At 64.8% G+C, this 56791-nt stretch carries 53 protein-coding genes (2 of these 53 cut by a window edge); 17 read left to right on the top strand and 36 right to left on the bottom strand.

Annotation, left to right across the window (positions count from 1 at the left end; translation table 11 throughout):
• The 11 genes from hflX to ndk form a co-directional block, all read right to left on the bottom strand.
• Positions 1–758, bottom strand: the 5' portion of a protein-coding gene (gene hflX, locus AC1MEM_RS11060) for a GTPase HflX (protein ID WP_499477242.1). 472 nt of this gene lie to the left of the window's left edge; only the first 758 of its 1230 coding nucleotides appear in the window; it begins with the start codon at positions 756–758; its stop codon lies beyond the left edge, outside the window.
• Between the two features lie 5 nt (positions 759–763).
• Positions 764–1000, bottom strand: coding sequence for an RNA chaperone Hfq (gene hfq, locus AC1MEM_RS11055; RefSeq protein ID WP_061539949.1), 237 nt, complete (start codon positions 998–1000; stop codon positions 764–766).
• 290 nt (positions 1001–1290) lie between these two features.
• Positions 1291–2634, bottom strand: a complete 1344-nt coding sequence (der, locus tag AC1MEM_RS11050) for a ribosome biogenesis GTPase Der (RefSeq protein WP_499477240.1) — start codon at positions 2632–2634, stop codon at positions 1291–1293.
• 9 nt (positions 2635–2643) lie between these two features.
• Positions 2644–3798, bottom strand: a complete 1155-nt coding sequence (gene bamB, locus AC1MEM_RS11045) for an outer membrane protein assembly factor BamB (protein ID WP_499477238.1) — start codon at positions 3796–3798, stop codon at positions 2644–2646.
• 87 nt (positions 3799–3885) lie between these two features.
• Positions 3886–4551: a YfgM family protein gene (locus AC1MEM_RS11040; RefSeq protein ID WP_499477237.1), complete on the bottom strand. Its 666-nt coding sequence runs from the start codon at positions 4549–4551 to the stop codon at positions 3886–3888.
• A gap of 60 nt (positions 4552–4611) precedes the next feature.
• Positions 4612–5949, bottom strand: a complete 1338-nt coding sequence (gene hisS / locus AC1MEM_RS11035) for a histidine--tRNA ligase (RefSeq protein ID WP_499477236.1) — start codon at positions 5947–5949, stop codon at positions 4612–4614.
• A gap of 113 nt (positions 5950–6062) precedes the next feature.
• The gene (gene ispG, locus AC1MEM_RS11030; protein WP_499477235.1) at positions 6063–7349 is read right to left on the bottom strand and encodes a flavodoxin-dependent (E)-4-hydroxy-3-methylbut-2-enyl-diphosphate synthase; all 1287 of its coding nucleotides are present in this window, start codon (positions 7347–7349) and stop codon (positions 6063–6065) included.
• 111 nt (positions 7350–7460) lie between these two features.
• The gene (locus tag AC1MEM_RS11025; RefSeq protein WP_499477234.1) at positions 7461–8450 is read right to left on the bottom strand and encodes a RodZ domain-containing protein; all 990 of its coding nucleotides are present in this window, start codon (positions 8448–8450) and stop codon (positions 7461–7463) included.
• A gap of 7 nt (positions 8451–8457) precedes the next feature.
• A complete protein-coding gene (gene pilW, locus AC1MEM_RS11020; protein WP_499477233.1) occupies positions 8458–9291 on the bottom strand; it encodes a type IV pilus biogenesis/stability protein PilW in 834 nt (277 codons plus the stop codon).
• A gap of 2 nt (positions 9292–9293) precedes the next feature.
• Complete coding sequence (gene rlmN, locus AC1MEM_RS11015) at positions 9294–10466, bottom strand: dual-specificity RNA methyltransferase RlmN (protein ID WP_499477630.1); 1173 nt, start codon at positions 10464–10466, stop codon at positions 9294–9296.
• Positions 10467–10581: 115 nt separating this feature from the next.
• Positions 10582–10995, bottom strand: coding sequence for a nucleoside-diphosphate kinase (ndk, locus tag AC1MEM_RS11010; RefSeq protein ID WP_499477231.1), 414 nt, complete (start codon positions 10993–10995; stop codon positions 10582–10584).
• Between the two features lie 258 nt (positions 10996–11253).
• Between ndk and AC1MEM_RS11005 the strand changes: the two genes are divergently transcribed.
• Positions 11254–11943, top strand: coding sequence for a Bax inhibitor-1/YccA family protein (locus AC1MEM_RS11005; protein ID WP_499477230.1), 690 nt, complete (start codon positions 11254–11256; stop codon positions 11941–11943).
• 177 nt (positions 11944–12120) lie between these two features.
• Here AC1MEM_RS11005 and rlmD read toward each other — a convergent pair whose 3' ends face one another.
• The 7 genes from rlmD to AC1MEM_RS10970 all read right to left on the bottom strand — a co-directional run bounded on the left by rlmD (position 12121) and on the right by AC1MEM_RS10970 (position 21028).
• Positions 12121–13464: a 23S rRNA (uracil(1939)-C(5))-methyltransferase RlmD gene (gene rlmD, locus AC1MEM_RS11000; protein ID WP_499477228.1), complete on the bottom strand. Its 1344-nt coding sequence runs from the start codon at positions 13462–13464 to the stop codon at positions 12121–12123.
• A gap of 181 nt (positions 13465–13645) precedes the next feature.
• The gene (gene rpoS / locus AC1MEM_RS10995; RefSeq protein ID WP_499477227.1) at positions 13646–14677 is read right to left on the bottom strand and encodes an RNA polymerase sigma factor RpoS; all 1032 of its coding nucleotides are present in this window, start codon (positions 14675–14677) and stop codon (positions 13646–13648) included.
• Between the two features lie 45 nt (positions 14678–14722).
• A complete protein-coding gene (locus AC1MEM_RS10990) occupies positions 14723–15652 on the bottom strand; it encodes a peptidoglycan DD-metalloendopeptidase family protein (protein WP_499477226.1) in 930 nt (309 codons plus the stop codon).
• Positions 15653–15696: 44 nt separating this feature from the next.
• Positions 15697–16575: a protein-L-isoaspartate(D-aspartate) O-methyltransferase gene (locus AC1MEM_RS10985; RefSeq protein ID WP_499477224.1), complete on the bottom strand. Its 879-nt coding sequence runs from the start codon at positions 16573–16575 to the stop codon at positions 15697–15699.
• Positions 16572–17309 carry a 5'/3'-nucleotidase SurE gene (gene surE / locus AC1MEM_RS10980; protein WP_499477222.1) on the bottom strand — a complete coding sequence of 246 codons (738 nt, stop codon included), beginning with the start codon at positions 17307–17309 and terminating at the stop codon, positions 16572–16574. The genes AC1MEM_RS10985 and surE overlap by 4 nt, the downstream gene beginning before the upstream one ends.
• Before the next feature lie 468 nt (positions 17310–17777).
• The gene (locus tag AC1MEM_RS10975) at positions 17778–20411 is read right to left on the bottom strand and encodes a tetratricopeptide repeat protein (RefSeq protein ID WP_499477220.1); all 2634 of its coding nucleotides are present in this window, start codon (positions 20409–20411) and stop codon (positions 17778–17780) included.
• Positions 20412–20419: 8 nt separating this feature from the next.
• Positions 20420–21028, bottom strand: a complete 609-nt coding sequence (locus tag AC1MEM_RS10970; RefSeq protein ID WP_499477219.1) for a toll/interleukin-1 receptor domain-containing protein — start codon at positions 21026–21028, stop codon at positions 20420–20422.
• Positions 21029–21208: 180 nt separating this feature from the next.
• Between AC1MEM_RS10970 and AC1MEM_RS10965 the strand changes: the two genes are divergently transcribed.
• The gene (locus AC1MEM_RS10965; protein WP_499477218.1) at positions 21209–22183 is read left to right on the top strand and encodes an NADPH:quinone oxidoreductase family protein; all 975 of its coding nucleotides are present in this window, start codon (positions 21209–21211) and stop codon (positions 22181–22183) included.
• 193 nt (positions 22184–22376) lie between these two features.
• Here the strand turns inward: AC1MEM_RS10965 and yoaA are convergent, their stop codons facing one another.
• Positions 22377–24407: a DNA repair helicase YoaA gene (gene yoaA, locus AC1MEM_RS10960; protein WP_499477217.1), complete on the bottom strand. Its 2031-nt coding sequence runs from the start codon at positions 24405–24407 to the stop codon at positions 22377–22379.
• Between the two features lie 42 nt (positions 24408–24449).
• Positions 24450–24650, bottom strand: a complete 201-nt coding sequence (locus AC1MEM_RS10955; RefSeq protein WP_056333185.1) for a YdcH family protein — start codon at positions 24648–24650, stop codon at positions 24450–24452.
• 210 nt (positions 24651–24860) lie between these two features.
• On the opposite strand from AC1MEM_RS10955, the gene AC1MEM_RS10950 reads away from it, so the two are divergent.
• Positions 24861–25667 carry a PP2C family protein-serine/threonine phosphatase gene (locus AC1MEM_RS10950; protein ID WP_499477215.1) on the top strand — a complete coding sequence of 269 codons (807 nt, stop codon included), beginning with the start codon at positions 24861–24863 and terminating at the stop codon, positions 25665–25667.
• Positions 25668–25787: 120 nt separating this feature from the next.
• Here the strand turns inward: AC1MEM_RS10950 and AC1MEM_RS10945 are convergent, their stop codons facing one another.
• The 6 genes from AC1MEM_RS10945 to AC1MEM_RS10920 form a co-directional block, all read right to left on the bottom strand.
• On the bottom strand, positions 25788–26480 hold the full coding sequence (locus tag AC1MEM_RS10945; protein WP_499477213.1) for a hypothetical protein: 693 nt from the start codon (positions 26478–26480) through the stop codon (positions 25788–25790).
• Positions 26481–26502: 22 nt separating this feature from the next.
• Complete coding sequence (gene zapE, locus AC1MEM_RS10940; RefSeq protein WP_499477212.1) at positions 26503–27600, bottom strand: cell division protein ZapE; 1098 nt, start codon at positions 27598–27600, stop codon at positions 26503–26505.
• Between the two features lie 194 nt (positions 27601–27794).
• On the bottom strand, positions 27795–29228 hold the full coding sequence (lpdA, locus tag AC1MEM_RS10935; protein WP_499477210.1) for a dihydrolipoyl dehydrogenase: 1434 nt from the start codon (positions 29226–29228) through the stop codon (positions 27795–27797).
• 15 nt (positions 29229–29243) lie between these two features.
• A complete protein-coding gene (locus AC1MEM_RS10930) occupies positions 29244–29609 on the bottom strand; it encodes a PspC domain-containing protein (protein ID WP_499477208.1) in 366 nt (121 codons plus the stop codon).
• A gap of 66 nt (positions 29610–29675) precedes the next feature.
• Positions 29676–30944 (bottom strand): 2-oxoglutarate dehydrogenase complex dihydrolipoyllysine-residue succinyltransferase, encoded by a 1269-nt coding sequence (odhB, locus tag AC1MEM_RS10925; protein WP_499477206.1) that lies wholly within the window; start codon positions 30942–30944, stop codon positions 29676–29678.
• Positions 30945–31021: 77 nt separating this feature from the next.
• A complete protein-coding gene (locus AC1MEM_RS10920; protein WP_499477204.1) occupies positions 31022–33886 on the bottom strand; it encodes a 2-oxoglutarate dehydrogenase E1 component in 2865 nt (954 codons plus the stop codon).
• Positions 33887–34197: 311 nt separating this feature from the next.
• Between AC1MEM_RS10920 and AC1MEM_RS10915 the strand changes: the two genes are divergently transcribed.
• The 9 genes from AC1MEM_RS10915 (at position 34198) to AC1MEM_RS10875 (ending at position 41863) form a co-directional block, all read left to right on the top strand.
• The gene (locus tag AC1MEM_RS10915; RefSeq protein WP_499477203.1) at positions 34198–34878 is read left to right on the top strand and encodes a PepSY-associated TM helix domain-containing protein; all 681 of its coding nucleotides are present in this window, start codon (positions 34198–34200) and stop codon (positions 34876–34878) included.
• Positions 34879–34895: 17 nt separating this feature from the next.
• Entirely contained in the window at positions 34896–35420 is a 525-nt protein-coding gene (locus tag AC1MEM_RS10910) for a DUF2271 domain-containing protein (RefSeq protein ID WP_499477201.1), read from the top strand.
• Positions 35421–35431: 11 nt separating this feature from the next.
• Positions 35432–36259 carry a DUF4198 domain-containing protein gene (locus AC1MEM_RS10905; protein WP_499477200.1) on the top strand — a complete coding sequence of 276 codons (828 nt, stop codon included), beginning with the start codon at positions 35432–35434 and terminating at the stop codon, positions 36257–36259.
• Positions 36260–36267: 8 nt separating this feature from the next.
• Entirely contained in the window at positions 36268–37281 is a 1014-nt protein-coding gene (locus AC1MEM_RS10900) for an FAD:protein FMN transferase (RefSeq protein ID WP_499477198.1), read from the top strand.
• Positions 37278–38615 (top strand): sulfite reductase subunit alpha, encoded by a 1338-nt coding sequence (locus AC1MEM_RS10895; protein WP_499477197.1) that lies wholly within the window; start codon positions 37278–37280, stop codon positions 38613–38615. The genes AC1MEM_RS10900 and AC1MEM_RS10895 overlap by 4 nt, the downstream gene beginning before the upstream one ends.
• A 78-nt stretch (positions 38616–38693) precedes the next feature.
• Positions 38694–40220: an ATP-binding protein gene (locus tag AC1MEM_RS10890; protein WP_499477196.1), complete on the top strand. Its 1527-nt coding sequence runs from the start codon at positions 38694–38696 to the stop codon at positions 40218–40220.
• Positions 40217–40870, top strand: a complete 654-nt coding sequence (locus tag AC1MEM_RS10885) for a response regulator (RefSeq protein ID WP_499477195.1) — start codon at positions 40217–40219, stop codon at positions 40868–40870. The genes AC1MEM_RS10890 and AC1MEM_RS10885 overlap by 4 nt, the downstream gene beginning before the upstream one ends.
• 79 nt (positions 40871–40949) lie before the next feature.
• Positions 40950–41315, top strand: a complete 366-nt coding sequence (locus AC1MEM_RS10880; protein WP_499477194.1) for a hypothetical protein — start codon at positions 40950–40952, stop codon at positions 41313–41315.
• A gap of 86 nt (positions 41316–41401) precedes the next feature.
• Complete coding sequence (locus AC1MEM_RS10875; protein WP_499477193.1) at positions 41402–41863, top strand: DUF421 domain-containing protein; 462 nt, start codon at positions 41402–41404, stop codon at positions 41861–41863.
• Positions 41864–41939: 76 nt separating this feature from the next.
• Here the strand turns inward: AC1MEM_RS10875 and gluQRS are convergent, their stop codons facing one another.
• Together gluQRS and AC1MEM_RS10865 are read right to left on the bottom strand one after the other, a co-directional pair.
• Positions 41940–42836, bottom strand: a complete 897-nt coding sequence (gene gluQRS / locus AC1MEM_RS10870) for a tRNA glutamyl-Q(34) synthetase GluQRS (RefSeq protein ID WP_499477191.1) — start codon at positions 42834–42836, stop codon at positions 41940–41942.
• A gap of 46 nt (positions 42837–42882) precedes the next feature.
• Positions 42883–43377, bottom strand: a complete 495-nt coding sequence (locus tag AC1MEM_RS10865) for a nuclear transport factor 2 family protein (protein ID WP_499477190.1) — start codon at positions 43375–43377, stop codon at positions 42883–42885.
• Positions 43378–43501: 124 nt separating this feature from the next.
• Here AC1MEM_RS10865 and AC1MEM_RS10860 point away from each other — a divergent pair, with 124 nt between their 5' ends.
• Positions 43502–43861, top strand: coding sequence for a hypothetical protein (locus tag AC1MEM_RS10860; RefSeq protein ID WP_499477189.1), 360 nt, complete (start codon positions 43502–43504; stop codon positions 43859–43861).
• Between the two features lie 46 nt (positions 43862–43907).
• Here the strand turns inward: AC1MEM_RS10860 and rnk are convergent, their stop codons facing one another.
• The 8 genes from rnk to AC1MEM_RS10820 all read right to left on the bottom strand — a co-directional run bounded on the left by rnk (position 43908) and on the right by AC1MEM_RS10820 (position 51102).
• The gene (rnk, locus tag AC1MEM_RS10855; RefSeq protein ID WP_499477188.1) at positions 43908–44315 is read right to left on the bottom strand and encodes a nucleoside diphosphate kinase regulator; all 408 of its coding nucleotides are present in this window, start codon (positions 44313–44315) and stop codon (positions 43908–43910) included.
• Positions 44316–44774: 459 nt separating this feature from the next.
• Positions 44775–46076: a citrate synthase gene (gene gltA, locus AC1MEM_RS10850; protein WP_499477187.1), complete on the bottom strand. Its 1302-nt coding sequence runs from the start codon at positions 46074–46076 to the stop codon at positions 44775–44777.
• 56 nt (positions 46077–46132) lie between these two features.
• Positions 46133–46423, bottom strand: a complete 291-nt coding sequence (locus AC1MEM_RS10845) for an FAD assembly factor SdhE (RefSeq protein ID WP_499477186.1) — start codon at positions 46421–46423, stop codon at positions 46133–46135.
• A gap of 334 nt (positions 46424–46757) precedes the next feature.
• Complete coding sequence (locus AC1MEM_RS10840) at positions 46758–47468, bottom strand: succinate dehydrogenase iron-sulfur subunit (RefSeq protein ID WP_499477185.1); 711 nt, start codon at positions 47466–47468, stop codon at positions 46758–46760.
• 52 nt (positions 47469–47520) lie between these two features.
• Positions 47521–49302: a succinate dehydrogenase flavoprotein subunit gene (gene sdhA, locus AC1MEM_RS10835; protein WP_499477184.1), complete on the bottom strand. Its 1782-nt coding sequence runs from the start codon at positions 49300–49302 to the stop codon at positions 47521–47523.
• Between the two features lie 2 nt (positions 49303–49304).
• Positions 49305–49673, bottom strand: coding sequence for a succinate dehydrogenase, hydrophobic membrane anchor protein (sdhD, locus tag AC1MEM_RS10830; RefSeq protein ID WP_499477182.1), 369 nt, complete (start codon positions 49671–49673; stop codon positions 49305–49307).
• 2 nt (positions 49674–49675) lie between these two features.
• Positions 49676–50101, bottom strand: coding sequence for a succinate dehydrogenase, cytochrome b556 subunit (gene sdhC, locus AC1MEM_RS10825; protein WP_499477181.1), 426 nt, complete (start codon positions 50099–50101; stop codon positions 49676–49678).
• Between the two features lie 233 nt (positions 50102–50334).
• Positions 50335–51102 (bottom strand): GntR family transcriptional regulator, encoded by a 768-nt coding sequence (locus AC1MEM_RS10820; RefSeq protein WP_499477180.1) that lies wholly within the window; start codon positions 51100–51102, stop codon positions 50335–50337.
• A 294-nt stretch (positions 51103–51396) separates the two neighbouring features.
• Between AC1MEM_RS10820 and AC1MEM_RS10815 the strand changes: the two genes are divergently transcribed.
• The 4 genes from AC1MEM_RS10815 to acnA form a co-directional block, all read left to right on the top strand.
• The gene (locus AC1MEM_RS10815) at positions 51397–52386 is read left to right on the top strand and encodes a malate dehydrogenase (RefSeq protein WP_499477179.1); all 990 of its coding nucleotides are present in this window, start codon (positions 51397–51399) and stop codon (positions 52384–52386) included.
• A 119-nt stretch (positions 52387–52505) separates the two neighbouring features.
• The gene (locus tag AC1MEM_RS10810) at positions 52506–53495 is read left to right on the top strand and encodes an HpcH/HpaI aldolase/citrate lyase family protein (RefSeq protein WP_499477178.1); all 990 of its coding nucleotides are present in this window, start codon (positions 52506–52508) and stop codon (positions 53493–53495) included.
• Positions 53495–54013 (top strand): hypothetical protein, encoded by a 519-nt coding sequence (locus AC1MEM_RS10805; RefSeq protein ID WP_499477177.1) that lies wholly within the window; start codon positions 53495–53497, stop codon positions 54011–54013. The genes AC1MEM_RS10810 and AC1MEM_RS10805 overlap by 1 nt, the downstream gene beginning before the upstream one ends.
• A 75-nt stretch (positions 54014–54088) precedes the next feature.
• On the top strand, positions 54089–56791 hold the 5' portion of the coding sequence (acnA, locus tag AC1MEM_RS10800) for an aconitate hydratase AcnA (protein ID WP_499477176.1). The gene runs 6 nt beyond the window's last position; only the first 2703 of its 2709 coding nucleotides appear in the window; the start codon lies at positions 54089–54091; the stop codon falls past the right edge of the window.

The raw sequence follows: 56791 nt of genomic DNA, 5'->3' as shown, positions 1-56791 counted from the left end.
TCGGAGATGACGACGCTGCCCGTTTCGTCGCCCAGGTAGAGGCGGCGGCTGGTCGTGTCGAGCGTTGCGAACAGCTGGTTCGCGACGTACACGCCGGCTTTCGTCAGCGTATTGAACAGGGTCGATTTGCCGGCGTTGGTATAGCCGACCAGCGACACCGAGAAAGTATTGTTGCGACCGCGTGCGCGGCGCTGGGTTTCGTGTTGCTTCCTCAGCTTGGCCAGGCGCGTGCGCAAGGCCTTGACCCGCTCGCCGATCAGCCGGCGGTCGGTCTCGAGCTGGGTTTCACCAGGACCGCGCAGGCCGATACCGCCCTTTTGCCGTTCGAGGTGGGTCCAGCCGCGGATCAGGCGCGTGGCCAGGTGTTGCAGCTGGGCCAGCTCGACTTGCAGCTTGCCCTCGTGGCTCTGGGCACGCTGGGCGAAGATGTCGAGGATCAGGCTGGTACGGTCGATGACCCGCAATTCCAGGCGCCGCTCGAGGTTACGCTGCTGCGCCGGAGACAATGCGTGATTGAAGATGACGAGTTCCGCCCCGGCGGCCTTGGCGGCGACACCGATTTCGTCAGCCTTGCCGCTGCCGACGAAGTGGGCGGGATCGGGGGCGTTGCGCTTGGCCGTGATCGTATCGATCGGCTCGGCGCCGGCAGAGCTGGCCAGCAAGGCCAGCTCTTCGAGGCTGGCCGTGAAATCGACCGCGCCAAAATCGACGCCGACAAGGACGGCGCGCGTGTTGTTGGTGCCGGGGGCGTCAGCCATCGGCCTTACTCAGCTTCGGCTTCGAGGTTGAGATTGACGGCGCGAGCCGGGACAACGGTCGAAATGGCATGCTTGTACACCATCTGGGTCACGGTATTGCGGAGCAGGACGACGTACTGGTCGAACGACTCGATATGGCCCTGCAGCTTGATCCCGTTGACGAGGTAGATCGAGACCGGGACGTGCTCTTTGCGCAAGGCATTGAGGAATGGGTCTTGTAACAGTTGCCCTTTGTTGCTCATAACAGCTCCGTAATGTTGTTGTAGTTTAAAAAATGGAGGCAAGCGCCTCCTTTTCAAGTGCACGGGGCAAGATTCAGCTTTGCGAACGATGGCCTGCGGTTACTGTAACCTGTTTTCTTCGTCTCTGTCGTACTGATAGACTTAAGAAATTATTAAACCGGCCACGCAAAGCTCGTGGAAAGCGTAGGGTGGGCACTCCGTGCCCACGCGGTGATACGTGTCAGCAAGATCATCCGGCACGAAATCGAAGCCGGTAGGTATCACCGCGTGGGCACGGCGTGCCCACCCTATTAAGACTGGTCCCTGGCGAACGGGTTTTTCCCGCTGCGCAACTCGATGCGCAGGGGCGTACCGATCAGGTTGAAGGTCTCGCGGAAATGCTTCTCCAGGTAACGCTTGTACGGCTCGGTGATGCCGTCGAGCGCATTGCCGTGGATGACGATGATCGGCGGGTTCTGTCCACCCTGGTGGGCATAGCGCATCTTCGGACGCGAGGTGCCCTTGCGCTTCGGTTCCTGCTTCTCGACCGCTTCCTGCAGCGCGCGCGTCAGGCGCGGCGTCGACAGGTTGGCCGTCGCCGCGGCATAGGCCGTGTCGACCGAAGCCATCAGTTGCTTGATGCCGGTGCCCTTCAGCGCCGAGATGAAACGCGTTTCGGCAAAACCGAGGAAGTCCAGCTTGCGGTCCATGTCGTTCTTGATCTCGTCGCGCTGGTCGCTCGTCAGGCCATCCCACTTGTTGACGGCGACGACCAGGGCGCGGCCCGACTCGAGGATGAAGCCGGCGATGTGGGCGTCCTGCTCGGAAATATTTTCCTGGGCGTCGAGCATCAGCACGACGACGTTGGCTTCGGTGACCGATTGCAGGGTTTTCACGACCGAGAATTTCTCGATCGCTTCGAACACCTTGCCGCGGCGGCGGATACCGGCCGTGTCGATCAGCGTGTACTGCTTGCCGTCGCGCTCGAACGGTACTTCGATCGAATCGCGGGTGGTGCCCGGCATGTCGAAGGCGATCACGCGCTGCTCGCCGACGAGCGTATTGATCAGCGTGGACTTGCCCACGTTCGGACGGCCGACGATGGCGATCTTGACGCCGCGGTCCTGCTGCTCGAGCTCTTCCTCGGCATCGGGACGGGTGGCAAAGGCCTGGTCCAGCGCCTCGGTGACGAGGTCGGTGACGCCATCGCCGTGGGCGGCCGAAATGACGTACGGGTCGCCCATGCCGAGCTCATAGAAGTCGGCGGTGACGGAAGTGTACTTCATGCCTTCCGACTTGTTGACCACAAGCATGACCTGGCGGCCGGACTTGCGCAGGAAGTCGGTGATCGTCTTGTCGTGCGGGGTCAGGCCCTGGCGGCCGTCGACGATGAAGATGACGACGTCGGCTTCAGCGACGGCCTGCTTCGTCTGCAGTGCCATCTCGTGCATGATGCCTTCCTTGGCGACCGGCTCGAAACCGCCCGTGTCGATCACCAGGAACGGCCGCTCGCCGATACGCCCTTCGCCATAGTGGCGGTCGCGCGTCAGGCCAGGGAGGTCGGCCACCAACGCGTCGCGCGAACGGGTCAGGCGGTTGAATAGGGTCGACTTCCCGACGTTCGGGCGACCAACGAGTGCAATTACCGGCTTCATGTAGTTATTCTATTCGACCGCGATGGCGGTCACAGTTCCATTTTGTGTTTGAAAAATCAGGTTCGATCCGGCAACCAGGGGCGTGCCCGAAATTGCGCTGCCGTCGGTCGCGGCGCGCGCGAGGAAGCTGCCATCCTCGCGCGACAAAAAGTGTACATAGCCTTCGTAGTCGCCCACGGCGACGGCGCGGCCATACGAGACCGGCGCCGACAGGCCGCGGAAGGCGAGCTTGTCGTTCTTCCAGGCGCTGGCGCCGCCGTCGCGGTTGAAGGCGTTCAGGGCGCCCTTGTCGTCGGCGGCGAAGACAAAGCGCTGGTCGACCGCCACACCGACGGTCGAGGACAGGTCGCGCGTCCAGCGCGGCGAGCCGCTGGCCACGTCGTAGCAGGCAACCCGGCCCTGGTAGGCGACGGCGCAGACATCGTTTTCGAACAGCATGGGCGCGCCGCCGATATCGGTCACGCGCTCGAGTTCCGTGGCGCCGCGCGCCGTTCCGACTTCGACTTCCCAGCGCGGGGCGCCGGTGGCGAGCAGGAAGGAACCGAGCTTGCCGGCCGGCTGGGCGACGATCACGTCCTTGTCGTAGACCACCATGCCCGGCGCGCTGCGCAGGGTCAGTGCCGGCGCAACACGCTGCACGGTCCATTTCTTCTGGCCGGTCGTAGCGTCGATGCCGACGATCCGGTTGTCGATGCTGCGCGCCACGACGACGCCCTGCCCCACGCTTGGGGCCGAGAGGATTTCGCTCGACAGCTGGGTCTTCCACAGCGCCTTGCCGTCCATGTCGAAGGCCATCAGCAGGCCATCGGCCGCGCCGACGACGATCACGTTGCCGTCGGTGCCCACGCCCGCGGTCAGGTCCGCGCCGGCCTTGATGCGCCACACCTGGCGTCCATCCGCCGCTTCGACACGCGCGATGTTGCCGTCGGCGCCGGCGACGATCAGGGTATTGCCCGCCAGCGCAGGCGAGAACTGGTAACCGCGCGCCTTGCCGATATCGAGCTTCCAGGCGGTGCGCACGGCCATCGTGCCCTTCAGTTCGACGAGCTTGGCCGGCTCATTGCCCTTCGATTTCGATGCGAACGGATTGAGCGAGCTCAAGGTCGAGCAGCCCGTCATCAGGGCCAGGACGCCGACACCAACCAGCTTACGGGTAATACGCATTTTTCTTTTACCTTGTTCCGAGTCGTAGAGAGAGGCAAAGCCCACGCTCACCTTGCGGCGGGCGTGGGCCGTATCAAATTGATGAACTTAAGCGGCTGCCTTGGCCGCAGCAGGCGCGGCTGGTGCGGTACCGCCGATGGCTTCGAGCTTGATGCGCACCAGCTGGCTGCCCGGGTGCTTCGGACCCATGGCGGCGAGCGCGGCGACATAGGCGGCGCGCGCGTCGACGATCTTGTTCTGCGCGACGAGCACATCGCCCTTGCGGTCGGCCACTTCGGCGGCGAACTGTGGCAGGAAAGTGCCGTTCAGCAGCTTCAGCGCGCCATCGAAATTCTTCTCGTCGAGCAGCACGCCGGCCAGGCGCAGCTGGGCCACCGACTTGTACTCGTCGTTGCCGTTGTCGATCGCCCACTGCAGCTGGGCCTTGGCGGCTTTCAGGTCGCTCGCCTCGAAGGCGGCCTTGGCCGCGCCGAGCGCGCCCATCTGTGCGTAGCTGGTGCGCTTGAACTTCGACTCGATGTCGGCGGCGATACGCTGGGCCTTGGCGTTGTCCTTGGCGGTGACCGCGTCGGTCAGTTCGTCGTACAGGGCCGATGCACCCACCGACTGGTCGCGCTGGTGCTTGTTCCAGAAGTTGTAGGCGGCGAAAGCGCCGAGTGCCAGGATCAGCACCCAGGTGATCAGGTTGCCGTACTTGGACCAGAAGGCCTTGAAGCTGGCGATCTGTTCTTGTTCTTCGAGGTCGTATGCCATGTCGTTCGTCTAGTAAGTCAAGTCAAGTAAATGCGGTTAATCGGTCGGGCACGCTATTGCTTACGGATGGTAATGCACGTGCTCGTGGTCGTGGTCATGCGCGCCGACGATCTGGTCGACGATGTGGTCGACCACGCCGTCAAAGGCGACGCTGGCCTGCTGCTGCTCGCCGGCCGAACCGCGCAGCGACTTGACGGCCGCCATGTTGTTGGCCACTTCGTCTTCGCCCAGGATCACGGCGAAGGAGGCGCCGCTGCCGTCGGCCTTCTTCATCTGGCTCTTGAAGCTGCCCGCGCCCGTTGGCGTTGCGCAATGTAGCACAACATCGAGGCCGGCATCACGCAGGCGCTCGGCCAGGATGAAGGCCTGCACTTGCGCTTCTTCTCCCTGGTGCACCATGTAGACGTCGCACTGGCTCGGTTGCGCCGGCTCGCCGAGGCCCTTCATCAGCTCGATGATGCGCTCGATGCCCATCGCAAAGCCGACGCCCGGCGTGGCCTTGCCGCCGAACTGCTCGATCAGCGGATCGTAGCGGCCGCCGGCGCAGATGGTACCTTGCGAGCCCAGCTCTTCGGTGACCCATTCGAACACGGTGCGGTTGTAATAGTCGAGGCCGCGCACCAGGCGCGGGTTGACCGTGTACTGCACGTTGTTACGGTCGAGCAGGCGCTTGACGCCGTTGAAGTGCGCCAGCGACTCCTCGCCCAGGTAAGACAGCAGCTGCGGCGCGCCGTTCACCATCTCCTGCATGGCCGGGTTCTTGGTGTCGAGGATGCGCAGCGGGTTGCTGTGCAGGCGGCGATTCGCTTCGGCGTCGAGGATCTCGGCGTGCGATTCAAAATACGCGATCAGGTCGGCGCGGTGGCGCAGGCGCTCTTCCGCATTGCCGATCGAGTTCAGTTCCAGGCGCACGTTCTGCAGGCCCAGGTCGTCCCACAGGCGGCGGCACAGCATGATCAGTTCGGCGTCGATGTCCGGGCCGGCAAAGCCGACCGCTTCCGCGCCGAACTGGAAGAACTGGCGATAGCGGCCGCGCTGCGGACGCTCGTGGCGGAACATCGGACCCTTGTACCAGAGGCGCTTCGGACCGTCGTAGACCAGGTTATGTTCGAGCACCGCGCGCACGACGCTGGCGGTGCCTTCCGGACGCAGGGTCAGTTCGTCGCCGTTCATCGAGTCGGTGAAGGAATACATTTCCTTTTCGACGATGTCGGTCACGGCGCCGATGGCGCGCTTGAAGAGGCCGGTTTCCTCGACGATCGGGGTCACGATCTTCTGGTAGCCGTAGCTTTTCAGGATCGTTTCGGCGGTGTTTTCGAACAGCTCCCACAGCGGTGCATCGGCGGGGAGGATGTCGTTCATGCCTTTGATGGCGACGATTTTTTCTGGTTTGGACATTGTCAGCTTCTTCTATTCGTAGGGTGGAGTCCTGACTCCACGCGGTACGGTATTCGATCAGCGGTGCGGTATGCATGAGCACGACCGCGTGGACTCAGGAGTCCACCCTACGATTAACTCGGTGCGGCTTCCGTAGCCAGCTCTGGGCGGCCGTAATTCTTTTTCACGTATTCCAGTACGATGTTCTGGAACTCATCCACGATACGCTCGCCGCGCAAGGTCGCCACCTTCTGCCCGTCGACAAACACCGGCGCCGCCGGCGATTCGCCCGTACCAGGCAAACTGATGCCGATATTCGCGTGCTTCGATTCGCCGGGACCGTTCACGATACAACCCATCACGGCCACGTTCATCGCTTCGACGCCCGGGTAGGACTTCTTCCATTCCGGCATCGAATCGCGCAGGAAAGTCTGGATGTTGTCCGCCAGTTCCTGGAACACGGTCGAGGTCGTACGGCCGCAACCCGGGCAGGCAATCACCATCGGCGTGAATTTGCGCAGGCCCATGGTCTGCAGGATTTCCTGCGATACCACGACTTCTTTCGTCCGATCCCCGCCCGGTTCCGGCGTCAGCGACACGCGGATGGTATCGCCGATGCCTTCCTGCAGCAGCACCGACAGGGCCGCCGTCGAGGCGACGATGCCCTTGCTGCCCATGCCCGCTTCGGTCAGGCCCAGGTGCAGCGGATAATCGCAGCGGCGCGCCAGTTCGCGGTAGACGGCGATCAGGTCCTGCACCGCCGAGACCTTGCACGACAGGATGATTTTATCTTTCGCCAGCCCGACTTCCTCGGCGCGCACCGCGTTCTCGATGGCCGAGGTGATCAGCGCCTCGTACATCACCGCCTGGGCGCTGTACGGGTTCGCACGTGCGGCGTTCTCGTCCATGATGCGCGCCAGCAGCGACTGGTCCAGGCTGCCCCAGTTGACGCCGATGCGCACCGGCTTGTCGTGCTTGATCGCGATCTCGATCATCTGGGCGAACTGGCTGTCGCGCTTGGCGCCCTGCCCCACGTTGCCCGGATTGATACGGTATTTCGACAGCGCGGCTGCGCACTCGGGAAAATCGCGCAGCAGGATGTGGCCGTTGTAGTGGAAATCGCCGACCAGCGGGACGTCGACTTCCATGCGGTCGAGCTGTTCGCGGATCGCCGGCACGGCGGCCGCCGCTTCCGGATTGTTGACGGTGATGCGCACCATTTCGGAGCCGGCGCGGGCCAGCTCCTTGACCTGGATGGCGGTGCCGATCACGTCGGCGGTGTCGGTATTGGTCATCGACTGCACCACGACCGGGGCGTCGCCGCCGATCCAGACCTTGCGCTCGCCGTGCTGGACCAGCACGCGGCGGGCGGCGCGGCGCGCCAGCGGGCCGGATGGAATTGGCAGGTTCATAGAGGTCATACTTTGCTCGTTGTCCTTGTTTCGGGGCGCCCGAACCATCGGGCCACCCGTCGTCCCCGGCGCGGGGCCGGGACGTATGTTACGCGTGCTTGTTTCAGGCGTATTTCACGCTTATTTCAAAGTAACGCGCGAAATCGTCTTGCCCGGCACCGGCGGCAGCGCGACGGCGGCGCCGCCCAGCGTAGCCGACACGGCGCCCGGATTGCCGACGACCAGGGTCGCCGTGCCCGGCACTTCGATGGTTTCGGTGCTGCCCGCGCGCACGACGCGCGAGATCAGCGCCTTGCCGCGCTGCGGCTTGACTTCGATCCAGGAATCCTCGCGCACGTTCAGCACCAGGGTGCTGGCGCCCGCGGCGGCAGGCGTCGCCGCCGGCGTGGTGGCCACAGGCGTCGTGCCCGCTGCTGTTGCCGGGGCCGTCGTCGCTGCGGCGGCGGCAGGCGTCGTGGCGGCGCCGGGCGCGGTGGCGGCGGTTGTCGTCGCCGCGCCGGTGGCGGCACCAGCATCGGCCGGCCCCGGCACCGAGATCAGCGGCACGCTCGGGCTCTGCACCGTATCGGCGGCCGGCGCGGTGACGCTCGCCGTCTCGGCCGGGGCGGTGAGCACCGCGTCGCCATTGGCCGCAGGCTGGCTGCCCGGCAGCTTCACCAGGCCGAAATGCCAGGCTGCGCCCGCCGCGGCGGCGACGACCACGACGCCGGCGATCCAGGCCAGCGGCAGGCCGGAACGCTTGCCATGGGTCGGATAGCGCGCGTGCGAGAAAGATGTCGGGCGCGAGGCCGGGCGGTTGCCGCGCATCGCAGCGCCGCCGGTCTCCTCGGGAAGCGGATTGTCCATCGGGACCAGCGCCACCAGCGGGGCCGGGTCGAGGCGCAGGATCTTGGCGTAGGCGCGCACGAAGCCGCGCGTCACGGCGGGACTCGGCAGGGCCGCATAGTCGCCCGCTTCGATCGCCACCACCTGGCGCACAGCCAGCTTGAGCTGCTCGGCCACCTGCTCGACCGTCCAGCCCATCGCTTCGCGCTGGCTGGCCAGGGCCGCGCCCGGATGGCCGTGGTGTTGGTTCGAAGTGGCGCTTTGTTCCGTGCGCTCTGAAGTCATTGTCGTCTCACTCATCGAAAGCCCCGCGCTCGTATGCCAGGTATTCGGGCGAACCGGGGAAGCGCCGCCGCAACTGCGCCACCAGGCTGGCCTCCATCGAGCGTTCACCCAGTTTGCGTTGCACCCGCAGGGCGAGCCACAGCGCATCGGCGGACAGGTTGTCGAGTTTCGACAGCTCTGTCAGGCGGTTAATGAAAAAACCGGCGCGCTGAAAATCGCGCCGCTCGAAATAGACCCGTGCGAGGCCGCTGGAGACGGCCGGCAGGTCGGGGTTGTAGCGCAAGGCGTCGAGCAGGTAGCGCTCGGCCGCGTCCATGTTGCGTGTTTTCAGGCTGCACACGCCCGCGTTGACGAGCGCGCTCACCGGCGTCTTGTAGGACGGGCTCGAGAGCGCCGCGTCGAACTGGCGCATTGCCTCCTGCGGGCGATTCGCCGTCTGGCACAGGAAGGAGCCGTAGTTATTGGCCAGTTCCGGGTTGCGCGGCGCCAGGCGCAGCGCGTGCTGGTAATTGTCGTCGGCCAGCGGCACCTGCCCCATCGCGGTGTAGATCAGCGCGCGCATGCCGTAGGCGTCGGCGTACTCGGGGTCGGCAGCGATCGCCTGCTTGATTTCGTCGAGGGCGACATCGTACTTGCCCTGCTGGTAGTAGCCGACCGCCAGTTGCAGGCGGATCGCGGCGCGCTTCTCGGCCACGGTCTGGTCGGACGCGGTCTTCAGTTCGGCGCCGCCACTGCCGGCGCCGTTGCCAACGCCGGCGCAGGCCGCGAGCAGGCCGAGTACGCACGCGGCTGCAAAGCGGCGTGCAAGGCGACATGCATGAGCCCGGCCTGGCGCTGCCATGTTCAAGAAGGAATCTCCACGATGCGTCCGAAATCGGCGCCGAATTTCTTCTGGTATTCGGCCATCTTTTCCATGCGCTGGGCCACCTTGGTGCGGTCCTGCACTTCGCCGGCCAGCTGGCCGCAGGCGGCGTCGATGTCGTCGCCGCGCGTCTTGCGCACGGTAGTCACGATGCCGGCGTCCATCAGTACCTGGGCGAAGGCTTTGATGCGCGGATTTTTCGAACGGAACAAACCCGATTCCGGGAACGGGTTGAACGGAATCAGGTTGAACTTGCAGTTCACGCCGACGACCGGGTCGTTCACCAGCGCGATCAGTTCGCGCGCATGTTCGTCGCTGTCGTTGAAGTCGTCGAGCATGCAGTATTCGAAGGTGATGAAGTCGCGCGGCGCAAACTCGAGGTAGCGCTTGCAGGCGGCCATCAGCTCGCGCAGCGGGTACTTTTTATTCAGCGGCACCAGCACGTCACGCAGGGCGTCGTTCGACGCGTGCAGCGAGACAGCCAGCGCCACCGGCACGTCCTGGGAGAGCTTGTCGATGTTCGGCACCACGCCCGAGGTCGACAGGGTCACGCGGCGGCGCGACAGGCCGTAGGCGTTATCGTCGAGCATGAGCTTGAGGGCGGTGGCGGTCGGCTCGTAGTTCAGCAGCGGCTCGCCCATGCCCATCATCACGACATTCGTGATCTGGCGTTCGCCCTTCGGGCCGGGCTCGATGCCCTTCGTGCGGCGCAGCTCGAACTCGGCCATCCACAACTGGCCGATGATCTCGGCCACCGTCAGGTTGCGGTTGAAGCCCTGCTTGCCGGTCGAGCAGAAGCGGCAGTTCACGGCGCAGCCCGCTTGCGTGGAGATGCACAGCGTGCCACGGTTTTCTTCCGGGATGAACACGGTTTCGACCGCATTGCCGTTGCCGACGTCGACCAGCCATTTGCGGGTGCCGTCGGTCGACGTGTTGTCGCTGATGATGCCGGGAGAGCGGACTTCGGCGCGGGTTTTCAGTTTTTCGCGCAGCGACTTGGCGAGGTCCGTCATGTCGTCGAAATTGCTGGCGCCGAACTGGTGGATCCAGCGCTGCAACTGCTTGGCGCGGAACGGCTTCTCACCCAATTCGGCGCAGTAAGCGACGAGTTGCGCGGGATCGAAGTCCAGCAGGTTGGTGAGAGTCGTCATGATTTTTTCTATACCTAATAAATGATGCAAACCCCGCTCGCCGGGCCCGAGGCATCGGGCGAGCGGTTCTTGATGCAAGAAGTCACACTTCGGCCGACTGCGTCGGCCGATTATTGCATTACTTCACTTCTGGGAAGAAGTAAGCGATTTCGACTTTTGCAGCTTCGACAGCGTCCGAACCGTGCACGGCGTTGGCATCGATCGAATCGGCGAAATCGGCGCGGATGGTGCCTTTTTCTGCTTTCTTCGGATCGGTCGCGCCCATCAGGTCACGGTGTTTCAGGACGGCGTTCTCGCCTTCCAGGGCCTGGATCATGACAGGACCGGACACCATGAAGTCGACCAGGTCCTTGAAGAAGCCGCGCTCTTTGTGGGCAGCGTAGAAGCCTTCAGCCTGCTCGCGCGACAGCTGGGTCATACGGGCTGCAACGATCTTCAGGCCAGCGTTTTCGAAGCGGCTGTAGATTTGGCCGATCACGTTTTTTGCAACTGCGTCTGGTTTGATGATCGACAGGGTGCGTTCGATTGCCATGTAAAAACTCCAATAAAAAGAAAGGTTTAAATCGAGAAGAAGGGAACTCAATCAACCTTTGATTTTACCATACCTCGCCCCATGTAGCCGATATTGCGGCGGCGACGACCAAAGTGGTAGAGTGGCGGCGAAAAACCGCCTTGTCAATGCGGCTACCTGCCCGCCGGGCGCCTTATGGATCGCTTAAGGCCCGCACTCCCCGCCCGGGCGCCATGCTATGCTTGAGTGGCAATACATTTTTATCCAACCGGAGGCAACATGAACCCCATCCTGCAAAAGCAACCTGCTTACGACGTGGCTGTAGGCCAGGTCACGCGCAACAAAGTCCTGCGCAATACCTTCTGGCTGCTCGCGCTGTCGATGCTGCCGACCGTACTCGGCGCCTACGTCGGGGTCAGCATGCGCCTGCCGATGCTGAGCGGCGGCATGGGCTTCGTGATCTTCATGCTGATCGCATTCGGCTTCATGTTCGCGATCGAAAAAACGAAGGAATCGGCGGTCGGCGTGTTCGTGCTGCTCGGCTTCACCTTCTTCATGGGCCTGATGCTCACGCCCCTGCTGCGCCACACGCTCGGCTACAGCAACGGCGGCCAGCTCATCATGACGGCATTCGGCGGCACCGCGGTGGTCTTCGCCGTGATGGCCAGCATCGCCACCACCACCAAGCGCGACTTCTCGGGCATGGGCAGCTGGCTGTTCGCCGGCGTGATCGTGCTGCTGCTGGCAGGCGTCGCCAACATTTTCCTGCAAATGTCGGCCCTGTCCATCGTGTTCTCGGTGCTGGCGATCGGCATCTTCTCGGCCTTCATCCTGTACGACGTGCAGCGCATCGTGAACGGCGGCGAGACCAACTACATCTCGGCGACGCTCGCGATTTACCTGGACGTCTACAACATCTTCAGCAACCTGCTGGCCCTGCTGGGCATTGCGGGCGGCAATCGCGACTGAGCGGAAATGCTGACATGACAAAGCCGACCCCAGGGTCGGCTTTTTTTTGTTCCGTCGGGACGGAGGGCTGGGGTCAGGCCTGACATTCGGACTCCCGCCTTGGCGCGACCTCTGCCTTACACGGCTTGGTATCGTTGAGGCCGTGTCCAAATGTCAGACCTGACCCCAGCTGTTTTACTACGCTAGCTCGAAGACGCCGATCGACTCGACGTGTGAGGTATGGGGGAACATGTTCACTACGCCCGCCTTTTTCATCACGTAACCGGCGCGGTTGACCAGCACGCCGGCGTCGCGCGCGAGCGTCGAGGGGCTGCACGAGACGTAGACGATGCGCTGCGGCAGGAACTCGGCTTTGCCGCTCTCGCGCAGCTCGGCCAGGGCCTCGGCCAGCGCGATCGCGCCGTCGCGCGGCGGGTCGATCAGCATGCGGTCGAAACGGCCGAGGGCGACCAGGTCGGCTGCGGTCGCCTCGAACAGGTTGCGCGTGTAGAAGGTCGTCTTTTCCGACAGGCCGTTCGCCTTCGCGTTTTCCAGCGCCCGCGTCGTCAGGACCGTGCTGCCCTCGATGCCGACCACTTCGCGCGCCTGCGTCGCCAGCGGCAGGGTGAAATTGCCCAGGCCGCAGAACAGGTCGGCCACACGATCGTTCGGCTGCACGCCCAGCAGGCCCAGCGCCTTGTGCACCAGGGCGCGGTTGATCTGGTGGTTCACTTGCGTGAAATCGGTCGGCTTGAAGGGCATGCGCACGCCGAACTCGGGCAGCGTGTAGTAGAGCTCTTTGCCCAAGGGATAAAACGGGACCACCGACTCCGGCCCCTTCGTCTGCAGCCACCACTGGATGCCCCATTGATCCGCGAAGGCCTTGACCAGCTCCTCGTCCTTGGCGCTCATCGGCGCCATGATGCGCAGCACCAGCGCCGTCGATTCTTCGCCAACTGCCACCTCGATCTGCGGCACCTGGTTGTAGATCGACAGCGAACCGATCAGTTCGCGCAGCGGCATCAGCATGCCGCCCAGGTGCGGCGGCAGGATATGGCAGAATTTGATGTCCGCAACGAAGGCCGAGGCGCGCTCGTGGAAGCCGACCAGCACGGTGCCCTTCTTCGCCACATGGCGCACCGACAGGCGCGCGCGGAAGCGGTAGCCCCAGGTCGGTCCGTACATCGGGCGCATGACGTTCTCGGCTTTCACCTTCGACAGGTGCCACAGGTTGTCTTCCAGCGTGCGCTGTTTCATCGCGACCTGGGCCGTCGGCTCGAGATGCTGCATCGAGCAGCCGCCGCAATAGCCGAAGTGCTCGCAACGCGGCTCGACCCGCATCGACGAGGCGCGCTGCAGCGTGACCATGCGCCCCGCTTCCCAGTTCTTTTTCTTCTTCTTGACCTCGTAGCTGACGCGCTCGCCCGGCAGCGCGTCCTCGACGAAGATGACCTTGCCCTGGCTGCCGTCCTCGTTCTCGAGGTGGCCGACGCCGCGCGCATCCGCGTCGAGGGATTTGATTTCGATGAAAGTTTCGTGCATTGAATATCGGCGGACACAAGGCCCACGCAGAACCGTAAATGTAGGGTGGGCACGCCGTGCCCACGCGGAAGCGTGAATGGTGGAAAGCGGGTCCAGGAGTGAGTCGATGGCCGAAAACAAGGCCTGCTACCGCTGCGCAAGACCAAAAGGCAGCAATATTGAGCTCACAAGACCGGCCGCATCATAACAAGGAATCGCGCACCACGCCACGGGCCGCCATCGCCCGCCTCAGCTTGACCAGCGCTTCCTGCTGGATCTGGCGCACCCGCTCGCGCGTCACGCCCATCTCCTCGGCCAGGGTCTCGAGGGTGGCCGGATCGTCGTTATCGAGGCCAAAACGCCGCATCACGACCAGGCGCTGTTTCTCCGGCAGGCGCGTCAGCCAGTCGCGCACCAGTTCGGTCATCTCGTGCTGCTCGGCGCGCGTATCCGGGCCATCGTCGAGTTCGCCCGGCAGCATGTCCATCAGGCTCGAACCGGGATCGTTGTCGAGCGGGGCGTCGAGCGAGGCCGCGTGCTCGGACAGCGCCAGGATGTCCTGCACCTCTTCCGGCGGGCGGCCGACCAGGCTGGCGATGTCCTCGACGCTGGCATCCTTGCCGTCGTGGTGCTGGGCCTCGAGGTGGTATTTGGCGCGCAGCACGCCATTCAGTTCGCGCACCATGTGCACCGGCAGGCGCACGGTGCGTGCCTGGTTCATGATGGCGCGTTCGATGCTCTGGCGGATCCACCAGGTGGCGTAGGTGGAAAAGCGAAAACCGCGCTCGGGCTCGAACTTGTCGATGGCGCGCATCAGGCCGATGTTGCCCTCTTCGATCAGGTCGAGCAGGACGACGCCGCGATTGATGTAGTGCTTGGCGATCGAGACGACGAGCCGCAGGTTATGCTCGATCATCTTCTGGCGCGCCTCGAAGTCCCCTGCCTTGGCCAGGGTCGCGAAATGCGATTCCTGCTGGGCCGACAGCAGCGGACGGGTGCCGATCTGGTTCAGGTAATGCTGGGTGGTGTCGGTCGAGAGTTCGGCCGCGAGCACTTTCTTGAGTTCGTCGACGCTGTCGACCTCGGCAACGGCGCCCGGCGGCAGCGGCTCGGCCTCGGTGTCGGCATCGCCCGTTTCCGCCCGCGCCTCGTAGCTCGACGCGCCCTCGCCCTCCAGTTCGTCAGGCAGTTCGTCCGAAACGTCTCGATCCCGGGAGTGCGGCGGCAGCGTCATTGACCCTCTCTACGAGCATGCGAAAAATTCCTTTTTTCACATGCTCTAACGGCTGGGCAGGAACCTCGACGGATCGACTGGCTTGCCCTGCTGGCGAATCTCGAAATGCAGCTTCACCGTGTCGGCATCGGAATCGCCCATCTCGGCGATCACCTGGCCCTTGGCCACGTTGTCGCCTTCTTTCACGACGATCGCGCGGTTGTGGGCATAGGCCGACAGCAAGCTGTTGCTGTGTTTGACGATGACGAGATTACCATAACCTCGGATACCGCTACCAGCGTACATTACTTTGCCGGCGCCCGCCGCCATCACTTGCTGTCCCGCGCGGCCCGCGATATCGATGCCCTTGCTCTTGCCTTCGTCGAAGGTGGCGATGATGCGTCCGTCCGACGGCCACATCCAGCTCAGCTTTTCATCGTCGGTCGCGGTGACGGTGCTGCCCACGCGCGAACCGGCGGCGGCCGCCGCTGCAGGCGACACGGCCGCGGCGGCAGCCACGACCTCGGCACGCTCGCCGGCCTTCTCGCTGCGCGGCGCGTCGGCCGTGTCGTCGTTATAGGCCTTCTTGTCGGCGCGCGGCGTCGTCTTGCGCGGCACCGAGGGGCGGCTCTCCGGCGGCATCGGCACCGGCTGGGTCACGACACCCGTGCTCGCCTGGCGCTCGTTCGGCACCACGCGCAGCACCTGGCCGACCTTGATGTCGTCCGGGTCGGCCAGGTTGTTCCAGGTGACCAGGTCACGGTAGCTCTGGCCATGATCGAGGGCGATGCGCAGCAGCGTGTCGCCGCGGCGCACCGTGTAGCTGCCTTTTGCATCCTGGCGTGATTCTTCGTTGCGCACAGGCGCAGGGCGTGGCCTGGCGGTGGAGGAACCGACGGGGCGCTCGATGATCGGCGCCTGGCGGGAGGTGGTGGTGCAGCCGGCAATGAAGCCGAACGCGAGAGTCAGCAGGACTAAACGGGGTGTTTGTTTCATTCTCATCTAATATCTATTTTCTACTTTGCAGCGCCGAACAGGCGCTAAGCGGTGCCGGGGCGCAAAGGCACGAAATGGCAGGCTTCCAGGGTTTCGCTGGTCCACTCCGACTTGCCGGTGCGGGTGATGCGCTGCAGGTGTTGGACCTGGCCGCCGACCGGGGCCACCAGGCGCGCGCCGATGGCGAGCTGTTCAAGCAGGGCGCGCGGCACTTCCATTCCGGCCGCGGCGAGGATGATACCGTCGAATGGCGCAACCTGCGCGAGCCCGAGCATACCATCTCCGTAGTGCAAGCGCAGGTTGGACAGGCGCAAGGGGCGCAGGTTGGCCTTGGCCAGCTCGTGCAGCGGCTTGATGCGCTCGATCGAATACACGTCTTGCGCAACCCGCGCCAGCACCGCCGCCTGGTAGCCGCAACCGGTGCCGATCTCGAGGACGCGCCCCATCGGTTTGCCGTCGCGCATGGCTTCGATCATGCGGGCCACGATATAGGGTTGCGAGATCGTCTGGTGGTGGCCGATCGGCAGCGAGGCGTCGACATACGCCTGGCTGGAGAGCGCCGGTTCGATGAACAGGTGGCGCGGCACGGCGTCGAGCGCGGCCAGCACCACGTGGTCGTGCACGCCCTGGCTGGCGACCCGCGCCACCATCGCGCGGCGGATCGCTTCGGTTGCCATCAGGTCCGACCGCTGGGCGGTGGGAACGCTCTGGGTGGTGGACGCAGCGTAACCCGGCAGCTTGGGCCCCGGCTGCTGCGCTTTCGGCGGCTGGGCGCCGCCGACGGCGCGCGCGGCATTCTGGGTCGCGGTCTGGGGCGTGGCGACGGGCGCCGGCATTACCGGCTTGCGTGCAGCGCCGCTGGTGACCGACGACAGCGGCAAAGGAAAGGTGCTGCCCCCGGACGGTTTGCTGCGGTCGTTCATGCGAGTCCCTGTTTCAGCAGCGCGAGCTGGGATTGATGCGTCAGGTCGATCTGGAGCGGCGTGACCGAGACCATGCCGGCCGACGTGGCGTGGAAGTCCGTCCCCTCGCCCGCATCGCGGCAGGCGCCCGGCGCGCCGATCCAGAAGATTTCGCGTCCGCGCGGATCCTGCGAGCGGATCACGGGCTCGGCCTGGTGGCGGCGTCCGAGGCGGGTGGGCGTGAGCGGTCCCATCGCCTCGTAGGGCAGGTTCGGGATATTCACGTTCAGCAGGAAGGGCGCCGGCAGCATGTCGAACTTGCGCTGCACGACATCGCGCGCGACGCGGGCGGCGGCGCCCAGGTGTTCCCAGCCGTGGTGGACCTGGGAAAAGGCGATGGCCGGGATGCCGAACAAATACGCTTCGGTGGCCGCGGCGACGGTGCCGGAATACAGGGTGTCGTCGCCCATGTTCTGGCCGTTGTTAATGCCGGACACGACCAGGTCGGGCAAGGCATCACCCATGCCGGTCAGGGCGATGTGCACGCAATCGGTGGGCGTGCCATTGACAAAATAGAAACCGTTGGCGGCGCGACTGACCGACAGCGGACGGTCGAGCGATAGGGAATTCGACGCGCCCGAGCGGTTGCTGTCGGGCGCGACCACGATGATTTCGGCGATGCTCGCCAGGGCTTCGGCCAGGGCGTTGATACCAGGGGCGAGATAGCCGTCGTCGTTACTGATAAGAATTCGCATCCGGCGATTTTACCTGAAGCAACGCTTTGAACACGCATTCGGGGCAGATAATTTCTGGGCTGCGGGACATGGCGGCGATGTTCCAGGACGAGGCTACGCCCCGCGGTTTTCATTTTTAATGCAGGCGTGGCAGCGTTGCGCTACGACTACGCATGCCGGCATTGTCGACCCGTTGCTGTAGGGTGGACGGGTCTCCCGTCCACGCGTTCAATGTACGTGGGCAAACCTTTACCGTCTCTGGACAGTTCGCGCAGAGCCAACGAACGCATGCGCGATGGCGCAGGCACTATTTGAACGCGTGGACGGGGAACCCCTCCACCCTACCGCTCGCTGACGTGGACATGGCGAGCTTTGCGGAGCGAATCGATACGGTCAGCGACTCGCGGGAGCGTGCGTACGCGTGGGCACGGAGTACCCTCCCTGCAAAGGCGGCCGTCGAGCTGTCACGATTGCAAAATCGATCATCCCTTAGCGCAGCGCCAGCGGCCGTCCGCCGGACGCCTCGATCAGCGCGCCTTCGAGCGACGCGACCTCGTCTTCGGCAAAGGCCAGCAGCGCATCCTTGTCGTTGTCGTCCTGATACACCTGCTTGATCAGCGCCACGCCGCGCCGCCGCAGCGGCTGGGCGACCGAGGGACGCAGGATGATTTCGCGCAGGCTGTCGGCGAGCTGGCGCGCCTCACGCGCGCGGCCGCCCTCGACCAGCCTGTGGAGTTGCCCGAGCTTGTGCTCGAGCGGCTCCTGCGCCGCCTGGCCCGGCCCGCCGCGGCTCGCGGCCCAGCGTCCGCCGCCTCCCTCCCTGGCGCCGGGCAGGCTCGCACCCGGCAACCCGCCGGGCAAACCATCCCCCGGGGCGTCATGGGGCCCGGCCGCCATCGCGCGCAGCTGCGACAGGCGGTGGCCGCCCTCCTCCACGCTCTGCTCGAGGCGGCGCGCGGCCACGCTGTGGCCCTGGCTCGACAGGGTCTGGGCCAGCATCTGCTTGCTGCGCAGGGTTTCGTGGTCGTCCATGCCGCGCAGCCGTTCGTGCAGGCTGACCACATGCTGCTGCAGCCGGCGCGCTTCCTCGAGCTCGCCCTGCTGGCTCAGCGTCGAGGCCAGCCGCAGCAGCACGCCCAGCGTATCCGGATGCTCGGAGCCGAGACGCTGTTCGCGCGCCATGGCGAGCGACTGCTGCATGTCGCGCACGGCGCCGAGGTCGCCCTGGGCGGCGAAGATTTCGGCCAGCGCCTCGCGCGCCAGCAGGGTGGCGCCGACATCCGGTCCCGCCAGGCGTTCGCGCACCTTCACCACGCTTTCCTGCAGCTTGCGCGCGTTGCCGAGGTCGCCCATGTCGCGCAGCAGCGTGGCCAGCTGCTGGGTGCAGCGCAGCGTGTCTTCGTGTTCGGTGCCGAGCACGCGCTGGCGCCCTTCGAGCACCCGTTCGTAGAGCATGCGCGCACGCGAATACTCGCCCTGCAGCGCCAGCGTGCGGGCCTGGCCGGCGACGGCGTCGAGCGTCGCTATGTGGCCAGGGCCGTACAGGCGCTCGCAGGCCTCGAGCACGGCGTCGTGCAGGTGCAGGGCCGGCCCGAACTCTTCCTGGCGCGCGAGCGTGGCGCCCAGGCCCGAGCGCGCGGCCAGGGTTTCGGGATGTGCATCCCCGACCGCAGCCTGGCAGTGTTCGAGCAGCGCCTCGTACTGCTGGCGCGCCTCGCGCAGCCGTCCGCTGTCGCGCAGGACGGCGGCCAGCGCCGCACGGCTGGCGCGCGTGTCGGGATGGTCGTCGCCCAGCAGGCGCTGGCGCAGCGTGGTGCTCTCGGCGAAGCAGTCGCAGGCCCCCTGCAAGCGCCCGGCATGCAGGTCCAGCTCGCCCAGGCGCAGCAGCTCGCGCGCCAGCAGCACCCCATTCGGATCGAAACTCGACGCTGCGCCCTCCTGCCGCTCCCCAAGTGCCAGGCGCAGGCGCGCCGCCTCGACCGCGTCGAGCAGGTCGATCTCGGCGCGCGACTGCCACGGGAAGCGTCCCGCCGCGGCCCAGCCGAGCAGCGCCTCGATCGCGCGCGTCTGCGACAGGCGGTCGCCATCGCGTTCCGGCAGCGCGCCGAGATGCTGGGCCGCGCCGCTGGCCAGCGCGCCGTGCAGCTGGACTTCGTCGAGGTAGCTGTCGAGCGAAAGCTGCGACAGGCCGTAGCAGTTGCGCAGCAATTGCTCGAGCCGCGGCTGGTAGCCGGCCACACCCTTGTGCGGGTCACCGCGGCGCCACAGCATGCGGCGCTCGGCATCGAAGCCGTCGACGCCGCAGGGCACCGGATACACCAGCAGCGGACGCTGCGCCTCCTCGTGGCTGCAGCGGTAATCGATGGCGCGCGTGACGACGCCGGCGAGCCCGTCGAGGCTGCGCCCGTTCGGCGTGAACAGGCCGACCAGGCGGTCCGGCAGCAGCGTGGTGCAGACGCTCACCGCCGCCGAACGGCCGCCGCGGCAGTCGATCAGCACATGGCGAAAGCGCTTTGTGAGGTGCGCAGCGAAGGCGCGGTACAGCGCCGGGCAGGCCGCGAACAGGCCGTCCCAGTCCATGCGGTCGGCACGTTCGCCGAAGCTGTCGTCGAAGCAGCCCGCGCGCATCAGATACAGCGTGCGGCCCTGGTCGACGCGTTCGACATAGGCTTCCCAGTCGATCGCCTCGAGCACCAGGCGGGCCCGCTCCTCGTGGTCGTCGCCGCCGGTGCGTCCCAGGGCCTTCAGCTGCTCGCGGCAGGCTTCGAAGTATTCGAGCAGGCCCGGCCGCGCTTCGGGGCGGGCGGGCTCGAAGCGTGCGCCGTCGGGCCGGCCAGGCGCGCCGCGGCCGCCCGCTGCGCGCGGCGCGCGGGCCTCGTCGGCGCGGACGCTGTCGTGACGCTCGTAGCGCTCGTCGCGGCTCGGGAACAGGTGGTGCAGGCCGGGCGCCTCGGTGTCCCAGTCGATCATCAGGACCGGCGTTGTCGCATTCTGGCGGCCCGCGAGCAGCACCGCGCTGTCGGCCAGCGCCAGGCTGCGCGCGGCGCCGCTTTCAAACGAATAGAAGGTGGTGACTTCGCCGGGACCGCCGATCGGCGGCAGCGTCAAACGGTTGATTTCCATGGAGCTCCTCATTTTTTCGGGAAGGTGAGATCCGGGACGGCACGCCACTCCGGTGGGACATCGGGGAGCACGAATTGGTTGCAGTCATGCCCGGGCGGCATGTACATTTTCTGGTACTGGTAATGGGTAGCGATCCGTTTCACCATCTTGCCGATATCGGGTAAAAAATCCGGATTCGATTTCAGGTCGGCCGTGGCCATCGTGAAATGCGAAAAATCCACATAAAAGCTCGAGGACGCGATCTGCGGCGGCAAGCGCTCCGGGTGCTGGGTCATGATGACCGGGATGATCAGGTGGCTGGGAAGCGTGTACCACTGGCTGCGCTCGGCCTCGATCCGGCGCATGGCCTCGTATTCGCGCCGTGTGTACGCATGCGCTTCGTATTTCGGCGTGTAGATCAGGACCATGCAGACGCTCTCGCACATGGCGCGCGCGATCTTGCTGTCGAGATCGTCGCCCCCGCCGAGCTGCTCGGTGTCGACGAAGAGTTCGTCCTCCGTATCGAAATAGGGCTCGAGATAGCAGTGCAATGCTTCCGCCAGCGCCGTCTTGAAGCGCTGCATCAAGGCATGCTTTCCATGGGCGTAGCTGAAGAAACAGCCGTACCGAATCGCCATTGCCATTCCCCTCGTCAAGACGCGCGGGCCCGCATGCGCATCCATCACTCTAACGGTCCGCACCCCCGTCATTTTGCGAGTGCACAAACGCGCCCGCCTCGCGGGCGCATTGCCACCGATACGATTCCGTGAGGCATAATCAAATAGATCCAACAAGCAAAACCAACAGGAGGAGACGACATGAAAGCGATCGTATGTAAAGCCTGGGGCCCGCCCGACAGCCTCGAACTGCAGGACCTGCCCGACCTCGTGCCGGGCCCGGGTCAAGTTGCCGTCGACGTGCGGGCGGCCGGGGTCAATTTCCCCGACGTGCTGACGGTGCAGGGCAAGTACCAGGTGAAGCCGCCGCTGCCCTTCACGCCCGGCAACGAGTTCGCCGGCGTGGTGCGCGCGCTCGGCGAAGGCGTGCGCGGCCTGGCTATCGGCGACCGCGTGATCGGCTTCACGCAGACCGGCGCCTTTGCCCAGCAGGCCATTGCACCGGCCGCCGCGCTGATGCCAATTCCCCCCGGCATGGATTTCGACACCGCCGCAGCAATCACGCTCACTTACGGCACCTCGCACCATGCGGTGGTCGACCGCGGCCAGTTGAAGGCGGGCGAGACGATGCTGGTGCTGGGTGCAGCCGGCGGCGTCGGGCTGGCGGCGATCGAGATCGGCAAGGCCTTGGGCGCGCGCGTGATCGCCGCCGCCTCGAGCCCGGAAAAACTGGAAGTCTGCCGCGCGCATGGGGCGGACGTGCTGATCGACTACACGAAGGAAGACCTGCGCGAGGCGCTGAAGGCTGCGACCGGCGGCAAGGGGCCGGACGTGATCTACGATCCGGTCGGCGGGCAGTACAGCGAGCCGGCGCTGCGTTCGATCGCGTATCGCGGGCGCCATCTGGTGATCGGCTTTGCCGCCGGGGATATTCCGAAGCTGCCGTGGAATCTGATGCTGCTGAAAAGCGCGTCGGTGGTCGGCGTGTTCTGGGGCGATTTTGCACGCCGCGAACCGCAGGCGAATGCGGCGGCGATGCGCGAGATGCTGGGGTGGATGGCCGTGGGCAAGCTGAAGCCGCTGGTGTCGAAGCGGTACGCGCTGGCGGAGACGGCGCAGGCCTTGAATGACATGGCCGAGCGCAAGGTGACGGGGAAAGTCGTGATCGTGCCGTAATGTAGGGTGGGCACTCCGTGCCCACGCGAACGCGGGCGTCATGTTGGCAACATTCGACCCGCACCATCGGCGCATTCAAAACGTGTCCCGATGATTCCGCGATCACGCGTCGGCTTCATCCCGCGTCATGACCGCGCCCATCGGCCAACATGGCGCGTACGTCCGCGTGGGCACGGGGTGCCCACGCTACGAATTACGCCGACTCCGGCTTGAAGAAAGCCAGCACCTCTTCCTGCACCCGCGTCCGCTTGAACGGCGGCAAACTCTGCCAGATGCGCCGTCCATACGGCTTGCTGATCAAACGCGGATCGCAAATCATCAGCACGCCGCGGTCGTCCACGTCGCGAATCAGGCGCCCTGCTCCCTGCTTCAAGGTAATGATCGCTTCCGGCAGCTGATGGTGCATGAAGCCGTTCATCCCCTGCTTTTCCATCACCTCGATGCGGGCAGCCAGTACCGGATCGTCCGGCGGAGCAAACGGCAGCTTGTCGATGATGACCAGCGAGAGCGCCTCGCCGCGCACGTCGACGCCTTCCCAGAAACTCTGGCTGCCGACCAGCACCGCATTGCCCGCACTCCGGAACGAATCGAGCAGCTCGGTACGCCCGCGCTCGCCCTGCACGAACAGCGGAAACTCCAGCCCGCGTTCGGCGAATTCCGTGCGCAGGCGCTCGGCGACGCGGTTCACGGCGCGGATCGTCGTGCACAGGAAGAAGGTGCGTCCGCCGGCCGCCTCGATCACCGGCAACGCGGCATCGACGACGGCATCGGTGTAGCCCATCGAGTTCGGTTCCGGCATCCCGGTCGGCACGTACAGCACGCCCTGCTCGCCATAATTGAAGGGGCTCGGCCAGGTCAGCGCCGGCTCGCCGGTCAGGCCCATCTGGTCGGCGAAATGCTTGAAATCGTTTTTGACGGCCAGGGTTGCCGAGGTGAAGATCCAGCTGCGCGGCGTGCCTTCGCGCTGGTTCGAGAAAATCGGCGCGATCGACAATGGGGTCTTGTGCAACTGCAGCGACGAATTGAACGCTTCGACCCACAGCACGGCGGCCTGGTCGCCTTCGACCACTTTGCCTTTCGGATCGGCTTTCCAGCCGTCGAAGGATGACTTCAACTCAACAGCGCGCACGCGGCAGGCTTCCAGGGTTTCCGCGCGCTGGGCCTGCTCCTCCAACACGTCGATCAGGCCGTCGAGTTCGTCCTTCAGGGTCTGCAGCGCCGGGAAGAAGGCGGAAGTTGGCGGCACCTGCGGCAGCGACATGCGCGTACCGCCTTCCGGGAAAGTCAGGCGCAGGTCGCGCGCGGCCTTTTCGACGACCGTGACGGTTTTCGCCCAGTCCGGTCCGCGTGCATGGGCCAGGCCTTCGGCCAGCACGTCGCGGCACAGTTCCAGCACTTGCGAGGTCGAGACCGACTGGCCGAAGAACAGGGTCGCGGTGTCGGGCAGCTGGTGCGCCTCGTCGAAGATGATGGTGTTGGCCGAGGGCAGCAGCTCGGCCACGCCGGTATCCTTCAGCGCGACGTCGGCGAAGAACAGGTGGTGGTTGACCACGACCACGTCCGCCTGCTGGGCTTCACGGCGCGCCTTCATCACGAAGCAATCCTGGTAGTACTGGCACTCGGCGCCCATGCAGGTGTCGCGCGTCGAGGTGACGAGGTTCCAGACCGAGGCGGTTTCCGGCACCTTGGCCAGCTCGGCCTTGTCGCCCGAACTGGTCATCTTGATGAAGCGCGAGATTTCGCGCAGGTGGCCGACGTCGTCACGCGAGGTCAGGCGCCCGTTCTGCAGGGTACGTTCCAGATGAAAATGGCAGACGTAGTTCGAGCGGCCCTTGAGCAGGGCCACCGACACGGGCGCCTTCAGGGCCTGGCGGATGGTCGGGATATCGCGCAGGAACAACTGATCCTGCAAGTTCTTGGTACCGGTCGAGACGATGGTCTTGCCGCCCCATAGCAGCGCCGGAACGAGGTAGGCGAAGGTCTTGCCGGTGCCGGTGCCGGCCTCGGCCATCAGGACTTTCTGGCCGTCGATCGCGGTGGCGATGGCCTTGGCCATCTCGGTTTGCGAGGTACGGGGCTTGAAGGTGCCGACGGCGGGCGCGAGCGGGCCACCGGCGCCGAACAGGCGGTCGAGTTCGGCATCATACTTGCCTGCCGGCTCCTGGGGAGCGAAATCGGCAGGCGCGCCGTCGGCGCCGCCGGGCACAGGTAATTGATCGGTCAAAATGGGCTTAATCAGAACTTGGATGCGGAGGCCGAAAAACAATCAGGCCGGCACGTCCGGCACGAGTTGCATTTTCAGCAGGGTGATATGGTCTTTCAGCTGCAGTTTACGCTTTTTCAGGCGGCGCAGCTGGAGCTGGTCGGCATGACCGTCCGCGGTCAGCATGGCAATGACTGCGTCCAGGTCGCGGTGTTCGACGTCGAGTTCAATAATGCGGCGCTGGATGTCTTGGACATCGGTCATGATGGCGGTTCCAAACGAGTTTTTCAACAGGCGGGGCGGTGACGGACCGCAAGCGGGCGCCGAAGGGTGGCCGACATCGCAGGACCGATATCGAGTGCAGCGCCTCCCTTACGGCTTGCAACAGTAGTGCATCTCGGTGCATAGTTTAATCCAGAGCGTCGTTGCCGCCAACAAAGATTGGCTCCTGAGCCACGGAAAGCATCAAAGTTTATGAATCTCTTCAAAATCGAGGCGGGAACCGCGCAACATATCGGCAATCGTCCGCGCCAGAACGACCGGGTTGCCCTGCTGACGGGCGCCCGTGCGCCGGGCCATGTGCTCGCGCTGCTGTCGGACGGCATCAACGGACCGGCGGCGGCCGAGCAGGTACTGCATACGGCCAAGCAGGTGTTCGACAGCTTCAAGCCGGGCGACACGCCCAATCCCGAGCGCCTGGCCCAGCTGCTGCGCGACATCGTGCACGAGACCCACCTCGTCATCAAGATGAACGCCGTCACCACCGGCGAGGAAGCGCACGCCAGTTTCGTCGGCCTGCTGCTCTCCCCGCATGGCGAGGCGGTCTGGGCCCATGTGGGCGACTCGCGCCTCTACCGTTTTGAAAACGGCGAGCCGAAGCTGCGCACCAACGACGAGGCCTATATCGAACAGCTGGTTGCCACGGACAAATTGGCGCTCGATGCGGCGCGCAATCACCGGCGCTCGAAATTGCTGCTCAATGTGCTGGGCAACAGCCGCAAGGAACCGTATGTGACGGTCGGCTGGCAGATGGGAATGGCGCCGGGCGACCAGTTCCTGCTCTGCTCGGATGGCTTGTGGCATTTCTTCACGGATGCGGAATTGGGGGCGGCGCTGGCGCGGTCGACGCCGAGGCAGGCGTCGGAGATGCTCATCGCCAAGGCGGCGGAACGGTCCCAGGGTAAAGGGGGGAATTGTTCAATGGTGATTGTGAAATTGGTGAAGGCGATGCCGGAGGGAACGGGGACGTTTGGGGGCGGCGCGCGGGCGAGCGAAACGTGACACCGGTTTTACGTCCTGGAGTCGGGGTCGACGGTCGTCGGTGACGCAAGTGGTGCCTTGAAGCACGTACGCGTGGGCACGAGTGCCCACCCTACGGTGCGCTGCGGCCGCCGAATTTCGTTAGCGCGCGGGGACGGCTGCCTTTTCAGCGGCTGCGGCTTTTTCTTTCGCGGCCTGGTCGGCGGCGCGCTTGGCGGCGCGCTCGGCCTTGCGCTGGGCGACGTCGCGCTGGCGCTCTTCCGATTTCTTGCGCTTCTCTTCGAAGGCGGTGGCCCTGGCGGCGCGGGTGGCGGCGTTCGCCGACGCCGTGGCGGCTTCCTCCGCGACGCGCGCCTTGTGCCTGGCGATGCGGCCCGGCACGCTCGAAGGACGCGGCGGCGGCACCGGCCCGATCGTTTTCGGTGCGAGCTGCGGCTGGGCCGCCGTAGCGGCCTCCTCGGCCTGGAACTTCGCGTCGGCCTCGGCCATCGCCTTGTCGCGCTGGTCGACCGCGTCCTTGCGCTTGAAGTGTTCGGCCTCGACCTCGATCTCGCGCTGGGCGGCCAGCGCCAGGCGGCGGCGTTCCCTGGCTTCGTCCAGGCAGCTGGTGACGAAGAATTTGTCGTAGCAGACCCGCTCGCGCTCGGCATGGCGCGCTTCGATCGCGGCGCGTTCGGCGGCCACGGCGGCAATGCGCTCGTTGGCCTGGGCCACGGACGTGGTCGGCGCGAGGGCGGCGTTCAGGCTTGCCGGATGCTGCGCGGCGCAGGCGGCCAGCAGGCCGGCAACGAGCGCTGTACCGGCATGGCGCAACGTGGACTGTGCTCTGGTCATTGTCTTCCTTGTGTGCTCAGGGTCAGGCGATGGCGTCGGCCGCGCCGCGCCGCTCGGCGAGCATGTACTCGCGCGACTGCATCTCAATGATACGCGAGACGGTGCGGTGGAATTCGTTCGCCAGCATGCCCTGCGTGTAGAGTTCCTCCGGCTCGACTGCGGCCGACATGATGAGCTTGACCTTGTGGTCGTAGAACACGTCGATCAGCCAGGTGAAACGGCGCGCTTCCGACGACTGGCCGGCCGACATCGCCGGTATGCCCGACAAAATCACGGTGTGGAAACGCGTGGCCAGTTCGAGGTAGTCGTTCTGCGAGCGCGGCCCGCCGCAGAGGGTCGCGAAATCGAACCAGATCACGCCGCCCGCATGGCGCAGCGCGCGGATCTCGCGCTTCTCGATGTGGACGATCGGGCTTTCGTCGGCGGTGTCGGCGACCTTCGCATAGGCTGCGCGCAGCGCGTGGTCGGAGGCCGCGCCCAGCGGCGTGTAATAGGCCTGCACCTGCTCCATGGCGCGCTTGCGGTAGTCGTTGCCGGCATCGACGTTCATGATGTCGAGCTTGTCCTTCAGGAGCCCGATGGTCGGCAGCATGCGGTCGCGGTGCAGGCCGTCCGGATACAGCGTCGAGGGCTCGTAGTTCGAGGTCATGACGAAGCTGACGCCATTCGCGAACAGGGCCGACAGCAGGTTGTACAGGATCATCGCGTCGGCGATGTCGGAGACGTGGAATTCGTCGAAGCAGATCAGGCGGTATTTGCGGGCGATGCGCTTGGCGACTTCGTCGAGCGGGTCGGCGACGCCTTTCAGTTCATCGAGCTGGCCGTGCACGGCGCGCATGAATTCGTGGAAGTGCAGGCGCGTCTTGCGCACCACCGGGACCACGGAGTAAAAGCTGTCCATCAGGAAGGACTTGCCGCGCCCTACCCCGCCCCACATGTAGACGCCCTTCGGCACGTCGGGACGGTTGATGAGGCGCCTGAAAGCGGACGACCGCTGGGCCTTGTACTGGACCCAGTCGTCGTACGCCTGCTGGAGGCGGTCGACCGCGGCCTGCTGGGCCGTGTCGCTCTTGAAGCCGCGCTCGGTGAGGGCGTGCTGATAGTACTCTTGGACGTTCATGTAGTGCAATCGTTAAAACGTAGGGTGGGCGCCCCGTGCCCACGCGTGAACGATGAGCAGACGTGGCGCTCGATAATGCCAACGTGGTGCATGCGTCACGCGTGGGCACAGGGCGCCCACCCTACAAGGCGCAATCCGGCCGATCCGACCGCAGCAACATGTGCCAGGGTCGAATGGCCGGATACACCGTTTGCTTAGAAATTCAGCGAACGCTTGTCGACCGCCAGCGCGGCTTCCTTGACGGCTTCCGACAGCGACGGGTGCGCGTGGCAGATGCGGGCGATGTCTTCCGACGAGGCCTTGAATTCCATCGCGACGACGGCTTCCGAGATCAGTTCCGAAGCGACCGGGCCCACGATGTGCACGCCCAGGATTTCGTCGGTCGTGGCGTCGGCCAGGAATTTCACCATGCCCGAGGTGTCGCCCAGCGCGCGCGCACGGCCGTTGGCCATGAACGGGAAGGTACCGGCTTTGTAGGCGACGCCTTCGGCTTTGAGCTGCTGCTCGGTCTTGCCGACCCACGCGATTTCCGGCGAGGTGTAGATCACCCATGGAATCGTGTTGAAGTTGACGTGGCCGTGCTGGCCGGCGATACGCTCGGCAACCGCAACGCCCTCTTCCTCGGCCTTGTGCGCCAGCATCGGGCCGCGCACGACGTCGCCGACTGCCCACACGCCCGGCAGGCTGGTGCGGCATTCGTCGTCGACGATCACGAAACCACGCTCGTCCAGCGGCAGGCCGACGGTCTCGCCGCCCAGGCCGATCGTGTTCGGCACGCGGCCGATCGAAATGATCAGGCGATCAAACGTAGCGGTCTGCTCGGCGCCGGTGCTGTCGGCGTAAGCGACGGTGACATTGTTCTCGCCCTTGGTGATCGCGCCGATCTTGCAGCCCAGGTTGATTTTCAGGCCCTGCTTGGTGAACAGCTTATGGGCTTCCTTGGCGATCTGCTCGTCGACAGCGCCGAGGAAGGTCGGCAGGCCTTCCAGCACGGTGACGTCCGCACCGACGCGGCGCCACACCGAACCCATTTCCAGGCCGATGACGCCGGCGCCGATCACGCCCAGCTTCGATGGGACCGCATCGATGGCCAGCGCGCCGGTGTTCGACAGAATCAGCTTCTCGTCGAATTCCGCGCCCGGCAGCTGGCGTGCATTCGAACCCGTGGCAACGACGACGTTCTTGGCCGTCAGCGTGTCGGTCGTCGGACCGGTGACGTTGATGGTATAGCCGCCCTCGGCCTTGCCCGCGAAGGCGCCGCGGCCGTGGAAGAAAGTGACCTTGTTCTTCTTGAACAGGAACAGGATGCCGTCGTTGTTCTGCTTGACGATGGTGTCCTTGCGCTTGAGCATTTGCGGCAGGTTCAGTTCGAGGCCGGCGACATTGATGCCGTGCTCGGCGAACGCGTGACCGGCGTGCTCGAAGTGTTCCGACGACTGCAGCAGCGCTTTCGACGGGATGCAGCCGACGTTGGTGCAGGTGCCGCCCGGTGCAGGTTTACCCGCAGCGTTGCTCCACTCGTCGATACAGGCAACTTTAAAACCCAGCTGGGCCGCGCGGATTGCCGCGATATAGCCGCCAGGACCGCCGCCGATGACGACGACGTCGAATTGTTTCTCGTTACTCATGAATAGCTTCCTTATTTATTCTTCTGGGACAAAGATCCACATCAGCAGGTAGACCAGTGCTCCAAATCCGGATGTCAGGATGGTGAACAGCACGAAGACCAGGCGCCAGACCCAGGTCTCGAGGCCGAGGACGCCGTTCAGGCCGCCGCAGACGCCGCCGAGCCAGCGGTCGCCGCGCGCACGGCGCAGCGACCGCATCTGCGCTTCAAAACGGTTGGCCCCCGCCTCGAAGCCAGCGGACGTGCCGCCCTTGTTCAGGTTGACGCGCTCGTTGGCAGCCGCGCCGGCCAGGACTTTCGCCTTGGCCTGTTCGAACTCGGCATCGGTAAGCGCGCCGGCCTGGTGCAGTTCGTGCAAACGCCGGATTTCATCGGAGATCATGGTCGTTCCCCTTCGGTTGTCGGCGGGCACGCGCCGTATGGCCGTGCCCGCGTCCTCAACTGCGAATTACAGGTCCAGGAGCAGGCGCGCCGGATCTTCCAGCGCATCCTTCATCGCAACCAGGCCCAGCACGGCTTCGCGGCCGTCGATGATGCGGTGGTCGTAGGACATCGCCAGGTAGTTCATCGGACGGATGACGATCTGGCCGTTTTCCACGACAGCGCGGTCCTTGGTCGCGTGCACGCCCAGGATGGCCGACTGCGGCGGGTTGATGATCGGGGTCGACAGCATCGAGCCGAAGGTGCCGCCGTTCGAGATCGAGAAGGTACCGCCCGACAGGTCTTCCAGGGTCAGCTTGCCTTCTTTCGCCTTCTGGCCGAATTCGCCGATCTTCTTTTCGATCTCGGCGATCGACATCTGGTCGGCGTTGCGCAGGATCGGCACCACCAGGCCGCGCGGCGAACCGACGGCGATACCGATGTCGAAGTAGCCGTGGTAGACGATGTCGTTACCGTCGACCGACGCGTTCAGGATCGGGTACTTCTTCAGTGCGGCAACGGCGGCCTTGACGAAGAAGGACATGAAGCCCAGCTTGACGCCGTGCTCTTTTTCGAACTTGTCCTTGTACTTGGCGCGCAGTTCCATCACAGGTGCCATGTTCACTTCGTTGAACGTGGTCAGGATGGCGTTGGTCGACTGCGATTGCAGCAGGCGCTCGGCGATACGGGCGCGCAGGCGGCTCATCGGCACGCGCTCTTCCGCACGGTCGCCCAGCTGGGCGACTGGCGCAGCGACTTGCTGCAGTGCCGGCCGGGCCGCCGCTGCGGTGGCAGCTGGTGCGGGAGCGGCAGCTGGCTTGTTGGCGACTGCGTTCAGGGCGTCGCCCTTGGTCACGCGGCCGTCGCGGCCCGAGCCGTCGATGCCGGCGGCGTTCATGTTGTTGTCAGCCAGGATCTTGGCAGCGGCAGGCATGGCGACGCCGGACATCGAGCCACCGGCGGCGGGTGCTGCAGCGGCAGGCGCGGCGGCGATCGCTGCGTTCGGCGCGGCCGACGGCACAGCCTTGACTTCCAGCGGGCTCACTTGCGCCGAGGCGTCGGTGTCGATGATGGCGATGACTTCGCCGGCGACGACGGTTGCGCCGTCGGCTTTCAGCAGTTGCACGATCACGCCTGCGCTCGGCGCCGGCAGCTCAAGGACCACCTTGTCGGTTTCGATGTCGATCATGTTTTCGTCGCGGCCGACCGGCTCGCCGACCTTCTTGTGCCACGACAGCAGGGTCGCTTCAGCAACCGATTCCGACAACTGGGGGACCTTGACTTCGATTTGTGCCATGTAAAACTCCGTTAAATTATTCTGTGATCTTCGAAAGACGCCCGACCGGCGCAGCGGCTGGTCGGGCGTGGACGATATTACTTAGTCAGGATGAAGCCTTTGAGCTTCGAGAACGCGGTGTCGAGCAATTCCTTCTGCTGCGCCACGTGCTTGTCCGAGTAGCCGACAGCCGGAGCTGCCGAGGCCGGACGGCCGGCGTATGCCAGGCGCTGACCTTCGTCCATGTTTTCGAAGATGTTGTGCTGGATCTGGAACCACGGGCCCTGGTTCTGCGGCTCGTCCTGTGCCCACACCACTTCGGTCGCGTTGCTGAACTTCTTCAGCTCGGCGGCGAACGACTTGTGCGGGAACGGGTACATCTGTTCCATGCGGATGATCGCGACATCGTTCACGCCGCGCGTCTTGCGTGCGTTGACCAGGTCGAAATAGACCTTGCCCGAGCAGACGATCACGCGCTTGACCTTCGAGGCTTCGATCTTGTCGTCGGTCTCGCCGATGACGGTCTGGAAGGCACCCTTGGCGAGATCGGTCAGCGGCGAACCGGCGTCCTTGTTACGCAGCAGCGACTTCGGCGTGAAGATGACCAAAGGCTTGCGGAACTGGCGCACCATCTGGCGGCGCAGCAGGTGGAAGATCTGCGCCGCGGTCGTTGGCTGGACCACTTGCATGTTGTTGTCCGCGCACAGCTGCAGGAAGCGCTCGATACGGCCCGACGAGTGTTCCGGACCCTGGCCTTCGTAACCGTGCGGCAGCATCATGACCAGGCCCGAAGCGCGGCCCCACTTCACTTCGCCCGAGGCGATGAACTGGTCGATCACGACTTGCGCGCCGTTGACGAAGTCGCCGAACTGGGCTTCCCAGATCGTCAGCGTGTTCGGCTCGGCGGTCGAATAACCGTACTCGAAACCGAGCACCGCTTCTTCCGACAGCACCGAGTCGATGACCGTGAACTGTGCCTGGTTGTCCGACACGTTGGCCAGCGGCAGGTAGATGCCCTGGTCCCAGCGCTCGCGGTTCTGGTCGTGCAGCACGGCGTGGCGGTGCACGAAGGTGCCGCGGCCGGCGTCCTGGCCCGACAGGCGGATCGCATAGCCCGACGACAGCAGCGAGGCGTAGGCCAGGTGTTCGCCCATGCCCCAGTCGAGGTTCATTTCGCCGCGGCCCATGGTGGCGCGGTCGTTCAGCACTTTCTCGACCAGCGAGTGCGGCTTGAAGTCTTCCGGCACTTTGGTGATGCGCTCGGCCAGGCGCTTCAGTTCGGTCATCGGCACGGCGGTATCGGCCGCGTCGGTCCACTTCTTGTTCAGGAACGGCGCCCAGTCGACGGCGAACTGGTTCTTGAAGTTGGTCAGGACCGGGTCGACCGTGTGCTTGCCGGCGTCCATCGCGTCGCGGAAGGCGGCGACCAGCTTGTCGCCTTCGTCGGCGGCGATCGTGCCTTGCGTGGCCAGCTTTTCCGCGTACAGCTTGCGGGTGCCCGGGTGCTTGGCGATCTTCTTGTACATCAGCGGCTGGGTCAGCGCAGGCGTGTCCTGTTCGTTGTGGCCCAGTTTGCGGTAGCAGATGATGTCGACGACGATGTCCTTGCTGAACTCGACGCGGTAATCCATCGCAATTTGGGTTGCAAGGACAACAGCTTCAGGATCGTCGGCGTTCACGTGCAGCACCGGCGCTTCGATCATCTTGACGACGTCCGAGCAGTACAGCGTCGAACGGGCGTCGCGCGGGTCGGAGGTGGTGAAACCGATCTGGTTGTTGATCACGATGTGCATCGTGCCGCCCGTGCCGTAGCCGCGGGTCTGCGCCAGGTTCAGGGTTTCCATGACCACGCCCTGGCCGGCGAATGCGGCGTCGCCGTGCACCAGGATCGGCAGCACTTCGCGGCCCTTGCGGTCGCCGCGGCGTTCCATGCGCGCCTTGACCGAACCTTCGACGACGGGGTTGACGATCTCGAGGTGAGATGGATTGAAAGCAAGTGACAGGTGGACCGGGCCGCCCGGGGTCGAGACGTCGCTCGAGAAGCCCTGGTGGTATTTGACGTCGCCCGACGGCAGGTCGTCGGCGTGCTTGCCTTCGAACTCTTCGAACAGTTCCGACGGTGCCTTGCCCAGGGTATTGACCAGCACGTTCAGGCGGCCGCGGTGGGCCATGCCGATGACGATTTCCTGGACGCCCTTTTCACCGGCGCGCTGGATGGTTTCGTCCATCGAGGCGATGAAGGATTCGCCGCCTTCGAGCGAGAAGCGCTTGGCGCCGACGTATTTGGTGTGGAGGTAGCGCTCCAGGCCTTCGGCGGCCGTCAGGCGCTCGAGGATGTGGCGCTTTTTCTCGGCCGAGAAGGTCGGCGTGGAGCGGATCGACTCGAGGCGTTCCTGGAGCCAGCGCTTTTCGGTCGGGTCGCTGACGTACATGAACTCCGCACCGATGGAGCGGCAGTAGGTGTCGCGCAGCATTTGCAGCAGGTCGCGCAGGGATGCGCTGTCGCCGCCGAAATAGGTGTTGCTGATGTTGAACTTGGTGTCGAGGTCGGCGTCGGTGAAGCCGTAGAAGGACGGGTCGAGTTCAGGGATCGGTGGACGTTCCTGGCGCTGCAGCGGGTCCAGGTTGGCCCAGCGCAAGCCGAGGTTGCGGTAGGCGGCGACCAGCTGGGTGGCGGCGACGCGCTTGCGTGCCATTTCCGGGTCGGCTTCGCCGGCGGTGGCGGTGACGGTGCGGATCGCGCCCCGTTTCGCGCGTTCGGCGAAGGAGGCGATGACCGACGAGTGGATCACGTCAGGGCGGGCACTGCCGTCGACGGCAGGCACGTTCTGCATGCTGTCGAAATAGGCGCGCCAGTTTTCCGGGACCGAGCCAGGATTGTTCAGGTAGGCTTCGTACAACTCTTCCACATACGGCGCATTACCGCCGAACAGGTACGAGTTCGCAGTTTGTTGTTGCATCATTCTTGCTCACCTTTTCTTCGCGCTTCGCGAGTTTGGCGGGTTAATCTAACCTTCCGCGACACGGCCTGACCGGTTAGCGGATCGCAACTGAACATCAAGTTGTGGGGGAAGGACAGATGGGGTCGTTATTAACCTACTGTTCGTCGGATTCTGCAGACCCCATGTTATTGCTCAGAAATCATCCTGATTCTTCGCAACAGCGGGGGGTATTGTAACGCAACATACGGGGCGCATAAGGGGTGGACTGAATTTTGTTGACCGGCTAAATGATAATAGTTATCATTTGCGTTGTGTACTCAACAGGAAATTGCATGTCTGTCCAGAACCCGCCGGCTTACCCTGTCGCCTCCGCCGAAGCTGCCCCGGCTGCCCTGCCCGGCGTGCGGCGCTCGCTGTGGCTGAGGACGCTGCACCAGTGGCACTGGATCAGTTCGGCGATCTGCCTGACGGCGATGTTGCTTTTCAGCATCACCGGCTTCACGCTGAACCATGCCTCACAAATCGAATCGACACCCCGGGTTACGCGGCTCAAGGCTGCGGTTCCCCCTGCCCTGCTGCCTGCGCTGCGTGCCTATGCCGAACAGCATGTCGATGGCGAAGCGCCGGTGCCCGCGCAGCTTGTCGCGTGGGCCAATGGCGCCTTCCCGGTCGACCTGCGCGGACGCACCGCCGAATGGAGCGAGGAAGACGCGTATATCGCCCTGCCCCGTCCCGGGGGCGACGCCTGGCTGCGCGTCAGCCTGGACGGCAGGGCCGAATACGAACTCACTTCCCGCGGCGCGATTTCCTGGCTGAACGACATGCACAAGGGGCGCAACACCGGTCCCGTGTGGAGCTGGTTCATCGACATCTTCGCAATCGCCTGCCTGGTGTTCTGCATCACCGGTTTCCTCATCATGAAGATCCATGCGGCCAACCGGCCGTCGACCTGGCCCATCATCGGCTTCGGCATCGTGCTGCCGGCCGTGCTGGCGCTCTTGTTCGTTCACTAATATATACAAGGCATTGCATGAAACTGTCCTCCTCGCTGGCACTGAGCTTGCCCCTGACCCTGCCGCTGATCTCCGGCGGCGCCATCGCCGCCGACCTGTCGGTGAAGTTCGAACTGCCGCAGCTGAACGTCGCCGAGTACCACAAGCCCTATGTCGCGATGTGGATCGAAAAGGCCGACGGCGCCGTCGCCTCGACCCTGGCAGTGCTCTACGACGTCAAGAAGAAGGACAAGGGCGGCGAGAAATGGGTGAAGGACCTGCGCACCTGGTGGAGGAAGGCCGGCCGCGACACCGAGTTGCCGATCGACGGCGTCTCGGGCGCCACCCGCTCCGCCGGCGTACAGACGATGAGTTTCGGCCCTGCCCGCACCGGCATCGACAAGCTGCCGGCCGGCGACTACAAGCTGGTCATCGAAGCGGCGCGCGAATCGGGCGGACGCGAACTGGTGCGCGTGCCCTTTACCCTGCCGGCCAAGGGCAAGGTCGCGGCCAGCGCCAACGGCAAGGAAGAACTCGGCGCCGTGTCGATCAACATCCAATAAGGAACCGAATCATGCACAGCTCGTTCATCAAACATGGCGTCCTCGCGCTGATCCTGGCTGCCACGGCCGGCGCCGCCAGCGCCCACCGCCCGTGGATGCTCCCGACTTCGACCATCGTCGAGACCAGGGACGCCTGGGTCACGATCGACGGCGCCGTGTCCGAAGGCCTGTTCGATGTCGACCACATGCCGCTGCGCATGGACGGCGTGACCGTTACCGGACCGGACGGCACGACGTCCCCGGCGCCGGCCGCCGTGATGGGCAAGATGCGTTCGTCGATCGACCTGCCGCTGCCGAAAGAAGGCACCTACCGCATCGCGCTCGTCAGCAACAACGTGATGGGCAGCTACAAGCTCGGTAACGAGCTGAAGCGTTTCCGCAGCAGCGAGGCCGATTTTGCGAAGCAGGTGCCGGCCGGCGCGACGGACGTGCGCAAGACCATCACCAACCAGCGCATCGAAACCTTCGTTACCGCGCACAAGCCGAACGATGCGGCCCTGAAGCCGACCAACGCCGGCGTCGAGATGGTGCCGCTGACCCATCCGAACGACCTGCGCGCCAACGAGACGATGCGCGTGCGCTTCCTGCTCGATGGCAAACCGGTGCCGAACCTGCCCTTCAGCCTGGTGCCGGGCGGCGTGCGCTACCGCGGCGTGGCCGGCGAAATCCGCATCACGACAGACGCGAAGGGCGAAGCCAGCTTCAAGCTGCCGGCCGCGAACATGTACTGGATGAACGCGGCTTATCCGCCGAATCCGGGCAAGGGCGCAGCCGACAACGGGCCGGCGGAGAGCAAGCGCTACGCCTATACGGCCACGCTCGAAGCCCTGCCGGAGTAAGCACGCCTTTGAGTCTCCCTTTGCGCCAGGTCCTCGTCCCCCTCGCCATCGATCCCGCCGCGCCGCCGGAAGGCAGCGTCCCGACCCGTGCCGCCGGGTCGACGATGGGGACGAATTGGTCGGCGCACTTGCTGCTGCCGGCCGGGGTGCGCGGCAATCCCGGCGCGCAGATGCAGGCTGAACTGGACGGCATCGTGGCCGAGATGAGCCACTGGGACGGCGACTCGATCCTCGGCCGCTACAACCGGGCGCCGGCCGGCAGCTGGCATGCCCTGCCGCCGCGTTTTGTCGAGGTGCTCGACTACGCGATGCAGGTCGCCTCGATAAGCGGCGGCGCTTACGATCCGTTTGCCGGCGCGCTGGTGAACCTGTGGGGCTTCGGGCCCGAGCGGCGCTACAACCAGCCCGGATTTTATGCGCCGGCGCCCGAGGCGGTAGCCGCCACGCTGGCGCAGCGCGCCGCGTTTGCTCCGGTGTTCGATCGCCCTGCCGGGCGCCTGCTGCAGCCGGGCGGCGCGCTGCTCGATTTGTCGTCGGTCGCGAAGGGCTATGCCGTCGACCGGCTTGCCTGGTGCCTGGAACAGCATGGCGTGTGCCATTACCTGGTCGAGATCGGCGGCGAACTGCGCGGCGCCGGCATGAAGCCGGACGGGCAGCCGTGGTGGGTGACGCTCGAAGGCGTCCCCGGCGCGGACAGCCCGGCGACAGTCGCCGCCCTGCACGGCCTGTCGGTCGCCACGTCGGGCGATTACCGCCGCTATTTCGAACATCGTTCATTGCGCGCCTCCCACACGCTCGACCCGCGCACGGGTTACCCGATCGCGAACGATATCGCTTCGTGCACCGTCCTGCACCCGAGCTGCATGGCGGCCGATGCGCTGTCCACCACCATCACCGTGCTCGGGCTCGATGCCGGACTGGCCTTCGCGGAGGAACGCGCCCTGGCCGCGCGCCTGCTGCTGCGCCGGCCGGGCGGCCTGGAAGAACGATTCAGCTCGGCGTACCGGGCCATGCTGCAATGATGCTCACCATCGATCCCGCGCGCTGGGGCAGCGCCCTCGCTTTACTTGCCGCCTGGGGCGGACTGTGCGTGGCCATGTTGCGGCGCAGGGCTCCGGTTGTTGTCGATAGCGCAGCCGACTGGCTGGTGGTCTACGCCAGCCAGACCGGCAATGCCGACTACCTGGCGCGGCAGACGGCGGCGACCTTATCGACGGGCGGCCTGTCGGCGCGCGCCCTGTCCATCTCCGGCCTCGACGCCGCCACGCTCGCCGCGGCCACGCGCGCCCTCTTCATCGCCAGCACCTATGGCGAAGGCGACTCCCCCGACGACGCCGCGCGCTTCGCCGAAGTGACGATGGCGGACGCGCCCGACCTGTCGCAGCTGCATTACGCCGTCCTCGCCCTGGGCGACAGCAGCTACACGCACTACTGCGGCTTCGGCCGCGCGCTGGACGCCTGGCTCGCGTCGCGCGGCGCCACGCCGCTGTTCGCGCGCATCGACGTCGACCGCGGCGATGCTGGGGCGATCGGCACCTGGCAGCACCAGTTGAGCCACCTGGCCGGTACCAGCGACCTGCCCGACTGGGAAGCGCCGGCCTATGGCGAGTGGCGCATCCTCGAGCGCTCGCTGCTCAATGCGGGCAGCGCCGGCGCGCCGCTGTACCGGATCGCCCTGGTCCCGGCCGACGGCGCGCTGCCGGAGTGGGAAGCCGGCGACCTGGTGCAGGTCTGCGCGCCGCGTGACCCTTCCCTGCCGCGCGAATACTCGATCGCCTCGGTGCCCGCCGAGGGACGCATCGAGCTGCTGGTGCGGCTGCAAAGCCATGCCAACGGCAGCACCGGCGCCGCCTCCGGCTGGCTGTGCCTGGAGGCGACCGGGTGCGACGCGGTCGCCCTGCGCATCCGTCCCCACGCGCGCTTCCGCCTCGGCGACAACGCCGCGCGCCCGCTGATCCTGGTCGGCAACGGCACCGGCCTGGCCGGCCTGCGCGCGCTTCTGTTGGCGCGCATCGGCGCCGGCGTGTACGACAACTGGCTGGTCTTCGGCGAACGCAATGCCGCGGTCGACTTCCTCTGCCGCGACGAACTCGAACGCTGGCGCGATGCCGGCCAGCTGGCGCGCCTCGACGCCATCTTCTCGCGCGACGGCCATGAGGCGCGCTATGTGCAGCACCTGCTGGCCGAGCAAGCCGACGATCTTCGCGCGTGGATCGCACGCGGCGCCGCGGTGTATGTGTGCGGCAGTTTGCAGGGCATGGCCAGCGGCGTGCACGAGGCGCTGGCGGCGGTCCTTGGCGCCGAAGCGCTGGACGGCCTCGCAGCCGAAGGCCGATATCGGCGCGACGTGTACTGAGCGCGTCGCGTAACGTAGGGTGGGCCGGGCCGCGGGTTATCCTACAATGTCGCATCCCCCCTCCACTCCCGGCGCCCCTTGAAAATTTCGATCGGACTTCGCCTCTTCGCCTCGGTCCTGCTGGCCATCCTGGCCGTGGCGGCGAGCGCCGTCTTCCTGCTGCGCCAGAACGTGCTCGAGAGCTTCGGCGACTACGCCGTGCAGATCGAACTGGACCGCCTCGAAGAACTGTCGACCGATCTCGCGCGCCGCTACGCGCAGCACGGCGACTGGCGCTTCGTCCCCGGCACCGGGCAGCGCGAATGGATTGCCCGCGAACTGGCGCGCCTGCAGGCCGCACGCGAAGCGCGCGCGATGGCCGTACCGCCTCCACCCGCGCCACGGGAAGCCGCCCTCCCCGTCGCAGCGGCCGTTCCCGCCACTCCGGTGGTGCCCCCGGCCCCGCCCGCGCCGCCGGCCCCGCCCTTGCCGCCGCTGCCGCCCCCGCCCCTGAACGACGCGCCCGACCCGGACGACACTTCGCCCCTGCAGTCACGCATCACCCTGTTCGACGCCGCCGGCAAGACGCTCGCCGGCCGCCCGCCCGGCACGCTGCCGCTGGCTCGCCGTCCGATCCTGGTGAATGGCCGCAGCGTCGGTTACCTGGCCGTGGCGCGCACGGCCCGCCCGACCGACGCCCTGGCCTACGCCTTCCTCGACCAGCTCGGGGCCAGCCTGTGGCCGATCGCCGCCGCCGGCGTGCTGCTCAGCGCGCTGGCCGCGGTGCTGCTCGCCGCCCACTTCCGGCGTCCGATCGGCCGCCTGGCGCAGGGCGCGCGGGCGCTCGCGGACGGACACTTCGACACGCGCCTGCCGGACAAGCGCAGCGACGAACTGGGCGAACTGGCCGGCCACTTCAATGTGCTCGCCGCACGCCTGCAAGGCGCCGAGGATGCGCGCCGCCAGTGGGTGGCCGACACCTCGCACGAGCTGCGCACGCCGCTGGCCGTGCTGCGCGCCCAGCTCGAAGCATTGCAGGACGGCGTGCGCAGCGCCGACCCGGCGCAGGTGGCGGCCATGCTGCGCCAGGTGCTGGCGCTCTCGAAACTGATCGATGAACTGTATGCGCTGGCGCGGGCCGATGTCGGCGCGCTCGCGTGCCGGCGCGAGCCGCTCGACCTGTGGCAACTCGCGCTCGAAGAAGCGCAGTCGTTTTCCGAACGTTTCAGCACGGCCGGGCTGATACTCGACACCGGGGCCGCACCGCCGCAGGCAAACGTACTCGCCGACCCCGACCGCATGCGCCAGGTGCTGCGCAACCTGTTCGAAAACAGCCTGCGCTATACCAGCGCGCCCGGCCGCGTGGCGCTGACGGCACAGGTGGATAAAGGACGCCTCGATCTCGCCATCGACGACAGCGCGCCGGGCGTGCCCGATGCAGCGCTGGCACGCCTCGGCGAACGTTTCTACCGCGTCGACGCCTCGCGCAGCCGTGCCGGCGGCGGCGCCGGACTGGGCCTGGCGCTGTGCCTGCGGCTGGTCGGCGCGCAAGGAGGAACGATCCGTTTTGCGCACTCCCCATTCGGCGGCCTGCGCGCCACGGTGTCGATGGAGCTGGCACCATGAATACTGTTTATATCGTTGAGGACGAGCCGGAACTGGCCGTACTGGTCGCCGACTACCTGCGTGCGGCGGACTTCATCCCCACTGTCTTCGGCGACGGCGCGCAGGCCCTGGCCGCGATCCGCGCCGGGGCGCCGGCGCTGGTCGTGCTCGACCTGATGCTCCCGGGCCTCGACGGCCTGGCCCTGTGCCGCGAAGTGCGCGCCTTTTCCGATGTGCCAATCGTGATGGTGACGGCGCGGGTCGAGGAAATCGACCGCCTGCTCGGCCTCGAACTCGGCGCCGACGACTACCTGTGCAAGCCGTTCAGCCCGCGCGAACTGGTGGCTCGCATCAAGGCGATCCTGCGCCGCACGGGCGTGGCGGCCACGCCCTTGGCGATCGACCGCGCCGCCCGCCGCGCCAGCCTGCGCGGCCAGGCGCTGGACCTGACGCGCACCGAATTCGACCTGCTGGCCGCGCTCGCGGCACGGCCGGGCCAGGTGTTTTCGCGCGCCCAGCTGCTCGAACTGGCGTGCGGGGACAGCCTGGACGTCACCGACCGCGCCGTCGACAGCCATATCAAGAACCTGCGGCGCAAGTTCGAGGCGGCCGCGCCCGGACTGGAACCGATCCGCTCGATCTACGGGCTGGGCTACCGATTCGAGCTGTAGCCTTCATTTTTTCTCCACATTCGGCAGGCATGATGGCCCTACTGGCGCCACTGTCGTGCGCCGCCCCGAGGAGAACACCATGCACCCACGCACCATCATCGCCGCCGCCCTCCTGCTTGCCGCCGGCGCCAGCCAGGCAGGCGTTCACATCCAGTGCAAACCGGCAATGAGCGGCCCGTGCGTCGTGCCGGCACCGCCCACCCCGCCCACGCCGCCGGTCCCGCCGGTTCCGCCAGCCCCGGAGGCTCCGCCTGCGCCGCCCGCCCCGCCCGCCCCGCCGCCTTTGCCCGAGATCCCCGCCGAAGCCCACGCCGCCTGCGCCGGCAAGGCCAATGGCAGCACGCTGGCCTGGACGCTCGCGCCGGGCGAGACCATGCGCGGACTGTGCGAGCGCGTCGACGGGCGCATGGTGTTCCAGCTGCGCAGCTACCACAGCAAGGACTGAACGCGTCCAGCCCCTGTCTTGCGGACGGCGCCCCGTTAACAAAATGATTACAATCGACTCATCAGCATTGAGTGGTCGGGGCGGTTATGTTCGATATGGATTTAGCGTGGTGGGAATTTATTGTGCGCGGCGCGGTCGTCTACCTGTCGCTGCTGGTGATGGTGCGCATCTCGGGCCGGCGCACCGTCGGCCAGTTCACGCCCTTCGATTTGCTGGTGGTGATGCTGCTGTCGGAAGCGGTCTCGAATTCCCTGTCCGGCGGCGACGATTCGCTCAGCGGCGGCCTGATCATCGCCGCCACCCTGATCGTCCTGAACACGACCGTGGCCTGGCTGTCGGCCCACAACCAGCGCGCATCCGCCATGCTCGACGGCACGGCGGTGCTGATCGGGCGCGACGGCCAGTTCTTCGACAAGGTGGTGAAACGCTGCCGCATCACGGAGTCCGATCTCGCACAGTCGCTGCGCGCAGCCGACTGCACGCGCGAGGACATGCAATGTGCCTTCCTCGAGGCCGATGGCGAGATCACGATCCAGAAGAAGAAGTGAAGGCCCTTGCCCGAACATGATTCATTTCCGACAACTTATCCTCGGAATCCGTATCATGCCTGCGCGCCCGGCCGTATTACCGGCGCGCTCCCCGTTCGGCCAGCAGCGCCGACCAGGCGGGAATCGCGGCATCCCAGAACGCGGAGATCGTTGCCGGGCGCTCGACCGGCAACCCGAGGAAGCGCGCGGCGTCCAGTAAAGCATCGATCGCCGCCGCGTCATCGCCCGGCAGCACGGCCAGCGCGCCGGTCTGCTTGGAGAGCTTTTCGCCGTTGGCGTTACGGACCACCGGCACGTGCAGGTAGCGCGGCGTCGGCACACCCAGCAAGCGCTGCAGATGGATCTGGCGCGCCGTCGAATCGATCAGGTCCGCGCCGCGCACGATGTCGGTCACGCCCTGCTCGGCATCGTCGACCACCACCGCCAGCTGATAGGCCCAGTAGCCGTCGGCGCGCTTGAGCACGAAGTCGCCCGATTCGGTCGACAAGTGTTGCGTCGTCGGGCCGGCGAAGCGGTCCACGAACGTGATGCTGTCCGCGCCGGCATCCGGCACCCGCAGGCGCAGGCTGCGCATCGAGCGTCCGATGGCGAGCCCGTGGCGACAGGTACCGGGATAGATGGCGGCGCCGTCGGGCGCCACGCCGAGGCGCGAATCGAGGATTTCGCGGCGGTTGCAGCCGCAGGGGTAAGCATGCGCGCCGAGCCGTTCGGCGGCCGCCGCGTACAGGTCCTTGCGCCGGCTCTGCCACACGACCGCGCGATCCGGGTGCATGCCGAGCGCATCGAGCAGCGCGAGGATGGCCATGTCGGCGCCGGGCACGCTGCGTCCTTCGTCGATGTCTTCGATGCGCACCAGCCATTCGCCACGGTGGGCGCGCGCATCGAGATAGCTGGCAACCGCCGCCACCAGCGAACCGGCATGCAGCGGGCCGGTGGGCGATGGTGCGAAACGGCCGATATAGGGATTGCTCACGGTACGAAGGGAAGCGTCAAACGGGGCAACACGATATCACAGCCCACTACTTGGGACCGCCCTTCCAGCCGTCCTTCTCTTCGTAACCCTTGATCAGGCGCGTCACCTGTCCGCCCACCTCGTTCGGCACGGCCATCGACAGCTGGTAGTGAACGATCTCGAAACTGTCGCCCTTCCTGCGCATGACGCCGCTGGCCTGGCAGACGCCCATTTGCGTATCGAGCAGTTCGTCGAACCAGACCATCGACCCGTCTTCCGAAGCATAGACATTGCGGCGCAGCGCCTTGAACGCCCAGGCGGACTTGCGCTTGAAGAAGGGTTTGGCCCAGGCCTTGAATTCATCGCGCCGCCAGTGCTCGCTCTTGTCGGTGCCGATATAGACGCCGTCCGGCGCGATCTTGTCGAAATAGGCCAGGCGCGCATGCGCCGCGTCGTCGTGCCAGCGGTCGACAAAGGCGTTCACTTGCCTTTTGAGACCAGGATCGGCCTGCGCCACCAGGGCGCACAGCAGCAGCGAACAGGCGAGCAACAGACGTTTCATGGGCGCGATAAATGTTGACTTGGACATGCAGATTTTACACAGCCATTTGTAACCAGGTGTACAGTTCGCCAAAATTTTCCAGTTTGGGTATACATTTGGCAACATAACTTTTTCCCGGCCGTGTATGCGCCCACTTCTCCTCTGCCTGTTCAGCCTGTCGCTGCCGGTCTGTGCCGAGCCGGTGACGGCGCCGCCCCCGCCAGCGTCGAAGGCAGCGCCGCTGCGCGCACGCCTGGACAAGGACACGATCCGCGCCGCCATCGAGGCCGTGCCCGCCGAGAAGGACTCCGCTGCCGCACGCCGCAACGAGGCCGACGCCCTGAGCGCCACGCCCTACGAACATTTTGCGAAGGACTTCGCCGGTGCGCGCCTGCCCGACTGCCTGCATTCCGAGGGATTGAAACACCAGCCGACCTTCTTCCTGAGCGGCGTGCTGGCCCTGCCGTTTATCGCGGTGGCCAAGCTGCGCGGCGTGTGCCGCTGACGAGGCTGTCGGCCACCACGACGTGCTCGATGAACCGGTGAACGAGCTAGCGGTGCAGCTCGCCCGCGCGCTCGGGCTGGTAGACGATCTCGCGTACCGTCAGGTCGAAACGCCCGCCATCGGGCCCGGTCCAGTCGATGCTGTCGCCCACCCGCAAGCCGAGCAAGGCAGTGCCGACCGGCGTCAGCACCGACAGCTTGTCGGGCGCGCCGTCGAGGTCCTTCGGGTAGGCAAGCGCCATGTCGAATTCTTCCGTGCCCTCGCCCAGCACGAAGCGCACGCGCGAATTCATGGTAACGACATCGAGCGGCATCTCTTCAGGCTCGACCAGCTCGGCGCGGGCGAGTTCTTCCAGCAGGGTCTCGCGCGTTCCTGCCTGGGCGGCCGGGAGCGAATCGAGCAGGTGTTCAAGGCGCTCCATGTCGAGCGAGGATACGACGATTGGTGGTCTCATGATGGACTCCATGTGTGGCCGCTCATGCGCGGCCGGCAAAAGGGAAATCATCCGCGTTCAGCGGACGAAGGTCGATGCAGTGGAGGAGGCTCGGGAGGGCGGATGGCGCGCTGGCCGGCCGGGTTTCCTCACCGAGCCCGATAGAGCCAGGCGAGATCTCGCGCGCACGCCGGCGGCGTGCAAATCAGGGACAGCAGGGACGCAGCGCGGCCTCCCTCGTTCAGGGATGAACCACAAAGCTGCAGGCAGTAGCTCGATGAATTCAAGGTGAAGTTCGCAAACCGATAATCGTAGGGTGGGCTACGCCCACGCGGTACAACACATGCATCCCGCAAAGCGTGGGATGGGCATGAGCCCAGTATAGCTCCCCTGCCCTACCCGTCAACCCTGCACGCTTGCCGAGGCACCAATGAAAAAAGCGGGCCGCAGCCCGCTTCTTCCGATAACGACTAAACGGTATTAACGCTTGTCGAGCGGCGCCACGTCGCGCACCGGCGAACCCACGAACAGCTGGCGTGGACGGCCGATCTTCTGCTCAGGATCGGCGATCATCTCGTTCCACTGGGCGATCCAGCCGATGGTACGGGCCATCGCGAAGATACCGGTGAACAGCGAGACCGGGATGCCCAGGGCCGACTGCACGATACCCGAGTAGAAGTCGACGTTCGGGTACAGCTTGCGCGAGACGAAGTATTCGTCGTTCAGCGCGATGCGTTCCAGTTCCATCGCCAGCTTGAACAGCGGGTCTTCCTGCAGGCCCAGCTCTTCCAGCACTTCGTGGCAGGTTTCGCGCATCAGTTTTGCACGCGGGTCGAAGTTCTTGTAGACGCGGTGACCGAAGCCCATCAGCTTGACGCCCGAGTTCTTGTCCTTGACCTTCTCGATGAAGGCAGGAATGTTCTCGACCGAGCCGATTTCCTTCAGCATGGTCAGTGCCGCTTCGTTGGCGCCGCCGTGGGCAGGGCCCCACAGGCAGGCGATGCCGGCAGCGATACAGGCGAACGGGTTCGCGCCCGACGAACCGGCCAGGCGGACGGTCGAGGTCGATGCGTTCTGCTCGTGGTCCGCGTGCAGGATCAGGATGCGGTCCAGGGCGCGCACCAGCACGTCGTTGACCTTGTACTCTTCGCACGGGTTGGCGAACATCATGTACATGAAGTTGGCGCTGTACGACAGGTCGTTGCGCGGGTACATGAACGGCTGGCCGATCGAGTATTTATACGCCATCGCGACCAGGGTCGGCAGCTTGGCGATCAGGCGGATTGCCGAGATTTCGCGCTGCTTGGCATCGTTGATGTCGAGCGAGTCGTGGTAGAACGACGCCAGGGCGCCGACCGTGCCGACCAGCACCGACATCGGGTGCGCGTCGCGACGGAAACCACGGAAGAAGAAGTTCATCTGCTCGTGGATCATCGTGTGCTTGGTCACGGTGTCGCTGAACTTTTCCTTTTGCTCGGCGTTCGGCAGTTCGCCGTTCAGCAGCAGGTAGCAGGTTTCCAGGAAGTCGCAGTTCTCGGCCAGTTGCTCGATCGGGTAGCCACGGTACAGCAGTTCGCCCTTGTCGCCGTCGATGTAGGTGATGCTCGAGTTGCACGAAGCAGTCGACATGAAGCCCGGATCGTAGGTGAACTTGCCGGTCTGGCCGTACAGCTTGCGGATGTCGATGACGTCCGGGCCGATCGTGCCCTTGTAAATCGGCATATCAACCGATGGGCTGCCGTCGGAGAACGACAGGGTGGCTTTGGTATCAGAGATGTTCATGGCACTTCCTTCTTGGGAGTGGATCTACAAAATATAAGACGAAAACGGGGTTTCGCTCACGCTTGCCGCAGGCGTGCCAGCAAGGCATGCACGTGCGGCAGGTCGACATCGCCTCCGGGCTCGGCGCGTCCGAGCAGCAGGTCCATCAGCGGGTTGTCCGCCAGATCCAGCAAGCGGGTCAGCGCATCGACGTCGTCATCGCTCAGGTCTGTTTCATGCGCATCGAGGAAGCGCGTGAGGATCAGGTCGTTTTCGAGCAGGCCACGGCGTGAACGCCAGCGCAGGCGGGCACGGTTGGCGGGATCGGATTGATGCGCGTTTTGCTGCGCGGTTTTACGTGTTTCCACACTAGAGTCCGTTGTCGGTCAACACTATACTCCGGCTGCCGGGAATCGGCAGTACCGTACTTCTACTGTATTGATTGCAATACTTTCGGCGTGAATCGGGGGATTATCCGACGATTTCGCCTTGTTTGCGTTGTACTGCGTGGGCACGGGGCGCCCACCCTACCAAACCATTGCGCGAGTGATCAATGGTTGGTTGAACGCGTGGGCGGAGGATCCGCCCACCTTACGGGTACCTTTGCAGGCGCCCGTGGCATACCACGATCCGTAGGGTGGACTCCCGAGTCCACGCGTTTCACGGCCGGCCATACGGCGCCGGCCGCGATAACCAGGGACCTTAAATCGCCCGGCGAACCAGCAATTCCTTGATCTTGCCAATCGCCTTGTTCGGATTCAGACCCTTCGGGCAGACGTCCGTGCAATTCATGATCGAGTGGCAGCGGAACAGGCGGTACGGGTCTTCCAGGTTGTCCAGGCGCTCGGCGGTCGCTTCGTCGCGCGAGTCGGCGATGAAACGGTAGGCTTGCAGCAGGCCGGCAGGACCGACGAACTTGTCCGGATTCCACCAGAACGACGGGCACGAGGTCGAGCAGCAGGCGCACAGGATGCACTCGTACAGGCCGTCGAGCTCTTCGCGCTCTTCCGGATACTGCAGGCGCTCTTTTTCCGGCCTGATCGAATCGTTGATCAGGTAGGGCTTGACCGAGTGGTACTGCTTGAAGAACTGGGTCATGTCGACGATCAGGTCGCGCACGACCGGCAGGCCGGGCAGCGGACGCAGCACGATCGGCTGGGTCAGTTCGTTCAGGTTCGTGGTGCAGGCGAGACCGTTCTTGCCGTTGATGTTCATCGCGTCCGAACCGCACACGCCTTCGCGGCACGAGCGGCGCAGCGACAGCGAATCGTCGACGTCCGACTTGATGCGCTGCAGTGCGTCGAGCAGCATCTTGTCGGTGTCTTTCAGTTCGACGGTGACGTCTTGCATGTAAGGCTTCGAATCCTTGTCCGGATCGTAGCGGTAGATCTTCAGTTGTACTGTGCGTGCCATTTTTTACCTATCTGATGTCGGCCAGGACGATGCCCCGGCCACAAAAATGTTCTTAGAAAGTACGTGGTTTCGGCTTGAAGGTGTCGACCGTCAGCGGCTTCTGGACCACTGCCTTGTACTCGAGGCGGTTGCCTTCCGAGTAGAACAGGGTGTGCTTCATCCAGTTTTCGTCGTCGCGCTGCTCGTAGTCGCTGTGCGCGTGGGCGCCACGCGACTCTTTGCGGGCCTGGGCCGACACGATCGTCGCTTTCGCGGTCTCGATCAGGTTGTCCAGTTCCAGCGCTTCGACACGTGCCATGTTGAACACCTGCGACTTGTCCTTGTACGACACGTGCTTGCGGCGCTCGTCGAGGACCATGATTTCCTTGACGCCCTGGGTCAGCAGTTCGTCGGTACGGAACACGCCGCAGTACTTCTGCATCGTGGCGCGGATGTCGTTGGCGACGCCCTGCACTTTTTCCGTGCCGGTCGAGGTTTCGAGGCGGTTCAGGCGATTCAGCGCGAAGTCGGCAGCGTCTTTCGGCAGGGCCTTGTTCGACTTCTGCTTCAGGTTCGAGGCGACCACGTGGTTGCCGGCGGCGCGGCCGAAGACGACCAGGTCGAGCAGCGAGTTGGTGCCCAGGCGGTTCGCGCCGTGGACCGAGACGCAGGCGCATTCGCCGATGGCGTACAGGCCGTTCACGACTTTCTGGCCGCCATTCACGATATCAGGGGTAACGACCTGGCCGTGGATGTTGGTCGGGATGCCGCCCATCTGGTAGTGAATCGTCGGCACGACAGGAATCGGTTCCTTGGTGGCGTCGACGTTGGCGAACTTGTGGCCGATTTCCAGGATCGAAGGCAGGCGCTTCTTGATGGTATCGGCGCCGATGTGGCGCAGGTCCAGCAGGACGTGGTCCTTGTTCGGACCGCAGCCGCGGCCTTCCTTGATTTCCTGGTCCATCGAACGCGAGACGAAGTCGCGCGGCGCCAGGTCTTTCAGGGTCGGCGCATAGCGCTCCATGAAGCGTTCGCCGTTCGAGTTGATCAGGATACCGCCCTCGCCGCGGACGCCTTCCGTGATCAGCACGCCCGCGCCGGACACGCCGGTCGGGTGGAACTGCCAGAATTCCATGTCCTGCAGCGGCAGGCCGGCACGTGCCGCCATGCCCATGCCGTCGCCGGTGTTGATGAAGGCGTTGGTCGACGCGGCGAAGATACGGCCGGCGCCGCCGGTGGCGAGCATGGTGGTCTTCGCTTCGAGGATCATCACGTCGCCGGTTTCCATTTCCAGGGCGACCACGCCGACGACGTCGCCGTCGGCATCGCGCACCAGGTCGAGCGCCATCCACTCGACGAAGAAGTGGGTACGGGCACGGACGTTACGCTGGTACAGCGTGTGCAGCAGTGCGTGGCCGGTACGGTCGGCCGCGGCGCAGGCGCGCTGGACCGGCTTCTCGCCGAAGTTGGCGGTGTGGCCGCCGAACGGACGCTGGTAAATGGTGCCGTCAGGATTGCGGTCGAACGGCATGCCGAAGTGTTCGAGCTCGTAGACGACTTTCGGTGCTTCGCGGCACATGAATTCGATCGCATCCTGGTCGCCCAGGTAGTCGCCACCCTTGACGGTGTCGAACATGTGCCAGTACCAGTCGTCTTCGCTCATGTTGCCGAGCGAGGCACCAATGCCGCCCTGGGCCGCCACGGTGTGCGAGCGGGTCGGGAAGACTTTGGACAGCACGGCGACGTTCAGGCCGGCTTCGGCCAGCTGCAGCGACGCGCGCATGCCGGAACCGCCTGCGCCGATGATGACGGCGTCGAAGCGGCGGGAAGGGATTGCAGTTTTAATTGCTGCCACGATTACACACTCCAGAGAATTTGCACAGTCCAGGCGGCGCAGGCAAGCAGCCAGAGCACCGTAGCAAACTGCAAGGCCAGCTTGATGCCGGCATTTTTGACATAGTCCATCCAGATGTCACGCAGGCCGACCCACACGTGGTAGTACAGGCCGAAGAAGGTGACGAGGGAGAAGAGCTTGAACCACTGGCGCGAGAACAGCGACGCCCAGCCTTCGTAGTTGAAATTCTGGGCGGTCAGGAAGGTGCCCAGCAGGATGACGGTGTAGATCACCATCACGATCGCGGTGACGCGCTGCGCCAGCCAGTCACGCACGCCGTAGTGCGCGCCGACGACCAGGCGGTTGGCGCCGACATTATTCTTTTTAGCCATTTTCAGAATACTCCAAACAGTTTCAGGCCGACGACCACGGTCAGGGCCAGGCTGATGACCAGCACCCAGCGTGCGGTCTTCTGGGCGGCGTCCTTGTCCAGGGCCAGGTGGTTATCCATGAACAGGTGGCGGATGCCGGCGGTGAAATGGTGCAGGTAAGCCCACGACAGGCCCAGCAGGATGATCTTCGTGAAGACGTTGTCGACGATGCCGCCGAAGTGGTAATACGAGATCTCCGAGCGCAGGCTTTCCTGGAGCAGGTAGAGCAGGAAAGGCAACAGCAGGAACATCCCGAAACCGCTCACGCGGTGCAGGATCGAGACGATCGCCGACGGCGGCATCTTGTACTTCGTAGTGATATCCGTAATGTGGATGTTACGGAACTCCGGCCGTCCTTTTTTTGTGGCCTCTCTCACGGCTTCGGACATACAACACCTCCCTTAACTGACAAAATGTGATTAACCCTGAATTTTCGCCGATTTTTTGAGCCACACCAAGATGCGATTCGGAATATCGACAAGTCACGCTTGGAACCGGGCTTTGTTCGGCGCTTTCTTGATAACAACATATTTTAAACGCATAACTACAAACGTGCTGAGGGCCGTAGGGTGGGCACTTGTGCCCACCCTACGTTACGCATGCGCCTGCCATTCAAACGCCATCACGACAATTCGTTCTGATAATGATGCTGCGCGGTCAAATACATGCCCCGCCTTAATTCCACCGGCCGGTCGCCATACGTGAACGACACCCGGTCCGCGACCAGCAAGGGCGTACCCTCGGCCACGTTCAGATACTGCGCCGCTACCCCATCAGCCCCGACCGCCCGGATCTTTTCGGTCGCGCGGATCATGCGCGTGCCGAACTCCGATTCGAACAATCCATACATTGGACCCTTGTACTCGACCAGGCGTTCCGCCGTCAGTCCCTTGAACAGCTGGCCCGGCAGCCACAATTCCTCGAGGATCGTCGGCGCGCCGTCGAACGCCATCACGCGCTTGATGTAGACGACCGCGTCGCCCGATTTCAGATCGAGCAGGCGCGCGACCTCGGCCGGCGCGCGGATGCGCTTGACCTCAACGATGCGGTTGTCGGGATGGTGGGGGACGCCTTCATCGGGCATCAGTTTCAGGAAACGGAAGTGGGCGCGCTCTTCGTGGTGGGTGGCAACGAAGGTGCCCTTCCCCTGCCGGCGCACGACCAGGTTCTCGGCCGCCAGCTCATCGATGGCCTTGCGCACCGTTCCCTGGCTGACCTTGAAGCGCGCGGCGAGTTCGACTTCGCTCGGCATCAGCTCGCCCGGCTTCCACTCCCCGGATTGCAGGCTTTGCGTGATCAGCGACTTGATTTGCTGATACAGCGGCCGGAACGATGGCGAGGCGGAGTTGCCTGGCCCCTCGCCGGAGGGGTTGGTCGGGACGGAATTCATAGACCATGATTTCACCACAAATAGCCCGTCCCGTCCAGTGACCACACGGCAACACATGTGTCTTATATAAGACATATGATATGGATTGACAGGGTGAACGGGCGAGGACTACACTCGCGGTCGATCGGGCGTCCGTGCAGGCCTCACGCACAATTCTGCACACTGCTGAGCTGAGGCGGACACCCACAAGGACAGCTGCCAGTTTGGTATCATTGCAGTTTTCCCCGGCCGACGCTCGGGAACAGGCGTATCCTCGGCTTCGACCGTTTTCATTCCCACTTTTGGAGATTCATCATGGCTAAAACCCCACTGCGTGTTGCCGTTACCGGCGCCGCCGGCCAGATCGGCTACTCGCTGCTGTTCCGCATCGCTAACGGCGACATGCTGGGCAAGGACCAGCCGGTTATCCTGCAGTTGCTGGAGATCGACAACGAAAAAGCACAGAAGGCCCTGAAGGGCGTGATGATGGAAATCGACGACTGCGCCTTCCCGCTGCTGGCCGGCATGACCGCGCACTCGGACCCGATGACCGCATTCAAGGACGCTGACTTCGCCCTGCTGGTCGGCGCGCGTCCACGCGGCCCTGGCATGGAACGCAAGGACCTGCTGGAAGCGAACGCACAGATCTTCACCGTGCAGGGCAAGGCGCTCGACGCCGTCGCTTCGCGCAACGTGAAAGTGCTGGTCGTCGGCAACCCTGCCAACACCAACGCCTACATCGCGATGAAATCGGCTCCGAACCTGCCGGCGAAAAACTTCACCGCCATGCTGCGCCTGGACCACAACCGCGCCCTGTCGCAAGTGGCTTCGAAGCTGGGCAAACCAGTCGGTTCGATCGAGAAGATGGCCGTCTGGGGCAACCACTCGCCAACGATGTACGCCGACTACCGCTTCGCCACCATCGACGGCGCCTCGGTCAAGGACGCGATCAACGACGACGCATGGAACCGCGACACCTTCCTGCCGACCGTCGGCAAGCGCGGCGCCGCCATCATCGACGCGCGCGGTGCATCGTCGGCCGCATCGGCTGCCAACGCTGCCATCGACCACATGCACGACTGGCACCTCGGTACCGCCGGCAAGTGGACCACGATGGGCATCCCATCGGATGGTTCCTACGGCATCCCGAAGGACACCATGTTCGGCTTCCCTGTCACCGTTGAAAACGGCGAATACAAGATCGTGCAAGGCCTGGAAATCGACCAGTTCTCGCAAGAGCGCATCAACCTCACCCTCAAGGAACTGACCGAAGAGCGTGAAGGCGTGGCGCACCTGCTGGCCTGAAGCAGTTAATGCAGATGGACGGCGCCGCCGGCCATCTGCGGGAACGCCGTGCTGCTTCAAGCGGCACGGCGGTTTCTTCGTTTTCAACCGCGGTACCTGTCACTTCCAGCGAAACTCCCATGCATCCTTCCGAGGTTTTATTCCAGGGCAAACGCCAGCCGCTCCTGCTTCCCGCCTGCGATCACTATTGCGGTTCGGAGAAGCTGATGCGCAAGTCGATGGCCTTGCAACAAGAGCTTGGCCCCGTCTTCGACATCACGTTCGACTGCGAGGACGGCGCCGCCGCCGGCAACGAAGCCGCCCACGCCCAACTGGTGGCCTCGCTCGTCAATAGCGAAGACAACCGCTTCAACCGCATCGGCGTGCGCCTGCACGACATCGAGAGCCCGCACTTCGTGCAGGACGTCGTCGCCATCGTCGGCGCCGCGGCCACCCGCCTCGCGTATGTCGTGCTGCCGAAACCGAGCGGCATCGACGACGTCCGGCGCGCGCTGGAAATCATCAACCGTGTCGCCGTGCCGAACGGCCGCCCGGCCTTGCCGGTACATGTGCTGATCGAAACCCACGGCGCATTGCACGATGCCTACGAGATCGCCGCCCTGCCCCAGGTCGAATGCCTTTCCTTCGGCATCATGGATTTCGTTTCCTCGCACTTCGGTGCGATCCCGGCCGGCGCGATGCGCACGCCGGGACAATTTACGCATCCGTTGGTTGTACGCGCCAAGCTGGAGATGGTTGCGGCATGTCATGCGCACGGCAAGGTGGCCTCGCATAATGTGACGACCGAAATCAAGGACAGTGCGATTGTGGCGAATGATGCACAACGCGCGGCCGCCGAATTCGGTTTCACGCGCATGTGGAGCATCCATCCGGACCAGGTCAAACCGATCGTCAAGGCGTTTACGCCCCGTCTGTCGGAAGTAAACGAAGCCACCAACATCTTGCAGGAAGCGATGGCGGTGAACTGGGGTCCGATCGCGCAACATGGGCGCTTGCACGACCGCGCCAGCTACCGATATTATTGGACCGTTTTGCAGCGCGCGAAGCTGGCCGGCCTGGCGCTGCCCGAATCCGCGGCGGCAATCGTCAACCAAACGGAACCCCACTAATGGCCACCTCCCCCAAACACCTGTTCGCCGCCGGCGCTTTCGCGTTCGCGGCTTTTAGTCTGTGCACCACTCCTGTCTCCGCCGCTACGGAAAAACATCATCCGAAAGCCGAAGACGTCCTGAAGGCGAAGAAAGCAGCGCCGTCGAAGTCGAAGAAGGCAGCTGCCGCCGACGACAACTGGGCCCCTGCCGATGAAGCCGAACCGGACATCACCGACACCAAGGTCACCGAGTACAGCTGCGAACTGAACAACAAGGTCACGATCTACACCAACGAAGGCGACGATTCGCACATCGCCCTGCGCTGGAAGAAGCGCCTGCACCGGCTGGAGCGCGTCGGCACCACGACCGGCGCGATGCGCTTCGAGAACACGAATTACCGCCTGGTCTGGATCGGCATCCCCTCGAAGGGCATCCTGCTCGACTCGAGGCTGAACCGCCAACTGGCCAATGAATGCAAGAATGCCGAGCAAAGCAAGCCGATCGTGGCTGCCGCCTCGGAGCAGAAGAACGGCTGAAGAATTACCCCCGTTGCCCGATATTTGTAATGAAGTATTGAAGCAATAACAAGAGACCCCACTGAAGGAGAGCTTATGTCTCGCAACACCCTGAACACGCTGAAGGATTTCCCGCTGAACGCGGGCCAGTCCGGCCAGTTCTATTCGCTGCCGGCGCTGGGCGAAAGCCTGGGCGTGAACCTGTCGCGCCTGCCGGTGTCGATCCGTATCGTCCTCGAATCCGTGCTGCGTAACTGCGACGGCAAGAAGGTCACCGAAGAACACGTCCGCCAGGTAGCAAGCTGGAGCGCGAACGCCGAGCGCACCGACGAGATTCCTTTCGTCGTTGCCCGCGTCGTGCTGCAGGACTTCACCGGCGTGCCGCTGCTGGCCGACCTGGCCGCGATGCGCAACGTCGCCGCCAAGAACGGCGCCGATCCGAAGAAGATCGAGCCGCTGGTGCCGGTCGACCTGGTCGTCGACCACTCGGTCACCATCGACCACTTCCGCGAGCCGAACGCGCTCGACCTGAACATGAAACTGGAATTCCAGCGCAATAACGAGCGCTACCAGTTCATGAAGTGGGGCATGCAAGCCTTCGACACCTTCGGCGTCGTGCCTCCGGGCTTCGGCATCGTCCACCAGGTCAACCTGGAATACCTGGCACGTGGCGTCATGAAGAACGGCGACACCTACTACCCTGACACCCTGGTCGGCACCGACTCGCACACCACCATGATCAACGGCGTCGGCGTCGTCGGCTGGGGCGTGGGCGGCATCGAAGCGGAAGCCGGCATGCTGGGCCAGCCGGTCTATTTCCTGACCCCGGACGTCATCGGCGTCAACCTGACCGGTTCGCTGCGCGAAGGTTGCACCGCGACCGACCTGGTGCTGACCATCACCGAACTGCTGCGTAAAGAAAAAGTCGTCGGCAAGTTCGTCGAGTTCTTCGGCGAAGGCACCGCCTCGCTGTCGACCACCGACCGCGCCACCATCGCCAACATGGCACCGGAATACGGCGCCACGATGGGCTTCTTCCCAGTGGACGACGCCACCGTCGACTACTTCCGCGGCACCGGCCGTACCGAAGAAGAAATCACCGCCTTCCAGAACTACTTCAAGGCGCAGGGCCTGTACGGCATCCCGAAAGCCGGCGATATCGACTACACCCGCATCGTCTCGCTCGACCTGTCGACCGTGACCCCATCCCTGGCGGGTCCGAAGCGTCCGCAGGACCGTATCGAACTGGGCAACGTGAAGAACAACTTCACGGAACTGTTCAGCAAGCCGACCACGGAAAACGGCTTCAACAAGGCGCCGGAAGACCTGAACAAACTGTACGAGACGACCAACGGCGTGCGCGTGAAGAACGGCGACGTCCTGATCGCCGCCATCACCTCGTGCACCAACACCTCGAACCCGAGCGTGCTGCTGGCTGCCGGCCTGCTGGCCAAGAAAGCCGTCGAGCGCGGCCTGACCGTGGCGCCGCACATCAAGTCCTCGCTGGCTCCTGGCTCGCGCGTGGTCACCGAGTACCTGACCGCCGCCGGCCTGCTGCCTTACCTGGAAAAGCTGGGCTTCGGCGTGACGGCTTACGGCTGCACCACCTGCATCGGCAACGCCGGCGACCTGACCCCGGAACTGAACGCAGCGATCGTCCAGAACGACATCGTCGCTTCGGCCGTCCTGTCGGGCAACCGTAACTTCGAAGCACGTATCCACCCGAACATCCGTTCGAACTTCCTGGCCTCGCCACCGCTGGTCGTCGCTTACGCGATCGCCGGCAACATGACGCGCGACCTGATGACCGAGCCAGTCGGCAAGGACACCAACGGCGTCGACGTCTACCTGGGCGACATCTGGCCATCGAGCCAGGAAGTGGGCGCGCTGATGCGTTTCGCGATGAACTCGGAAGTGTTCAAGAAGAACTACGCCGACGTCAAGGGCAACCCGGGCGAACTGTGGGAACGCGTGTCGTCGACCGAAGGCCAGGTCTACAACTGGCCTGAGTCGACCTACATCGCGGAACCACCGTTCTTCGCGGACTTCGAGATGACCCCGAAAGCGGCCGCCACCGGCATCACCGCTGCGCGCGCCCTGGGCGTGTTCGGCGACTCGATCACGACCGACCACATCTCGCCAGCCGGCTCCATCAAGGAAGACGGTCCAGCGGGCAAGTGGCTGAAGGATCACGGCGTGCTGAAGGCCGACTTCAACTCCTACGGCTCGCGCCGCGGCAACCACGAGATCATGATGCGCGGCACCTTTGCCAACGTGCGTATCAAGAACAAGATGATCCCGGCCAAGGCCGACGGTTCGGCAGTCGAAGGCGGCATCACGATCCACCAGCCGACCGGCGAACAGATGTCGATCTACGACGCGGCCATGAAGTATGTGGCCGAAGGCACCCCGACCATGGTGTTCGGCGGCGAAGAGTACGGCACCGGCTCGTCGCGCGACTGGGCAGCCAAGGGCACCCAGCTGCTGGGCGTGAAGGCCGTGGTCGTGCGTTCGTACGAGCGCATCCACCGCTCGAACCTGGTCGGCATGGGCGTGCTTCCGCTGCAGTTCATCGGCACCGACAGCGTCGAAACCCTGGGCATCACCGGCAAGGAAACCTTCGACCTGAAGGGCCTGGAAGGCGAGATCAAGCCGCAACAGCTGGCCACCCTGGTGATCCACCGTGAAAACGGCGACACCCAGGAAGTGCAAGTGCTGCTGCGTATCGACACCCCGATCGAAGTCGACTACTACAAGCATGGCGGCATCCTGCCGTTCGTGCTGCGCCAGCTGCTGGCT

Source organism: Telluria sp. AIW5, assembly GCF_056680575.1.
The sequence above is the reverse complement of the archived record's forward strand: the minus strand, read 5'-3'. Positions and strand labels throughout refer to the sequence as shown.

Excerpts from the sequence above, each read along its gene's own strand:
- rlmD (WP_499477228.1), bottom strand. The coding sequence starts at position 13,464 with ATGCACGAAACTTTCATCGAAATCAAATCCCTCGACGCGGATGCGCGC.
- hfq (WP_061539949.1), bottom strand. The coding sequence starts at position 1,000 with ATGAGCAACAAAGGGCAACTGTTACAAGACCCATTCCTCAATGCCTTG.
- AC1MEM_RS10805 (WP_499477177.1), top strand. The coding sequence starts at position 53,495 with ATGGCCACCTCCCCCAAACACCTGTTCGCCGCCGGCGCTTTCGCGTTC.
- surE (WP_499477222.1), bottom strand. The coding sequence starts at position 17,309 with ATGCGAATTCTTATCAGTAACGACGACGGCTATCTCGCCCCTGGTATC.
- AC1MEM_RS10920 (WP_499477204.1), bottom strand. The coding sequence starts at position 33,886 with ATGATGCAACAACAAACTGCGAACTCGTACCTGTTCGGCGGTAATGCG.
- gltA (WP_499477187.1), bottom strand. The coding sequence starts at position 46,076 with ATGAACATCTCTGATACCAAAGCCACCCTGTCGTTCTCCGACGGCAGC.
- AC1MEM_RS10880 (WP_499477194.1), top strand. The coding sequence starts at position 40,950 with ATGCACCCACGCACCATCATCGCCGCCGCCCTCCTGCTTGCCGCCGGC.
- ispG (WP_499477235.1), bottom strand. The coding sequence starts at position 7,349 with ATGACCTCTATGAACCTGCCAATTCCATCCGGCCCGCTGGCGCGCCGC.
- AC1MEM_RS10975 (WP_499477220.1), bottom strand. The coding sequence starts at position 20,411 with ATGGAAATCAACCGTTTGACGCTGCCGCCGATCGGCGGTCCCGGCGAA.
- AC1MEM_RS10915 (WP_499477203.1), top strand. The coding sequence starts at position 34,198 with ATGTCTGTCCAGAACCCGCCGGCTTACCCTGTCGCCTCCGCCGAAGCT.
- AC1MEM_RS10930 (WP_499477208.1), bottom strand. The coding sequence starts at position 29,609 with ATGATCTCCGATGAAATCCGGCGTTTGCACGAACTGCACCAGGCCGGC.
- AC1MEM_RS10905 (WP_499477200.1), top strand. The coding sequence starts at position 35,432 with ATGCACAGCTCGTTCATCAAACATGGCGTCCTCGCGCTGATCCTGGCT.
- AC1MEM_RS10860 (WP_499477189.1), top strand. The coding sequence starts at position 43,502 with ATGCGCCCACTTCTCCTCTGCCTGTTCAGCCTGTCGCTGCCGGTCTGT.
- sdhD (WP_499477182.1), bottom strand. The coding sequence starts at position 49,673 with ATGGCTAAAAAGAATAATGTCGGCGCCAACCGCCTGGTCGTCGGCGCG.
- AC1MEM_RS10810 (WP_499477178.1), top strand. The coding sequence starts at position 52,506 with ATGCATCCTTCCGAGGTTTTATTCCAGGGCAAACGCCAGCCGCTCCTG.
- ndk (WP_499477231.1), bottom strand. The coding sequence starts at position 10,995 with ATGGCAATCGAACGCACCCTGTCGATCATCAAACCAGACGCAGTTGCA.
- AC1MEM_RS10820 (WP_499477180.1), bottom strand. The coding sequence starts at position 51,102 with ATGAATTCCGTCCCGACCAACCCCTCCGGCGAGGGGCCAGGCAACTCC.
- AC1MEM_RS10875 (WP_499477193.1), top strand. The coding sequence starts at position 41,402 with ATGTTCGATATGGATTTAGCGTGGTGGGAATTTATTGTGCGCGGCGCG.
- sdhC (WP_499477181.1), bottom strand. The coding sequence starts at position 50,101 with ATGTCCGAAGCCGTGAGAGAGGCCACAAAAAAAGGACGGCCGGAGTTC.
- pilW (WP_499477233.1), bottom strand. The coding sequence starts at position 9,291 with ATGGCAGCGCCAGGCCGGGCTCATGCATGTCGCCTTGCACGCCGCTTT.
- AC1MEM_RS10990 (WP_499477226.1), bottom strand. The coding sequence starts at position 15,652 with ATGAAACAAACACCCCGTTTAGTCCTGCTGACTCTCGCGTTCGGCTTC.
- AC1MEM_RS10885 (WP_499477195.1), top strand. The coding sequence starts at position 40,217 with ATGAATACTGTTTATATCGTTGAGGACGAGCCGGAACTGGCCGTACTG.
- bamB (WP_499477238.1), bottom strand. The coding sequence starts at position 3,798 with ATGCGTATTACCCGTAAGCTGGTTGGTGTCGGCGTCCTGGCCCTGATG.
- AC1MEM_RS11040 (WP_499477237.1), bottom strand. The coding sequence starts at position 4,551 with ATGGCATACGACCTCGAAGAACAAGAACAGATCGCCAGCTTCAAGGCC.
- AC1MEM_RS10945 (WP_499477213.1), bottom strand. The coding sequence starts at position 26,480 with ATGACCAGAGCACAGTCCACGTTGCGCCATGCCGGTACAGCGCTCGTT.
- rnk (WP_499477188.1), bottom strand. The coding sequence starts at position 44,315 with ATGAGACCACCAATCGTCGTATCCTCGCTCGACATGGAGCGCCTTGAA.
- AC1MEM_RS10955 (WP_056333185.1), bottom strand. The coding sequence starts at position 24,650 with ATGACCGATGTCCAAGACATCCAGCGCCGCATTATTGAACTCGACGTC.
- AC1MEM_RS10895 (WP_499477197.1), top strand. The coding sequence starts at position 37,278 with ATGATGCTCACCATCGATCCCGCGCGCTGGGGCAGCGCCCTCGCTTTA.
- lpdA (WP_499477210.1), bottom strand. The coding sequence starts at position 29,228 with ATGAGTAACGAGAAACAATTCGACGTCGTCGTCATCGGCGGCGGTCCT.
- hisS (WP_499477236.1), bottom strand. The coding sequence starts at position 5,949 with ATGTCCAAACCAGAAAAAATCGTCGCCATCAAAGGCATGAACGACATC.
- AC1MEM_RS10950 (WP_499477215.1), top strand. The coding sequence starts at position 24,861 with ATGAATCTCTTCAAAATCGAGGCGGGAACCGCGCAACATATCGGCAAT.
- AC1MEM_RS10970 (WP_499477219.1), bottom strand. The coding sequence starts at position 21,028 with ATGGCGATTCGGTACGGCTGTTTCTTCAGCTACGCCCATGGAAAGCAT.
- AC1MEM_RS10815 (WP_499477179.1), top strand. The coding sequence starts at position 51,397 with ATGGCTAAAACCCCACTGCGTGTTGCCGTTACCGGCGCCGCCGGCCAG.
- rpoS (WP_499477227.1), bottom strand. The coding sequence starts at position 14,677 with ATGACGCTGCCGCCGCACTCCCGGGATCGAGACGTTTCGGACGAACTG.
- AC1MEM_RS10965 (WP_499477218.1), top strand. The coding sequence starts at position 21,209 with ATGAAAGCGATCGTATGTAAAGCCTGGGGCCCGCCCGACAGCCTCGAA.
- zapE (WP_499477212.1), bottom strand. The coding sequence starts at position 27,600 with ATGAACGTCCAAGAGTACTATCAGCACGCCCTCACCGAGCGCGGCTTC.
- AC1MEM_RS10865 (WP_499477190.1), bottom strand. The coding sequence starts at position 43,377 with ATGAAACGTCTGTTGCTCGCCTGTTCGCTGCTGCTGTGCGCCCTGGTG.
- AC1MEM_RS10840 (WP_499477185.1), bottom strand. The coding sequence starts at position 47,468 with ATGGCACGCACAGTACAACTGAAGATCTACCGCTACGATCCGGACAAG.
- odhB (WP_499477206.1), bottom strand. The coding sequence starts at position 30,944 with ATGGCACAAATCGAAGTCAAGGTCCCCCAGTTGTCGGAATCGGTTGCT.
- AC1MEM_RS11005 (WP_499477230.1), top strand. The coding sequence starts at position 11,254 with ATGAACCCCATCCTGCAAAAGCAACCTGCTTACGACGTGGCTGTAGGC.
- AC1MEM_RS10910 (WP_499477201.1), top strand. The coding sequence starts at position 34,896 with ATGAAACTGTCCTCCTCGCTGGCACTGAGCTTGCCCCTGACCCTGCCG.
- AC1MEM_RS11025 (WP_499477234.1), bottom strand. The coding sequence starts at position 8,450 with ATGACTTCAGAGCGCACGGAACAAAGCGCCACTTCGAACCAACACCAC.
- AC1MEM_RS10985 (WP_499477224.1), bottom strand. The coding sequence starts at position 16,575 with ATGAACGACCGCAGCAAACCGTCCGGGGGCAGCACCTTTCCTTTGCCG.
- der (WP_499477240.1), bottom strand. The coding sequence starts at position 2,634 with ATGAAGCCGGTAATTGCACTCGTTGGTCGCCCGAACGTCGGGAAGTCG.